The following is a 57,671-nucleotide window of genomic DNA, read 5'->3' on the forward strand; positions in this document are numbered from 1 at the left end:
GCCTTTACCCCAGTTGCTCCCACAGTTCCGGGTGGGGAGAGGGGATAACGACGGCATCCACCAGTTCCCCTTCTTCTTTGAGGGGCGGGGTGGCGGCGTTTACGGCGGCCTGGACAGCGCCGACGCTACCGGTCAGGATGACCACCCCTTTACCCCCCAGCCCGTAGGCCGGACGGATGTCCAGGAGCTCGACAATGGCCGCCTTGGCGGCGGTGTCGGCGGCTTTGATGGCGGCCGTGACGCTGAAAGTCTCGAGGACTCCCATGGCACTTTTAGGGGTTGCTGTGGCTACCCCGCTCAGGGCCGGCAGGACCCCAGGATGGAGGTTGCCCAGGATTAAGCTATTGACGACCGTTACCCCGCCGGTAGCGACGCCATGTTCTACGGCGCTCGTTACGGCGCTGATCTCGCCAGTTAAGATAATTAAGCTTTTACCGGGGCAGGTAGTGCGTATTTTCAGGTCTACCGGCGCGGCCTTAAGACAGCTGTCGGCTACCATTAATCCCCGCGCCAGGCTCTTAAGTTCGATAAGTCCGACGGCGATACCCATCAGTCACCACCTCCATTATTGAGATGTTAGAAGTGAGAGGTGACATTAGCCCCATTATGGGTTGGCGCCTCCCTGGATGACGATGTTGTTATTGATAGCGGTAATGATACCGTTGATGCTGGCATGGAGGTTGGCGCCCGGGGTATCGTCCTTGATACGTGCTAAAAGGTCCCCCGCTGAAACCCGGTCACCTATCTTTACTACCGGCTCCGGCGCGACCCCGGCGCTCTGCTTTAAGGGCAGGTGGACCTGGTTAACTGTGATGTTTTCTTCCCGAAAAGTCACCGTACGTTCGTAATACTCTCTTAAGCCGAGGCGGCTGATAAGGCTTTTAGTTGGTACCTGCCGTCCTTCCCGGAAAGGGGAAGGAATACCCGTTGGATAGGGGCCAGCCCGGAAACCCTTCTGCTGCAGTTCGGCCTTGATTTTCCTGTTGACCTGCCGCGGGGAGAGGTTGAAGGGGCAGGCGTAAAGGTCGCAGAGGCCGCACTCGCTGCAGAGAAGGGCCCTGGGCAGGGTTATATCAACAAGGCCATAGGTAACCGCGCGCATGGCCCGGTGGGGTTCCAGGGGATGCCCTAAAAGGTGCCGTGGGCAGAAGTCCGTGCACTGCTGGCACTGGCAGCAAACCTTGAGGGCAAGTTTTAGCTCCTTGTTTAGATCCCGCCGATAAGCGGCAGCCAGGGGATGATCCAGGAGCAGGACAATAATGCCCTTGGTAGTTTTGGTAACCGGCGCATTAATGCTTGTAACCTTACCCATGCATGGGCCGCCGGTGATAAGCAGGTATTGGTCCACGGCCGGGCCGCCGGCCAGGGCCAGGAGTTCCCGCACCGTGACGCCGACCGGTACCCTGGCAGTGATGGGCTGCCGGACGGCGCCGGTGACGGTAACGTACTTATGGGTTACAGGGTTTCCTTTCAGAGCCTGGTGGATATTATATAAAGTCTCGACGTTTAGAACTACCGCTCCCGCCTGTAATGGTAACCCTCCCGGCGGGATTGTTTTGCCGGTGACGCTATAGGTCAATAAGTGCTCGTCCCCCATGGGGTAGACGTCGGGCAGGAGGTGGAGCTTTAACCCCGGGTAAGTGCTTATCTCTCCTGCCAGGGCGGTACGGGCCTCCCGGTATTTTTCTTTGAGGGCTATAATCCCTGTTCGGGCGCCGGTGGCCTGAACTACTGCGGCCAAGGCGGCCAGGAGTTCCGCCGGGTAGCGGGTCATCAGTTCCTGGTCGACTTTAAGTAAGGGTTCGCACTCGGCCCCGTTAATGATAATGGTCTGTATAGGTGTTCCGGTCTTCAGTTTAAAGGCGGTGGGGAAACCGCCCCCGCCAGCGCCGACCACGCCGGCAGATGCTATTTTATTTATGATGGCGTTTAGTTCGCTGCCAGGCATTTCCTTCAAAGCGGCATCCACTCCGCTCTGGTTCCTGATTTCATAATTAAGCTGCATTTAATTATTAGTCTACCGTTCGCAGCGCCCCGACGATGACCGTCCGCTGTTCCCGGGTGTAGGTGCGAGGGGTGCAGATGCCTTCACCTGTGGGGCTGGCGATGGTGTGGCTGAAGTGTCCTTCGCCGCCGATGTTTAAGCCAGCAGCCGAGGAAGCGTTGACCACGGTGATGTCGGTGCGGAGCCTGCGGGCGTATACGGTGATGCGGCCTGCGTCCTGGCTGTGGATGATGGCTGTATGTTTGAAGCCGTGTTCCACCCGGGCGGCCAGTTCCAGGGCGGCATCAAAGTCCGGCACCCGTACCAGGGGTAGGACGGGCAGCAGCTGTTCTTCCTGCACCAGGGGATGCTCCGGAGGACATTCCATGAGGGCGATCCTGGTACTGTCAGGGGCGTCGATGCCGGCTTGCTTTAGAATAACAGTGGCGTCCCGGCCGATGAGGTCGGGGTGGAAGTGCTTGCCGTCGGGCAGGATGGTGCGCATGAGTTTTTCTTTATCGGTTTCATCCTGTACAAGATAGGCACCGTGGTTTTGCAAATGGAAGATGAGCTCAGCGGCTATTGCTTCCACGGCGATGATGACCTTTTCGGCTATGCAGAGGACGGTGTTGTCAAAGGCGGCGCCGTCGACAATACACCTGGCGGCGTAGTCCAGGTCCTTGACGGTTTCGTCGACGACTACGGGGGGATTGCCGGGCCCGGCGGCGATGGCTTTTTTGCCGTTTCTTAAGGCGCGGTTGACTACTTCGGGACCGCCGGTGGCCACGACCAGGTCCACCGCGGGATGGCTCAAAACCAGGTCCAGGTTTTCCAGGCTGACTTTATCGCCAACGACTAATAAATCCTCCGGCCCGCCGGCTTCTTGGATGGCGGCGTTGAAAAGGCGCACCAGGTACTGGGTGGTCTTGAGCCCTTTGGGATGGGGCAGGAAGATGATGCTGTTGCCGGCGGCGACCATGCTGATGGCGTGGTTGATGACACAGGAGCCGGGATGGGTGGCCGGCTCGATGGAGGCGATGAGGCCGAAGGGCGCTCGCTCAATCAGGATGAGGCCGTTGTCGCCGCTGATGGCTTCGGTCTTTATGTCTTCTAACCCCGGAGTTAAGCGGGCGGCGTAGAGCTTTTTCTGGATCTTGTCTTCTATCCGGCCGTAGCCGGTTTCTTCGTGGGCCAGCCGGGCGATTGTTGCTACGTTTTCAATGGCCGCCCGGCGGATGGCGGCAACGATCTCGCCCCTGGTTTTGAGGCTTAACTTTACCAGTTCTTGCTGCGCTCTTTTGGCAGCATGGATGGCGGCATTTAAATCCCTGTATATGCCTTTGTCACCGCGGGAGGTAGTGGCCACGGCCTGGTCGGCCCGCATCTGGCAGGCACCGCTACACGCTGTTGCCGCGGTAGCTATTGTCCCATTGTGGGACTGCTGCTGGATGTTTTTCAAAACTTCGGCCACAATGCTGGCGATAGTGGTTTCGTCGATCATTTCTGCTCACCGCTCAGGCTGGTAATATCCTGCTGAGATCTGTGTGGGGCCGCGGGATTACATGGACGGCTACTATCTCGCCGTGTCGCCCGGCGGCTGCGGCCCCGGCTTCGGTGGCGGCCTTGACAGCACCGACATCACCGCTGACCATGACGGTTACCAGGCCGGAGCCGATCTTCTCCATACCGGCCAGCTCGACGCCGGCGGCTTTGAGCATGGCATCTGCCGCTTCGATGGCCGCGACCAGTCCTTTGGTTTCGATGAGCCCCAGGGCGCCGTCTTTCATGTTAATCTACCCCCTTGGCAGAGGCGTCTTTTTTCCCGGGCAGGATGCGGGCGACGTCGCTGTGGGGCCGTGGGATGACGTGGACGGCGATGACTTCCCCGAGCCGGGCGGCGGCAGCACCGCCGGCTTCGGTGGCGGCCTTGACGGCACCGACTTCGCCGCTGACCATGACGGTTACCAGGCCAGAGCCGATCTTCTCCATTCCCACCAGTTCGACGCCGGCGGCTTTGAGCATGGCATCTGCCGCTTCGATGGCGGCGACTAAGCCTTTGGTTTCGATGAGGCCTAAAGCGCTCATGGGTTGACTCTTCCTCCTTTAATTTCTAAGGTTCTCCTGGGTTTTTACTTGGAGAGTTTCTTAGGTTAAATACCGCGCTAGTTCTTCATGGGGCCGGGCGATGATCCGGCTGGCAAAAACGGTGCTGACGTTAGCAACCTGTGCCTTTGCGGCTTCAATGGCTGCCGTGACGGCGCTGACTTCACCGCTGATTTTTAATACTACTAGGCCGCTGCCTTTGGTCGATTCGTAGCCGCGGATGGTGACTGCAGCCGTCTTGGCGGCCGTGTCCGCGGCGGCAACGGCGGTGGCCAGGCCGCGAACTTCAATTATACCCAGGGCTTGCTTGTTCATATTTTGCCTCCGAAATTAACTTGCAATGGTTGTAATTAATTTAACTTAAGGGAAGACGGGGCTCCCCTGCTCCTCCTTTACTGTCGCCTATCCCCAAGTGAGGCCAGGACGCGCCGGGTAACATTGGTGATAATCTCCTGCAGTTCTTCTTCCGTTATGCCGGTTGCGGCCGGGGCTTCGCGGGTAGAGACGCTGCAGGCGCCACAATCAACACAGCCGGGGTTGGGTGAAGTAACTCCTGACCTGGCCCGGATTTCCATAAGCTTATAGACCTGTTCCGCCGAGAGAACATTTTCATTTCCCAGCAACCTGGCGGTAAGGCTGATTTTGGCGAATAACTCCAGTGACTCCATTTTATAATAAGCATTATATACGTCCGTACCGACAGTCAGGGCTCCGTGGTTGGCAAGTAGCAGGGCATCATGACTACCAATATATTCCTTCACCGCAGCCGGCACTTCATCAGTAGAGGGCGTCCCGTAGGCAACCAAGGGTATACTCCCCAGGTTGATAATAATTTCCGGCAGCACACAACGATCCAGGGGAATACCGGCCACGGCGAATCCGGTAGCCGTCGGCGGATGAGCATGAACCACCGCCCGTACATCCGGCCGCTGGCGGTATATTTCCAGGTGCATTTTCAATTCCGATGAAGGTTTTAACTGCCCGCTCAATTGTTCTCCCTGCATATTGACTTTAACCAGCATCTCCGGGGTCATAAAACCCTTACTGACGCCGGTAGGTGTCGCCAATACTTCTTTTTCATTCAGGCGGATGCTGATATTACCATCATTGGAAGCCACGAAACCGTGCTGGTAAATCCGCCGCCCTACTTCGCAGATATCCTGGCGTAATTGAAATTCCGAAGGCACCATGTTTGCCCCCCAGCATGTTTTCTAAATCTAAAAGATACCTCGGGGGCACTGCTACAATCCTCAGTCCCCCGTTAACAGCTATATTTCCTCGTCAAATTCCCCCAGTTCTAGCGGATACCTGCCATACTCCCGTACCAGTTGTACCAGGTAATCATAATTCTCCGGCGGTACATTAGCAGCTACGGAATGGTCAGAAGAAATGATATAGCCCCCGCCTTTGGCAGCGTTCAGTTTACGCAGGACCTCCCTCCGGATCGCATCTTTATCCCCTTCGGCTAAAACCCGGACGTCAATATTACCGTTAAATGCCAGCCGGCCCTTGTACTGGCGCTTTAATTCCACCACATCCAGGCCAGCTTTAGCTTCCAGGGGGTTATAGCAGTCCACACCCGCGTCGATCAGGTCCTCGTAAATAGCACGAGCATTGCCGCAGCCGTGGTAAATGATCTTCGCCCCCATGGCGTGGAATTCAGTGCACAGCTTTTCCACTGCCGGGTAAAACATCTTCCGCCACAGATCCGGGGAAAAGAACATGCCCTTGTCGTAAGCCACGTCGCCCCAGATGTACATGCCCTTTAAATTAAACATTTCAATCTGCTTCTTACCAATGGCCAGCATATGCTCCGTCAGGCGGTCGATAAAGGCCTGGGTTTCATCGGGATAGAGCACCAGGTCCATCAAAGCTCCTTCCGTACCACGGCAGCGCCAGAGGGCTTCAAAGGGTTCGCAGACGCTACCAAAAATGAAATAGTCGTCTTTATAGCGCTCTACTGTCTCGGCAAAACTGGGCAATACGAGGTAGGTGTCACCGGTATTGATGATATCGTCCCGCTCGTCATAATAACGGCGGGGATCGAGGGGATCATCGAACTCAAACTTCTCATATTCAGCTGCTGACTTGATACCAAATTCGAGGAACATGGGCATGGGAGCTTCAACCTGTCTTTTGATAATTGAACCCCAACCGGTTTCGTAAATCATATACTCATCATTTTTTTCAATAAAACGGCTACGTATAACACGGGGATCCATGTTAGGGCTGACTACAAGGATATCAAGGTCGTAGTAATCGTATATAAAAATGTCCTCGCTATTTCTTTTTTGCCATTCTTGTAAGAAAAGGCTCCAGAAGAAATCAGTGATAGGCACCCGATCCGGTTCTTCATGGTTTAAGGCTTTAAGTACCCGTTCAGTTTTAACCTCACCCTTAGTTTTGCTCATGGTAGTAGAAACCTCCTATCCTCTTCCCTTACTATAGTCTTGTTAATCAATACTTCCCGTACAGGGGCCCAAAGTTACGACAGGCCCTGTAATCCGCACCTTCCAGGTCCTCTGTGCCAAAGGCACTCCAAGCGCTGGGCCGGAAGATCCTTTCCGGCGGGACATTATGCATGCAGACAGGTATTCGCAAAATGGAGGCGAGGGTTATTAAATCTGCCCCGATGTGGCCATAGCTGAAGGCGCCATGATTGGCTCCCCAGTTATTCATTACCGAGTAGACATCGGTAAAGGCACCCTTACCAGTCAGCCTTGGGGCGAACCATGTCGTGGGCCAGCTGGGATCGGTCCTGTCGTCCAGGATCCGGTGCATATCTTCCGGTAATTCCACAGTGTAACCCTCCGCTATCTGTAGTACGGGTCCCAGCCCCTTAATAATATTCACCCGCGAAAGGGTTATGGGCATCCCGCCCATGGTAACAAATTTTGAGGAGAAGCCGCCCCCTCGAAAATACTCCCGGACAGCGGGCCACCAGGTGGTTGCCTCCAGGCATGCTTTAACATCTTCGGGTGTTATCTCCCAGAAGGGTTTCATGGCCGGCCGGCCGTCTTTAAGCATCCTCCCCGAACCATCCAGGGCCGCAGCACCGGAGTTGATCAGGTGGATAATGCCCCCGGCGGCAATCCCTTCCAGTTCTTTGCCAGTTACTCTCTTGACGGCCGCCGGGCTCCAGAAGGTTCTAACATCGGCAAAGACCTGGGCGGTGTTGGTCAGTAAATAGCCGAACAGCATGGCCACACCATTGAGGCTATCGTTTTCCGTGGCCATAATATAAGGCCGCCTGATGCCGTTCCAGTCAAAAGAGGAATTTAAAATGGCTTCCATAAAATCGCCGTTGGGGAAATGGTCGGTCCATTGCCGCTGCCCCTGGAAGCCGGCAGCCAGGGCATTATGGCCTTCGGCTTCTTCTTTATATCCCATCTCGGCCAGCCGGGGATTGCCAACCATTAGATCCCGGCATATTAAGGCCATCTTAACAGAAGTACTCCACTCCCTATCCTTTTGCTCCCGGCCGGCTTGCTTGTCAGGCGGGTTGCGATCCGCACCTTCTTTACAGTTCTCCTTCACCCATTGCATCGCCTGGGCATACTCTTCCTGGTCGTAAATTACCTCTTCAATCCTCCGGGTTATTTCCGACATATCGACGTATTCACATCTCATCCCGAGATAACTCTCAAAGAAATGAGGATCGACTATAGATCCAGCAATGCCCATGGATACATTGCCGATTGACAGGTATGATTTACCCCGCATTAAGGCGACCGCCAGGCCGGCCCTGGCGAACTGCAGTATTTTTTGGGCTACATCATCAGGAATATTCTCATCGCCAGCATCTTGGACATCGCGGCCGTAGATGCCAAAAGCCGGCAGTCCTTTCTGGCTGTGCCCCGCCAGTGCGGCCGCGAGATAGACGGCCCCCGGACGCTCCGTACCGTTAAACCCCCAGATAGCTTTGGGTATAAAAGGGTCCATATCGATGGTTTCGGAGCCGTAACACCAGCAAGGAGTTACGCTTATCGTCAGGCCGACGCCTTCGCGGGCGAACTTCTCCGCGCAGCGGGCCGCCTCGGCCACGCCGCCAATAGTGGTATCGGCTATCACGCACTCCACCGGTGACCCATCAGGATACTTTATATTGTTCTCCAGTAACTTTTGCACCTTTCTAGCCATGCCCATGGTGGTTTCTTCCAGGGATTCCCGCACTCCGTTACGGCGCCCGTCAATGATAGGCCGGATACCGATTTTGGGTAATCTCGCATTCAATAATAGGGCATCTTTCATTTGCTTCACCTTCATCCCCAATTTTTATGATGAAATAAGCTGTGGACCTATCTTTGTGATAACAGGCAGGGTAACATTTAATTAATCCTGATGGAATACTTCCTCCATAACCGCCCACCATTCCCCTTCCCCCCGCGTCTCGAGGGGTTCTTGACAGGGTTTGCATACCTCCCACCATTTCTGGGTAGTGGGATCGGCAGCCATTTTGGCCATATCAGCTTCGTAGTCATCGCCAATATATTCATAGTAACTAAACAGATACCCATCTTTATAGAAAATGCTGTAATTCCTTATATTGCACTCGGTAATCATCCTGGCCACTCCGGGCCATACGGCAGCGTGCAGCTTTTTATATTCCTCCAGTTTTTCAGGTTTGACCTTAATGACCATGCCATAGCGCTTCATCTTTATCCTCCCTCCCATAATTTGCTATCATTAATAGACACATTCCCTTGCTGCTTCGCCATAGGCAAGAAGGTTTTCCTTTGGCGCGTCGAAGAAGTGGTCGGCAGGCATCATAATGTACCCGCCGCCTTTACCATAAATCTCAAAAAGCCTGTGAACTTCTTCTTTGACCTGCTCCGGCGTGCCGTTGGTGAGGATGTTATACTGGTCTAGACCGCCTATAAGGGCCACTTTGCCGTGCATAGCTTCATATAGCTCGGGGCCCTCGATATTGCCTCCCACACCCTTGGGTGCCAGAGTTTCCGAACAGTCAGTATTAGTGGCGATTATGAGATCAAAGAGGCCGAGCATACCGCCACAAGTATGGTATGAAGCTATATGCCCCACATCGTGGAGGGCATCATGTATCTTCCTGTCATAGGGCAGGCAGAATTCCTCGAACATCTTCGGCGAAATAACCGTAGAAGAGGAAGCTCCACCGCCGGTTTCAATGAGATCGAATTTGGCGCCCCGCAGGGATTCATATATAAACTGCAGTTTCTTTTCCAGGAGTATATCCAAAAATTCATGTACCCAGGCAGGATCATCCATAGCCGCATAAATCATGGGTGCCGTGTCATATAGGACACAAGCGTGCTGCCAGCAACCGGCCTGGTCGCCCCAGACAAAACCCTTCAAAATTCCCTTATCACCAATACGATCATATTCTTTCCGGATGGCTTCTTTATCAAGTTTAGGGACAGGCATATACTTTAAAAGATAAATATCCTCGGGTTTTTTAATCATAAATTCCGTAATCCATACCGTATAGTGGTTGCCTTCCGTTTTATACGTCAGGACACCTTTGGGGGTGTAGATGGTATGGTGGACAATCATCCGGTCGGGGTCGTCGTTGACGATCTCAACTTCGTCATACCACTCATCAGAATACCTTTTGGACTCTACTTTGCCCGGCAGCCAGAACTGCCCCATAGCTTCAAAATACTGAATTACTGCATCCAGGCCACACTCCTGAAAGGCATCAAGGGCGTCAATCCCTCCCATGTATTTTTCCAGATGATAGGGCTGCCACTGGTGCACCGTGGCCGGCAAGCGGTCGGGCACTCCTTTAGCCAGGGCGGTAAGCAATCTTTCCCGGGAAGTCATTTGCGCCATTTCTCATACCACCCTTGTTACTCCGGATTTAGTTGTAATTTTCTTTTGTATTTTTTATTTAGGGGGAGTTATAACGTTTAAGGTTTATAACTCCCCCTTTTTTTCTTATGAACTACCACTGCGCCGGCATAAACTTGTCTACATCATCTTTGGTAATGATATGCTTGGGCAAGTAGCGAACAGGCTCTACATCCTTACCATTGAACCAGTCGGCTGCCGCTTTGACTGCCGCGGCGCCGTCACCTTCGGCCGTCTGGTAAGTGATGGCCTGGATTTTACCTTCTTTCACCAGGTCCATGCCTACCTTGCTGTTACCGGCGGCAACGACAATAATATCTTGCCTGTTGGCCTTCTTGATGGCTTCCGCAGTACCGATTGCCTGGGCAGAATCGTCGGCAAGAATTATACCCTTAAGTTTGGAGCCGAACCTGGTAATCCAGTCTGATACCACCTGCATGGTTTTTTCAGCTTCGAAACCGGGGGCCTGTTTATCTAAAAGCTCCATCTTAGGGGCGATCTTCTTTAACTCGGTTATCGGGGCGTACGTCCTGGCAAAGAAGGGTGAACCGCCGGGGTTATGCTGAATAATTGCATAACCGCCTTCATTATGCATCAACTCTGCAAATTTTTGTGCCAGCATTCTGAATTGACCCCAGTCATCCGGGCCGGTCCAGGCAATGACGTATTTCATAGCTTCACTCTCGGGATGGGTGTTGGTAGCAATAACAGGAATGCCCGCCTGATTGATCTTCCTGAAAAGCTGCACTGACATTTTGGCGTCAACAGGGATCATCAATATCATATCCGGCCGGGCACCTATAGCCTGATCCACCATCTGGGCCTGGACGTCGGCATTAAAATTCGGTGACATAACTTTTAATTCCATCCCGTAAGCATCCGCCACTTTTTTGGCGCCTCTAATGTAAGCGGTAGTCCAGGGATGATCCCCGTGTACTATTAAAATAACTTTTTTCCCTTTGGCACCGTCTTTAGGTGACTTGGGAATATTAACTTTGCTAACTCCCCAGCCGGAATATTCCATGTCATACCAGTGCATGGCATCGTCTTCAGGAAGTTTAGCGGGATCGGCCGGTCGTGGCGGGACTTCCTTTTTCTCCAAAGGTGGGAGAAGAAGCTGGCCGTCATCGGCCTTCAGCCCGGCAACTATACTATCAGCTTTGAGGGATTCTTCCAGGTTAGAGCTTTTCTTTTCAGCCTGGCCGCTCTGTCCACTTTTAGATGGTTCCTGGGCCTGCTTGCCGCCACAGCCAGCTATAAATAACGCGGCTATTAAAACCACTAGTAGTATAGCGCTTATTTTTTTAATCATTTTTAGCTTTGAACCTCCTGTCTTGCTTATAATTTGCTTGCTTATAATTTGCTCCCGAAATTTTATTGTTGAGAAAGTAGTACCCTTGTAATTGCTTACTTCTACAAATACCTCCTTTTCCTTTATTCAGTTTAAAGTCTCCAACTTTACCGCTTTACCTCCCCTTCCTTTTCCTTTTTTTAAGCTCACCTCCTTTAACAATTCCGGTCTTTGTCCTTTAACCTTATTCGCCTGGTACAAAGCATAGGCTTCATATAGGACCACTACCGCCAGAACCAAACCGCTCGCTAAAATTTGTATTTCATAGCCTGCACCAAGGTTAGTAAGGCCGTTATAGAGGATAGTCAGGGTTAAAACAGCTACGGCACTGCCCAGTATACTACCTTTGCCGCCGGCCATGGAGGTACCACCGATAATAGTTGCCGCTACTACGATCATCAGGGAACTCGTACCGATGGTGGGTGTAGCCGAACTAAGGCTCATGGCAAAGAGTGCGCCCCCCAGGGCCGCAGTGATACCGGAAATTATAAAAGCCACAATAACGTATCCTTCCGTGTTAAGCCCAGCCAGCCAGGCAGTTTCCCTGTTGGCACCTACCATGTAAAAACCCCGGCCGTATTTGGTACGTACCAGAAGGACTTCAAATAAAAGCACGAAAATAATAGTAATCAATACCCGCGGTGGTAAAAATGGAATGATGGGTGTTTCCAGCCAGTCTGCTATGGTAAAATCAGTAGCGTTTAAGGCATAACCTTTACCGTATAAAAAGATAATTCCCTGCACCGTGGTCATGGTCCCAAGTGTAACTATGAACGAATCAATCTTGGCCCGCGCTACCAGGAAACCGTTGGCCAGGCCCACCAGCGCTCCTGCTAACACTGCAATGAGGAGGCTTCCGCCCCAACCCAGTGATGGTTGAAACCCGATAACAAACATAGCGCCTAAAGTAAGGGTGGTACCAACTGATAGGTCAAGCTCCTTGCAAATCATCACGATGGTGAACCCTACGGCCACCATGGCATTTAAACTCATACCCTTAAGGATATTGGTGATGTTATAAGGGGTCAAAAAGTTGGGTACGAATATGGCCATTGCTATAAAAACCAGTCCGCAGAGGAAATATATTCTATAGTTATTGATTACCTGGTAAACTTTTTTGTTCATGTCATCCATCTGCCTTCCCTAATTTTCGCAGTGAATAGGTATTAACCCAGACAACCAGGATAAAAACCATACCCTGGACAATCGTCTGAGAAAAGGTATCTACTCCCAATAAGGTCAGGATATTATTCAGAAGGCCGATAACCACTACTCCCCCCAGGACTCCTATCATGTTCCCTTTACCACCGGCCAGGCTTACCCCCCCCAGAACAATAGCTGTGACTGCCCGGAAGTCATAGCCGGCACCGTTGTAATAGGCCCCTATTTTTACCAGTGAAGTCAAAAGAATCCCACCAATGGAAGCGGCCATGGCCGATAATATAAATGCCAGCCCTACCATCCAGGTTACATTTACTCCTGTCATCCTCGCCACTTCGTAGGAAGAACCGATAAGTTTTAGCTGCACGCCAAACTTTGTTTTAGCAAGCAATATCTGCCCGATAATTACCATCACCAGAAAGACGACTATGGTAATTGGTATCGAACCCCCTATATTAATCCTCGCCAGGTTCACAAAGGCTGTTGCCAACTTTTCGCCGGCCTTTAAATCCGGATAAATTTGTTCACCCCGGTAAAGCCATCTCACTACCCCATTAATTACAAAAGCAACCGCCAGCGTCCAGATAATCGGGTTGGCTCTAAGTTTACCAACAACAAAGGCATTTATCAGGCCTATCATAAGACCTGTTACAAATCCCGCCGCCAGACTAACTACAAGACCATAACGCAACATGTCAACGGCGATCATTCCCGAAAGGGCAATAATCCCGGGTACTGACATGTCTGCAAAATGCCCGCTGTAGGTTACAAAAGTAACGCCCACGGCAACAATACCCAGTAATGCCACTGCATGGACAACATTCGCTAGATTTTCAAGGGTTAAAAACTTGCTGGAAATTAAAGTTCCCAGGCAGAGAAGTACAAAAATCATAACATAAACACCGAACTTTTCTATCCAGACAGTTATTTCTGCAGGATGCTTTTTGGGCTCAATTCTTTCGCTTTTAACTAGCATGGGCTATTTCCCCTTCACTGTTGATAGCCAATAGTACTGCTTCTTCCGTACAGTCCTTACCCGGTATTTCCCCCATGAGATGGCCCTTACGCATTATTAATATCCGGTCGGATAATCGCACTAATTCCGGCAGATCAGACGAGATGAGAATCATGGCTACCCCCTGGGCAGCTAGTTTTTCTATGGCCGTGTGTATAGTCACTTTAGCTCCTATGTCCACACCTCGCGTAGGTTCATCGAGGATCAACACCCGGGGTCCGGTGGCCAGCCACTTACCTAATAAAACCTTTTGTTGATTCCCACCCGATAGATTACCTACGTACCGGGATGGATCCGGAGGTGAAATGTGCAGATCTTCTATTAATTTTTTTACTATACCCTTTCCTGCTTGCCTCTGGTAAATTAAACCTTTGCTTTGCTTGGGAATTAAGGGAGCCAACAGGTTTTCCTCTACCGTGAGGCGCAAGGCAAGGCCCTCGGTTTTACGGTCTTCAGTTAGATAGGCGATACCATGCTGGAGTGCCCGGGCCATATTTTTGACTTTAATTCTCCTGCCCGCTAGGATGATTTCTCCTGCATCCACAGGGTCGACCCCGCCAATGGCTCGCCCCAGCTCGGTACGCCCAGCCCCGGCCAGGCCGGCAATTCCCACAATCTCCCCCGCCCTGACGCAAAAGGATATGTCATGGAAAAAGCCATACCTGCTTAAGTTTTTAACCTCCAGGATTATCTGGCCGGTGGTTCTGTCCGCCGCCCTCTTCACTTGACTGATAGACCGGCCTACCATCATTTCGATTAATTTTTCCGGTGTAACGTCCGTTATATTCAGGGTCCCCACTTTCCGGCCATCACGCATTACACTTACTCGATCTGCAACCTGGAAAATTTCATTTAAATGATGGCTGATGTAAACGATGGCCAGCCCCTGCTGCTTTAGTTTGCCTATTATTTTAAACAGACGTTCTACCTCTTCGCGCGACAGGGCGGAAGTTGGCTCATCCATAACTAGGATGCGGGGGTTGTTGCCCAGGGCCTTGGCTATCTCCACTAGCTGGGCTTCATGCTGGCTGATTGCTTCCACGGGGGTAAAAGGGTCGAGATAGTCCAATTCTACGCTTTTCAGGCAAGCTCTTGTTTCCTGAATTAAGGCCTTATTGTCAAGAAACCACTTGTTTCTTACCGGCAGCCTCCCCACCAGCACATTTTCAGCAATAGTAAGAGCCCTGGCCAGGCTTAATTCCTGATAGATCATGGCTATGCCATTAGCTTTGGCAATCGCCGGTGAATGCAGTTTCACCTCCTTTCCATCAATGTAGATCTGACCTGTGTAGTCATTAAAGGAACCGGCCAGCATTTTCATTAAAGTAGATTTGCCCGCCCCATTCTCCCCTACGAGGGCATGAACTTCGCCAGGGTAAACTTCAAAATCAACGTTGTCTACAGCCAGGGTACCCGGGAATTTTTTGCTGACATTTTTCATTTGCAATGCCGGAATTAAGCCCACCTTTACTTCACCTGCCTGAACTATATTTTCGAGCCTCGTCATACATGGCTACAATGTTGCGCGCTGGCACTTCAGGAAGCAGGTAATCATGGGAGGCAGCAACTATATATCTGCCATCGCTCCCTAATATATCAATAATCCTTCGCGTTTCTGCCCTTACCTCCGCTTCTGTTCCATTTAATAAAATTTCATTTTCGTCGATACCGCCAAAAAAGGCAATATCTTTCCCATATTCTCTCTTTAATACCACCGGATCCATATGCTGGCAGCTTACCTGGATGGGGTTTATGACGTCTAAACCAATTTCTATTAAATCCGGGAATATTTCATGAATGTCCCCGCAGGAATGCAGACCTGCTACCGCCCCGTTTTCATGGGCCTGCTCTATCAGTTTGGCAACATAAGGTTTATAAAACTTGCGCCACATATCAGGGGACATCAATAAAGCGCGCATGGAGCCAAAATCATTACCAAAGAAATAAAAATCAATAACACCCGGATTAGCCTCATAAGTTCTCCTGTTTAGCTCATAATAAAACTCAAAACATTTCCTTATAATGGCCTCGACAACGCCGGGATTTATATACATATTGACAAAGAATTGTTCCATGCCCATAAGTTCTGTAGAATCGTGAAAAAACGGAGCCCATGTTGCGCCAATGAGACAATATCCCCTGGCATCCTCCAGTTCCTCTCTGGTGATGACTACATCCCAGTCATCTGGATCGGGAAACTTGTATTTTTCCACGTCCTGTATAGTCTGTGCATTTTCCAGCGGGTGATTAAGGGCCTGGCCGTAGTGCAAACCGCCCCTTCTAATTCCCCATTCATTCTCCATTGTTCCATCCTCGTATTTTTTAAACGGCAATCCAATATATTTAGGTCTAACGGTTTTAAAGTCCATGCCGAGAATATCATACATTGCCTCTTTCTCCGACTTTGCTCCAAGGAACTCCATTATATTGCGGGTCGTTTCGGGTGCCCCCCCATACCACATGGGTAACCGGTCTGTTTTTTTTCCTTTAATCGCAGCCAGCGCCCGTTCTTTGGAAATCATTATGTCTCTCCTCCCAGGCTTTTTACTCATACAACTTCCAGATTTTTTGTCTTCCAGAAAGGGCTGGTAGAGTGACGAATGACCAGTTCAGGTTTTAAACGATACATCTGTGGAAAACCAGTATTATCCCCTCCAACTCGCTTATAAATTAACTCCGCCGCCTTTTCGCCCATCTCCTGCAGGGGTTGCACCACAGCTGTTAATGGCGGATTAGCCAGCCGGGTTAATTCCATATCGTCAAAACCAACCAGGGCGAAATCGGTGGGTATTTTTAGACCCAGTTCATTAATGGCCAGCATGGCGCCAATGGTCATATAATAATTGGCAACAAAAACAGCCGGTGGTGGATCTGGAAGGCCCATTAATTCTTTCATGAGAGTATAGCCACTTTCAGTAGAAAAATCACCTGTGCGAATTAAACCTTCATCTACCGGCAGGTTATAGTCTTCGAATACCCGTAAGAAACCGCGGTATCTTTCTTCTCCCGTAGTTACCTCCAGGCGGCCGTTAATGAGACCGATGCGCCGGTAGCCCAGGGTTACCAGGTGCTCTACCGCCTGGTAAGCGCCGTTTACATTATCTACCAGCACGCAATCAACCTGCATATCTTTAACCATCCGGTCAACAAGCACCACAGGAGTACCATCTTGCTGGATTTCTCTTAAATGCGAAGCGGTATCGCTGGTGGGGACCACCAGTAACCCATCGACCTGTTTTTCCACCAGCATTCTTACCCGTTCCTTTTCCCTGGCGGGGTTCTCATTGCTATTACAAACAATCAGGCTGTAACCGTAACTATTTAATATATCTTCCACAACCTCGGCCACCTGCATGAAGAAAGGACCGAAGTCAGGAACAACAAAGCCGATGGTTTGGGTTTTCTGGGTTTTAAGGCTTCTGGCAATATGATTGGGGCGGTAACCAAGAGCTTCAATGGCGGCAATTACTTTCTTTTCCGTCTCTTCTTTCACCTTCTCACCATTAAGGACCCGGGATACAGTGGCTGTTGAAACACCGGCCCGGGCGGCTACATCTTTAATGGTTGGCATTACCACGTTTCCTTCCTTTTTAAACGTTACCACTAAAAAAGTATGTATTTATGTAATCGTTTGCTTTTGTATAGATAATATTCGCCATTTATTTTTAGATTCCTCCTGACAGATAAAATTTTTTATGTGAAATTTTCTTTTAAACTGATGCAGAAGAACCCAAAAAGCAGCTCCTTTCTATTAACATATTGACAATTATCATCTTCACCGCCTCACGCCCACCCTTCCTTAACCCTTTTCCCAATCCTTCTCCGGGTAATTTCTTTTGATTTGTCTGCTTTTATTATATTAATACTACTAGTCAGTTATGTTATCGTTTACATATTTAATCTCCTATCTTTTTTATACGACAAAAAAACACTCCCGGAACAAAGTGGGAGTGTTATAGAAAACCGCCAAAAAACGCCAGCTGGTCGGAGGCAGGCAGGCCTGCTAAGGCGCCGTGTTTCTCCAGGGCTTCGATGACCGTTTTGCTCACCCGGCTGCGGCGCTGGAGGTCCTCAAGGGAGGTAAAGGGCCGTTCCTGGCGGGCGCGGACGATGGCCTCGGCTGCCGCCTGGCCTACCCCGGTCAGGGCCGCCAGGGGTGGTAACAGCCTGCCCTTCCCCACCTGGAAACGGCCGGCAGCCGATCTTTGCAAATCAATGCGCTCCATGGTAATGCCCCGGCAATACATTTCCCGGGCTACCTCCAGGATGGTCAGGATGTTCTTCTCCCGGGCTGTAGCCTCGTTGCCCTTCTTCTCCAGGGTTGCGATTTCCTCCTGGATACGGGGCAGGCCGGCAGCTACAATATCGGCATCGAATTCATCGGCGCGGATGCTGAAAAAGGAAGCATAGAAGGCCTCCGGGTAATAGACTTTAAAGTAGGCGATGCGGAAGGCCATGGTTACGTAGGCCACGGCATGGGCCTTGGGAAAGAGATAGCTGATTTTTTTACAGGACTGGATGAACCATTCGGGTACTCCTGCTGCCCGGATGGCCTCTTCATACTCTTTTTTGACGCCCTTGCCTTTACGCACATCCTCCATGGTCCGGAAGGCGATATCGGCCACCACACCATGCTGCATGAGGTAGTTCATAATATCATCACGGGTGGAAATGGCCTCGCTGAGTTTCGCCGTACCGCTTTTAATTAAATCCTGGGCGTTATTTAACCACACATCGGTACCATGGGAGAAACCGCTGATGCGTACCAGCTCGGCAAAGGTCCGGGGCCTGGTTTCCTCCAGCATCTGGCGGACAAAACGGGTGCCAAACTCGGGAATCCCCAGGGTACCTACCTGGGAACCGATGTCTTCCGGCCGGACCCCCAGGGCTTCGACGCCGGCAAAAAGGGACATGGTCCGGGGCTCATCCAGGGGGATCTCCCGGGCGTTGACGCCGGTGAGGTCCTCCAGCATTTTGATCACCGTGGGGTCATCATGGCCCAGGAGGTCCAGCTTCACCAGGCGGTGGCTGATGGCTTCATAGTCAAAATGGGTGGTGATGGTATTGCTGCCGGTGTCGTCGGCCGGGCGCTGCAATGGTGTAAAGAGGTGGATATCCACCCGCCGGGGGACGACCATGAGCCCCCCCGGGTGCTGGCCGGTGGTCCTCTTGACGCCGGTAATCCCCTTGACCAGGCGGTTGATTTCCGCCTGGCGGGCCTTGAGGCCCCGCTCCTCCAGATATTTATGGACAAAACCAAAGGCCGTGCGTTCGGCCAGGGTGGCTATGGTGCCGGCCCGGAAAACATGGTCTTTGCCGAAGATCTCTTCGGCGTACTGGTGCGCCCGGGGCTGGTATTCCCCGGAAAAGTTGAGATCGATGTCCGGTACCTTATCGCCTTTAAAGCCCAGAAAGACTTCAAAGGGGATGTCGTGCCCGTCTTTTAACAACCTGGTACCACAGCGGGGACAATCTTTCGCCGGCAGGTCGGCACCGCAGTTGACGCTGCCGTCAGTAATAAACTCGCTGTAGCGGCAGGCCGGGCAGCGGTAATGGGGCGGCAGGGGGTTTACTTCCGTAATCCCGGCCAGGGTGGCCACCAGGGAAGAACCCACCGATCCCCGTGAGCCTACCAGGTAGCCGTCTTCGTTGGATTTTAATACCAGCTTGTGGGCGATGAGATACAGCACGGCAAAGCCATGGCCGATAATGGATTGCATTTCCTTGTCCAGGCGGGCCTGGACAAGTTCCGGCAGGGGGTTACCGTACCAGTCATGGGCCCGGGTGGTGACGATCCGGGTTAGCTCTTCTTCGGCGCCGGGGATCTCCGGCGGGTAAAATTCGTCGGGGATGGGCTTTAACTCTTCCACCTGGTCCGCAATGAGCCGGGGATTGGTGATTACCACCTGGCGGGCCGTTGCGGCATCCAGATAGCTAAATTCCGCCAGCATTTCTTCCGTCGTCCGGTAGTAGAGGGGGGCCTGGACCTCGTCGGCATAACCCTGGCCGGCCAGGAGGACCTGGCGGTAGATGGCATCCTCCGGGTTTAAGAAATGGACGTCGCCTGTAGCCACCACTGGTTTGTGCAGTTTCTGGCCCAAGGCGATAATTTGCCGGTTCATGTCCATCAGGGCCTGGCGGTCGGCAAGTTTACCTTCACGGATTAAAAAATCATTGTTGGCCAGGGGCTGGATTTCGAGGAAATCATAAAAGGAGGCAATCTCTTCCAGGCGGGCGACGCCAGCCCCGGCCACGTAATGCCTGATTAGTTCCCCGGCCTCACAGGCCGTACCTAAAAGGAGCCCCTCACGGTACTGCTGGATCAAATGGCGCGGCAACCTGGGTTTGCGGTAAAAATAATCCAGATGGGCCCGGGAAACCAGGCGGTATAGATTTTCTAATCCCTGCTTGTTTTTCACCAGCAAGATGATATGATAGGTCTGCTGGTGGTCGGGGGGCTGTTCGTCCTGGTCAAAGAGGTAGCCTTCCAGGCCGTAGATGATCTTAACGCCGTATTTACTCCCGGCCTCGGCGGCAGCCGGGAAGGCCTGGAGGACACCATGGTCGGTGATGGCTACCGCTCCATGGCCCCACCTGGCCGCCTGTTTTACCACCGCGGCTACCTCGGTTACGCCGTCCATGGCGCTCATCTTGGTATGGAGGTGCAGCTCCACCCTTTTTTCTGGCGCCGTATCCCGGCGCTCGGGGCGTTCCCCCCGGGCGATGGCGTCGGCAATTATCACCAGTTCCTGGCTATAACGGTCGTACTGGACCGGTCCTTGCACCTGCACCCATTCTCCATCTGCCAGGCCGTTCTCCACCAGGGGACCGGCGTCGGCAAAAGCTTTAACGCTGATGGAGTCGGTATAATCAGTGAGATTAAAACTTACCAGCCAGCGCCCGGATTTCAGCTGCCGCGCCGTAAAATCCAGGACTTCCCCCTGGACGGCAACCTGCTTTTCCTCCTCCTGGATTTCCTTCAAGGGCAGTAAAGGAGCCGTAATCTTTTTCCCCAGGAGGAAGCTGTTGTCCATATTTTGCTGGCTGTTCCCTTTTTTCTCCTGGCCGTCCTTTTTAGCCGGGCCGTCTTCCTTTCCCCCGTTGGCCGTTTCTTCCCTGACCCGGACTAAACGCTCCTCCTGGAGCCGGCGGGAAGCGGCCGCCAGTTCTTTCTGGTAGTCCCGGTCGGTGACCAGTTCCACCTGCACCTGGTAGCCATACTGCTGCAAGACTTCCTGCAAAACCCTGTCACCCCGGCAGGACCGTAGGGCCTCCACGGCCAGTGGTACCGGGAGGATTAACTGCAGGACCCCGGCCTCCGGTTCCAGCCGCGCCCCGGCCAGCCAGGCCGAGGTACCATTACCCAGGCGCCGGGCCACCTCCTCCAGGATGGCGGCCTTCTGTTCCCGGCAGAAGGTTGCCAGGTCGGCAGGGGGTGAAGGTTCCATGATTTTTAATATAAATTCAAAGCCGGGAAACTGCCGCGCCAGGAACTGCCGGTAGGCTTCAATGTCCTCCGGTCCCAGGGTGCAGGGAGGGCAGAGGGAAAGGTAGCACCTGCCGCTCTTGCGATCAACTACAACTTTACGCACGGCCCCCTGCCGGAGTAATTCCTGCCACAGGTTTTCCCTGCCAGCCATGGCCATCAACCCTTACCCCAATCGTTACCGGTACTTTTCCATTTCCCGGGCCAGCATTTCTTTTACCCGGGGCACCAGGCCTTCCCGGGGCAGGGCTGCTTCCTGCCCTTCATGCCGCCATTTCACATCCACCGTACCCTGGCTAAGGGTTTTTTTACCTATAGTCAAGCGTAATGGATAGCCTATAAGGTCAGCTTCGACAAATTTCATGCCGGCCCGTTCGTCGCGATCATCAAGCACCACCTCAACACCGGCAGCCAGCAGCTCCTGGTAGAGACCTTCGGCCGCTTCCCGCTGGCCGCTGTCCTTTAAAGAGGCCGGGATAATGACCACTTCAAAGGGAGCAACGCTCAGGGGCCAGATAATGCCGTGCTCATCATGGTGCTGCTCGACGACGGCGGCCATGGTGCGGCTGACGCCGATGCCGTAGCAGCCCATGACAATGGGATGCTCCTGGCCCTGCTCGTCGGTATAGGTGGCGCCCAGGGGCTGGCTGTACTTGGTCCCCAGCTGGAACACCTGCCCGACTTCTATCCCGCGGGCCTGGCTTAAGGGGGCGCCGCACTGGGGACAGGGTTCTCCCGCCTCCACCTGGCGGAGGTCGGCAAAGGCATCCGCTTTAAAGTCGCGGCCGGGGTTGACGCCTGTCAGATGGTAGCCTTCCCGGTTGGCGCCGGCTACAGCGTTGACCAGGTAAGGAATCTCCAGGTCGGCGTAAATGGGCACACCACTTAAGCCCACCGGCCCAACATAGCCTACCGGCGCGCCACAAACAGCCATCACTTTCTCCGGGTCAGCCAGGACGAGATGCCGGCAGCCCAGGTAATTCTGGAGTTTTACTTCATTGAGTTCCCGGTCACCCCGGACCAGGGCGGCAACCAGCTGCCCATCGGCCTCATAAAAAATGGTTTTAATCAGCCTATCCGGGGTGATCCCCAGGAAGGCACTCACTTCCGCTACCGTTTTCTGCCCGGGGGTAGCCACTTCTTTAAGGGGCTGCGGTGTTTCCGCTACCGGTTTGGGCAGCGCCCTGGCCGCGGCAATTTCGACGTTGGCCGCATAGTCGCACTTCTGGCAGTATACCAGCAGCGCCTCCCCGGTAGACGCCAGGGCCATAAATTCATGGCTGTAGTTGCCGCCAATGGCGCCGGTGTCAGCCTGGACCGGCCGGAAATCCAGGCCGCAGCGGCGAAAGACATTGCTGTAGGCCTGGTACATTTTGGCATAACTCTGGTTTAGACCTTCCTGGTCCCGGTCAAAGGAGTAGAGGTCCTTCATGATAAATTCCCGCCCCCGCAGAAGCCCGAAACGGGGCCGCCGTTCATCGCGGTATTTATTTTGAATCTGGTACAGGAGCAGGGGTAATTGTTTATAAGAGTTAACCTCGCTCCGTACGAGGGCGGTGATAATCTCCTCGTGGGTGGGACCCAGGCAAAACTGGCGCTGGTGCCGGTCCCGGAGGCGGAACATTTCCTCTCCGTAAACCTCCCAGCGGCCGCTTTCCTGCCAGAGTTCGGCCGGTTGGATAATGGGCAGGACAACCTCCTGGCCGCCGGCCCGGTCCATTTCTTCCCGGATGATCCGCTCCAGTTTGGCTAGTACCCGCCGTCCCAGGGGTAAATAGGTATAGATCCCGGCTGCGGCCTTGCGTATGAAGCCGGCCCGCAGCAACAGCTGATGGCTGACGATCTCGGCCTCGGCCGGTGTTTCCCTTAAAGTCGGTGCCAGTAATTCACTCGTGCGCATTCTCTTCCTCCCCTTCTTCTGCTGCCAGGCGCCTGGCTTCTTCAATAAGGGCCCGGGCCATATCTTCTTCCTTGACCTTGCGGACGGGACGACCGTGGCGAAAAAGAAGGCCAAAGCCAGGACCTCCGGCAATACCGACATCGGCCTGGCGGGCTTCGCCGGGTCCGTTGACGGCACAGCCCATGACGGCTACCTTCAGGGGCCTGGCTACATCCTGAAGGTCCTGCTGCACCCGGGCTGCCACCCCTTCCACATCTACCTGGCAGCGGCCGCAGGTGGGGCAGGAAATAAGCTCGATGCCCCGCCGGCGCAGGCCCAGGGAACGCAAGATGGCAAAACCGGCCGCAACCTCCTGTACCGGGTCGCCGGTTAAAGATACCCGGATGGTGTCGCCTATCCCTTCGTTAAGTAAAATGCCGATCCCCACGGCTGATTTGACGGCTCCCTCCAGGCCCCGGCCGGCTTCCGTCACCCCCAGGTGCAGGGGATAATCAACCTCCGCGGCCAGCCGGCGGTAGGCCTCGAGCATCAATGGTACCTCCGCAGCTTTCAGGGAAATTTTTATGTCATAGAAATCCAGGTCTTCCAGCAGGCGGACATGTTTCAAGGCGCTGGCCACCATGGCCGCGGCCGTTACGCCGCCGTAGGCGGCCATGGCCTCCTCTTCCAGAGAGCCGGCATTGACGCCGATGCGGATGGGTACCCGCCGGGCAGCCGCTTCCTTTACTACAGCCTTAACCCGTCCGGGCCCGCCGATATTCCCCGGATTCAAGCGCAGGCCGTCCACCCCGGCTTCCAGGGCGGCCAGGGCCAGGCGGTAGTCGAAGTGAATGTCGGCGATGATGGGGATATCCACCTGGGCTTTGATCCTGGCCAGGGCTGCTGCCGCTTCTTGATCCGGTACTGCCAGGCGGACTATTTCGCAGCCGGCCCGGGACAGCCTCTGGATCTGGACGACAGTAGCGGCGATATCCCGGGTATCGGTATTGGTCATGGACTGAACGGAAATGGGCGCCCCCCCGCCCACGGCCACCTTACCCACCCGGATCTGCCGCGTCGGCCGGCGCGTAATACTCATTCAGTTCACCTCAGCTAAAGATGCGAATTATATCATGGTAAGTTATTAAAATAAGCAGGCCCATGAGAAGGGCAAAGCCAATCAGGTGGATTAGATTTTCTTTTTCCGGGTTGATGGGCCGGCCCCGCACCGCCTCCAGGCTTAAGAATACCAGCCGGCTGCCATCCAGAGCGGGAATGGGCAGCAAGTTGATGAGCCCCAGGTCCAGGCTCAAGACCGCCATGAAGTTCAGGACGTTGGCCAGGCCGAAGGTAGCCGCCTGGCCCACCAGCTGGATAATGCCCACGGGTCCAACGACCTCCGGGGCTGCCTGACCGGTAAACATCTGTACCAGGCTTAAGATAATGAGCCTGGTGATTTCAAGGGCCTGCCTCAGTCCCAAGATGATCGAGGTCCACAAACCCTGCCTCTCCCAGGTAGGGCCGATGCCAATCATGCCGTACCCTGTTTGGGGATCCCTGGCGGTGGTCAGGCTGACCCGCTGCTGCCGGCCGTCCCGTTCGATTACCAGGGTAATTTTTTCATCCGGGTGCTGGTAGATCAGGTGAACCATGTCCCGCCAGTTATTGACCGGTGTATTGTCAACCATCAGGATTTTATCCCCCGGCCGCAAACCCGCCTGGGCTGCCGGCATCCCCGGTTCGACGCGGCCGATAACATTAATATCCGCCGGTATGCCCAGGACCATGAACACGAAAATAAAAATAAGGATAGCCAGGAGGAAATTCATGCCCGAACCGGCGGCAATGACCCCCATGCGCTTGAGTAACGGCTGCCGGTTAAAACCCCGCGGGTCGTCGAGATCCGGGCCTTCCATCCCAGCCATACGGTTAAAGCCGCCCAGGGGAAAGGCGCGTAAAGAGTAAACCGTCTCCCCCTTCTTTACCTGCCAGAAGGCCGGCCCCATACCGATGGCGAATTCTTCTACCTTGATGCCGGCTTTTTTGGCCGCCAGGAAGTGCCCGCCTTCGTGGACCACAATTAAAATGCTGAATATAACCAGGGCCAGGATAATAGTCACTGGGCCTCAACTCCTTTGCAAAACCCTTCAGCTACTTCTCCTGCCCGCCGCCGCGCCCAGGCGTCGGCGGCAAGAATCTGCTCCAGATCAGGTGTCGTTACCGGCCGGTGTTCCTCCAGGACCCTGGCTATGACCTGGCTGATAGCCGTCAGCGGTATTCTCCTTGCCAGGAAATACTGGACGGCCACTTCATCGGCGGCACTCAAAACTGCCGGGTAAGTCCCCCCGGCCCGGCCGGCGCGGCAGGCCAGCTCCAGGCAGGGGAAGCGTTCCAGGTCCGGCCGGCTGAAATCAAGGTGTCCCAGGGCCGCCAGGTCCAATACCTGGCTATCTAAATCCCAGCGTTCCGGCCAGGTCAGGGCGTACTGGATGGGCAGGCGCATATCGGCCGGCCCCAGGTGGGCAAAAAGGGCACCGTCACTGTAGCGTACCAGGGCATGGACGACGCTCTGGGGGTGGATCAAAACTTCAATCTGGTCGTAATCCAGGTTGAAAAGGTGTCTGGCTTCAATTACTTCCAGGCCTTTGTTCATCAGGGTGGCGGAATCGACGGTTATCTTCGGCCCCATGACCCAGGTGGGGTGATTTAAAGCCTGTTCCGGGGTAACGGCAGCCATTTCGGCCAGGGTTTTCTCGCGCAAGGGTCCACCGGAAGCCGTAATAATCACCTGTACCACCCGGCCGCCCTGGCGCAGGCACTGGAAAATGGCGGAGTGCTCGCTATCCACCGGGATAATTTGACGGTCCAGGGAACGGGCCCGGTCCATGACCACCTGGCCGGCAGCTACCAGGAGCTCTTTATTGGCCAGGGCAATATCCTTGCCGGCCTCCAGGGCGGCAAGAATTGCCGGCAGGCTGCGGATCCCTACCATAGCGGCTACTACCAGCTCCACCCCGGCCAGGCAGACGGCTGCCAGGAGGCCTTCCTCTCCGGCCAGGACCTGGACCTTTAAACCGCTAACCTTGGCGGCCAGTTCCCTGGCCCCTTCCGGATCCAGGAGAACGGCCAGGCGGGGACGAAACCGCTTTACCTGCTCGGCCAGGAGTTCTACATTCCTGGCGCCTGCCAGGGCGGCAACCCTGAATTGCCCGGGATGGGCGGCCACAACCTCCAGGGTCTGGCGGCCGATGGAGCCAGTTGAACCTAAAATTGCTATTTCTTTCGCCATTTATTTAGTTACCCCCTGCCGGGAACGATAAAATGCCTTTAAGACTACCAGCGTCAGGGGCCCAATGACCAGACCCGCAATACCCAGGAGCTTTAAACCGGCGTAAAGGGCAATCAGGGTCGTTAACGGGTACAGCCCCAGGCTGACGGCCACCAGCTTGGGCTGCAGTACCTGGCGCAGGATAATGATAAAGGCATACAGGATTAACAGGGCCAGTCCCAGGCCGTAATGGCCCCGGATAAATTCTACAATGATCCAGGGAATGAAAACCGTCCCCGGCCCGACAATGGGCAACAAATCGGCCAGGCCGATTAAAAAGGCCAGGGTGAGGGCATAATCAACTTTTAAAATTAAAAGACCGATAATACTCTGGGTCATCTGCAGGCTGACCAGTAAAATTTCCGCCCGCAGGTAACCGATGATGGCCTGGCCCAGGGAGCTAAATACATGGCTCATCCGTTCCCGCCAGGGCGGTGATACTACCTGGACCAGGGTGCGGAGGATAAATTCTTTATCCCGGCTGAAAAAGTAAGTGGCCACCAGGGTAATGATCAGCGAAATAAAGAGTTCCGGCAGGGAACTGATAAAAGCTATCAGCCACTGAACCGTCAGCCCCAGGAGATTCTTTAGCCAGACCACCGCATTATCCAGAAAGGACTGTAGGGTACTCAAGACTTCAACCGGCAAATTACCGGCAAAATAAAAACTCTGGAGGAGGGAAAAATACTCCTGGAAGATGGCCCCCAGGGCCCTGGCCTGGGCCGGCAAGGTTAAGGCCAGGCTTTCCAGTTCGATAATTAAATTGGTCACCAGGTAAAAGATGGCTATGCTGAGGATGGCCAGGATAAGCAAGAGGGTTACAATTACCGCCCAGCCCCGGCCTATTGTAAGCCTTCTTTCAATAAAATTAACAACCGGATCGATGATTGCGGCCAGCAGCACTGCCAGGGCAAAGGGCAGGACCACCGGTACGAGGGCTTTAATGATTTCTCCCGTGGCCGGGAATATGTAATAAAAAAGCAATAGGAAAAGGAGGGCAGCCATCAAGGCTACCAGCAAAGTTTGAAAGGTTTGTTTAAACCGATCGTCAAAGTTAGCCAAAGATTTCACTCCATTTTTGGTAAAAAGAAAACCAGATAATAGTATACCACCGGAGCCACCAGGAGCAAACTGTCAAAACGGTCTAAAATCCCCCCGTGACCCGGTAAAAGCCAGCCGCTGTCCTTAACCCCGGCCTGGCGCTTAAAGCCGGACTCGACTAAATCGCCAGCCTGGGCGGCAATGGCTGTGAGAATTGCCAGCCCTGCCAGCGACCAGCTGTTTAAAGCCGGTAAAAGGAGGGGGCCCAAAACTTTCGCCACCACTACAGTTACCAGCAGGCCACCGATGGCCCCGGCCCAGGTTTTACCGGGGCTGAGCTTGGGCCAGGGGTGGCGGCGGCCGAAGATACGGCCGCAAAAATAAGCGCCAGTATCGTTGGCCCAGGTCAAGAGGAAGGTCAGGATGAGGGCCCCGGTACCACCGGGTAAAAGGCGAAGCAAAGGCAGGTAAGCCATCAGCCCCCCTACATACCAGCTCCCCAGGAGGGTCATGGCTACATCGGCCGCTGCCAGGCGAGGAAACAAAGCCAGGAAAATTAAGAGCATCCCCACCGTCAGTCCAGTACCCAGCCAGGCTACCATACCCTTATTAAGATATGCCAGCAGGACGAACATCAGGCCACCTGTAATACCGGCCGGGACCAGCGGTTTTAGCTTCAGGCGGGCGGCCAGGTGATAAAACTCCACCAGGCCGGTAAAAGCCAGCAGGATTACCAGCAGGAGAAACCACCAGCCACCCAGGTAAGCGGCTCCCAGTAATAAGGGGATGCCTACCAGGGCAACTAAAATTCTGGTGCCAAGCACAGTCAACACCACCACGGGTCAAATTTTCAGGCCGCCGAAACGCCTCTCCCGCTGCTGGTAAGCCAGCAGGGCCTGGCGTAAATTTTCCCGCCGAAAATCCGGCCAGTAGACATCAGTAACCCATAATTCGGTATAGGCCAGCTGCCAGAGTAAAAAGTTGCTAAGACGCATTTCCCCGGAAGGGCGAATTAAGAGATCGGGGTCCGGGAGGTCGCCGGTATAAAGGGCGCCTTTGAGCACCGCTTCATCTATATCCTCCGGCCGCAGTTTACCGGCCAATACCTCGCGGGCAATGTGCCGGCAGGCATCCACCAGCTCGGCCCGGCCGCCATAGTTGAGGGCCAGGTTGAGGATGAGCCGGTTGTTGCCGGCCGTTTCCCGCCGGGCCCTGGCCAGTTCTTGCTGGGCCGGTAACGGCAAGGCTTCCAGGCGGCCAATAGCCCGCACCTGCACCCCTTCTTTCTTTAACTCGGGTAGCTCCCGGCGCAGGTATTCAACCAGCAGGTTCATTAAAGCTTCCACTTCTTCCTGGGGTCTTTTCCAGTTTTCTGTGGAAAAGGCATAAACCGTGAGTATGGCAATGCCCCAGTCAACGCAGGCCCGGACAATATCGCGTAAAGATTCGACTCCCGCCCGGTGGCCGGCCACCCGGGGCAGGCCCCTCTTTCTGGCCCAGCGACCATTGCCGTCCATGATAATAGCTACATGGCGCGGCAGTTTGCCCGGTTCGAATTCCCTATCTTCCGTTGCTCTGGGCGGCCCGTGGCCGAGCCATCTGGTCAGGAAACCAGGCACCAGTTTCCCCCCTAATGCTATATGCCTATAAAACAAACCCCCTCGGGGAGGGGGATTGTCGCCATCCTACTCTTCGACGATGGCCTCATTTGGACAGGCTTCCCGGCAGGTACCACAATCAGTGCAGAGTTCCGGGTCAATAACATAGGTGTCTTCTCCTTCGGAGATGGCGCCCTGGGGGCACTCATCTGCACAAACGCCACAAGACAGGCACTCTTCCGTTATCCGATGGGGCATAGGTCCTTCCACCTCCTTTCACTGGTGGTGCGTATCTACATAAGCCAGGACCAGGTCAACCTGGCCGGCTCCCACCAGGCGTAAACGCACGACGCGGCCCTTTTCCTCCTCACCCGGTACAGGGCGAAGGGGGCCGGTAAAGGAGTAATTGTGCACCTGCCATCCGCTAGCTGCCAGCAGCCTTCTGGCTTCAACCAGGGTTAAGCCCAGACAGTCAGGTACGACCAAAGCTAGACCTCCATAATTTCAGCTTCTTTACTGGCCAGGATCTTATCAATGGTCTGGATGTAATTATCGGTTAGCTTCTGAACCTTTTCCTGGGCCCGCTTGACCTCATCTTCCGAAGCAGCTTTATTTTTCTCCTGGGCTTTTAACTTGTCGTTGGCATCCCGGCGGGCATTGCGGACCAGTACCCGGAATTCCTCGGCCTTCTTGCGGACCACTTTGACCAGCTCGGTACGCCGCTCTTCCGTTAGCTGGGGAATGACAATGCGAATAACGGTGCCGTCGCTGGCCGGCGTCAACCCCAGGTCCGACTTTAAAATGGCCTTTTCCATTTCCGGCAGGATATTGCGATCCCAGGGTTGGATGACCAGGAGCCTGGCTTCCGGGGCGGAAACCGTGGCCAGCTGGTTAATGGGGGTAGGTGTACCATAATAGTTAACGGTAACCTTCTCCAGCAGGGCCGGGTTAGCCCGTCCCGCCCGGATAGAAGCCAGCTCCCGGCGCAAGTTCTCGACTGCCTTTTGCATCCTGCCTTCGGCTTCTTTTAAAATTTCATCGAGCATCACTCTAACCTCCCGACAAAGGTACCGATGGGTTCACCCATGATTACCTTCAGGATATTGCCTTTTTCTTTTATCCCAAAGACAATAATAGGAATGCGGTTATCCATACACAAAGAAGTGGCAGTCGCATCCATTACTCCCAGACCACCATTCAATACTTCCAGGTAATCGAGATCCTTCAACCTCCTGGCATCGGGATTTATCTCGGGGTCGGAATCATAAACGCCATCAACCCGTTTGGCCATTAAGATGACATCGGCTTCTATCTCGGCCGCCCGCAGGGCTGCGGTAGTATCCGTGGAAAAATAAGGGTTGCCTGTACCGGCAGCAAAGATCACCACCCGGCCCTTTTCCAGGTGGCGGATGGCCCGGCGGCGGATATAAGGCTCGGCTATCTGGCGCATTTCAATGGCCGTCTGCACCCTGGTATCCACGCCCTGACTCTCCAGGGCATCCTGCAGGGCCAGGGCGTTGATTACCGTCGCCAGCATACCCATGTAATCGGCCGTGGCGCGGTCCATACCCCTGGCACTACCCTTGACCCCCCGCCAGATATTGCCACCACCGACGACAATGGCCACGTCAACCCCCAGATCCCGTACTTCTTTTATTTGCGCGGCTATAGAAGTAAGGACTTCCTGGTCGATGCCAAAACCCTGGGTACCGGCCAAGGCTTCCCCACTAACCTTTAGAACTACCCGTTTAAACTTGGGTTGCCCCATACCTGGCACATACCTCCGTAACTCCTGAATACTTTCTACACGTTAGCCAAAATTCCTCTTTACCCGTGGAAAAAAAGAGCACCGCGGTGCTCTTTTTTCAGCCATTTATTCCTCCGCCTTGATACCTTCGCCCACTTCATAACGGACAAAACGCCGGACAACAATCTTTTCACCCAGCTTGGCTACGGCCTCGTTAATAAGATCCTGGACGGTCCGGTCCATATCTTTAATAAAAGGTTGCTCCAGGAGGCAATTATCCTGGAAGAATTTTTCCAGGCGACCGGCAACAATCTTGTCAATTACTTTTTCCGGCTTGCCTTCATTTAAAGCCTGGGCCGTTAAGATTTCCTTTTCTTTAGCCAGGACTTCTTCTGGTACATCTTCCCGGGCTACATACTCGGGCCGGGAAGCAGCTACCTGCATGGCCAGGTTGTGAACCAGGTCCTGAAAGGCTTCCGTCTTGGCCACAAAGTCGGTCTCGCAGTTGACTTCAATTAAAACGCCTATCCGGCCACCACCATGGATGTAGGCATGGACCAGGCCTTCGCTGGCTATTTTACCGGCCCGTTTGGCCGCGGTGGCCAGGCCTTTCTTGCGTAAATATTCAATGGCTTGCTCCATGTCGCCGCCAGACTCTTCCAGGGCCTTTTTGCAATCCATCATTCCTGCTCCGGTCCGGTTCCGCAGCTCTTTGACGTCAGCAGCCGAAATCATAACTTCACTCCTCCGCAGGTTACTTCTCTGTTTAGTACTACTACACTATGTAAGCGCAGGTAAAAACCTGCGCTCAGGTTAATATTATTCCCCCACGACTTCTTCCGGTTGATCCTGGCCCTGCAGGCCTTCAATAACGGCATCAGCCATTTTACTGGTTAGCAAACGGACGGCCCGGATGGCATCGTCATTACCAGGAATAACATAATCCACCTCATCGGGATCGCAGTTGGTATCGACAATGGCCACAATGGGAATACCCAGGCGCCGCCCTTCCGCCACGGCAATCCGCTCTTTGCGGGGGTCGATGATGAAGAGGGCATCGGGCAGATTCTTCATTTCCTTAATGCCGCCCAGGTAACGCTCCAGTTTTTCCTTCTCGCCACGTAGACGGGCTACTTCTTTTTTGGGCAGTACTTCAAAAGTGCCTTCTTTCTCCATCCGTTCCAGCTCTTTCAAGCGCTCGATCCGCCGGCGGATGGTCTGGAAGTTGGTCAGGGTCCCTCCCAGCCAGCGCACGTTGACATAAAACATACCACAGCGCTCGGCTTCTTCCCTGACGGCTTCCTGGGCCTGCTTTTTGGTGCCCACAAAAAGGATTTTGCCCCCATCGCGGGCCAGGTCCCGGACGAAATTATAGGCTTCTTCAATCTTTTTGACGGTACGCTGGAGGTCAATGATATAAATCCCGTTGCGCTCCGTAAAAATATACGGGGCCATTTTAGGATTCCAGCGCCGGGTCTGGTGGCCGAAATGAACACCGGCCTCCAGCAACTGCTTCATGGAAATAATCACTGAACTGCACCTCCTGTAGTTTTAACCCGCCGCTACCTTCATCAGGTCAGGAGGACCTTTTACCCGGCACTTCTCCTGCCCTCCGGCGCGTGTGGAATTAAGCACCAGAGGTTAGTATAGCATAAACCCCTGGAGCCCGGCAAGTCATACTCTCAAGTTAACGGCGAAGCTTTTCTAACTCCTCCAGCAGGTGATCGTTGAGGATGCGGATATAGGTCCCCTTCATCCCCAGGGACTTGGACTCGATGACGCCGGCGCTTTCGAATTTTCGCAGGGCGTTGACGATAACGGAACGGGTTATACCCGCCCGGTCGGCGATCTTACTGGCTACCAGGATACCTTCGTCGCCGTCCAGCTCGGCGAAGATATGCTCCACGGCCTCCAGTTCGGAGTAAGACAGGGTCGCAAGGGCAACATGGACGGCTGCGCGTTTGCGGGCTTCTTCTTCAATTTTGTCGGCTTTGGAACGCAGGATCTCCATACCTACTACGGTGGCGCCATATTCGGCCAGGACCAGGTCTTCGTCATCAAAGCGAACGTTAAACTTGGAGAGAACCAGGGTACCCAGGCGCTGGCCGCCGCCAACAATGGGCACGACTGTGGTCAGTTTGTTGTTAAAGACACATTTTTTATCCAGGTCAAAAACGCAGGCATTGCCTACCTGGCAAAAGTTGGCCTGGGTTTCGTCAATACGCAGGAGCTGTTCATTGTACTGTTCCGGGAAACGTTCCGATTGGAAGACAATATCTTCCATAATGTCACAGGTGAAACCTTCAACAAAGGCATACCCCAGGACGCGGGCATGGCGGCCAACAATATAGGTGTTGGCTCCCAGGACATCGCGCATCACATTGGCCATTTCTTGAAAGTCCACCGGATTACCGGCCGCCCGCTGCAGCAGGCGGTTGATTTTCCTTGATCTTTCTAATAAAGTTTCCATATACCATCTTCCTTTCCTTAGAGTATATAACTTTGTAAATCGGCATGTTGCATAATGTCGCCCAGCTGTTGCCGGACATAAGTTGCATCGATAACAACCTTGCGTTCCTCCACTTCTGGCGCCCGGAAAAGGAGATCTTGCAAAACCTTTTCCAGGATAGTGTGTAGCCGGCGTGCGCCGATATCTTCGCCCTGATTATTTACAGTATAAGCAATATCGGCAATTTCCGCAATAGCATCGGCTGAAAATTGTAATTCTATACCTTCTACTGCCATCAAAGCTGTATACTGGCGCAAGAGGGAATTCTTGGGTTCGGTTAAAATACGTTGAAAATCGTCCCGGTTTAAGCTTTTCAGTTCTACCCTAATAGGAAACCGACCCTGGAGCTCGGGGATGAGATCTGAGGGTTTGGCCACATGGAAGGCCCCGGCGGCAATAAAGAGAATATGGTCGGTTTTCACCGGGCCGTATTTGGTCTGAACCGTGGTGCCTTCCACAATGGGCAAAATATCGCGCTGGACTCCTTCCCGGGAAACGTCAGGGCCAGCCCCTTTTTCCCGCCCGGCTATCTTATCGATCTCATCCAGGAAGATAATACCATCCTGTTCCACCCGCTGGACGGCTATGGCTGCCACTTCATCCATATCAATCAGTTTATCGGCCTCTTGCTGGGTGAGAATCCGCCGGGCTTCCGCCACCGTTACCAGGCGCTTGCGCTTGCGCCGGGGAAGCATATTGCCCAGCATATCCTGGAGGTTCATCCCCAGCTCTTCCAGCCCCAGGCCGCCCATAACAATCCCTGGGACGGCACTATCCTCTACTTCCACCTCCACCATCATGTCTTCCAATTCCTGGCGCTTTAATTTTTCCCTGAGGATGGCCCGCTGTTCGGCTGTATTCTCGTCTTCGGCCGCCATCCCTTCCTCGCCGGCCGGTCCCCCACCAAAGAGAACCTCCCACGGGGAGCGGCTGCCCCTTTCCTTCCCGGCCCGGGGGGCAATCAGGTCCAGCAAGCGCTTTTCCGCCAGTTTGGCTGCTTTTGCTTCCACTTCAGCCCGCTTTTCTATTTTAACCATTCTCACGGCATTTTCTACCAATTCCCGGATCATGGATTCCACATCACGGCCGACATAACCCACTTCGGTGAAGCGGGTGGCTTCTACCTTTAAGAAAGGCGCCCCTACCAGGCGCGCCAGGCGCCGGGCAATCTCGGTTTTGCCGACACCGGTAGGGCCAATCATAATGATATTTTTGGGCAGGACCTCATCGCGTAAGTCGGGACCCAGTTTCTGCCGGCGGTAGCGGTTCCTCAGGGCGATGGCCACGCATTTTTTCGCTTCTTCCTGGCCGACGATATAGCGGTCTAACTCGGCTACTATCTGCCGGGGTGTAAGGTTCAAGCTTTTCCCCTCCCCTTGGGCTTTAGAGTTCTTCTACCACAATATTATTGTTGGTATAGATGCAGATAGAAGCGGCAATCTCCATGGCTTCCCGGGCGATGGCGCCGGCCTCCAGGCCGGTATACTTTATTAAGGCCCGGGCAGCCGCCAGGGCATAGGGACCACCGGAGCCAATGGCTACAATCCCATCATCGGGTTCAACTATTTCGCCGTTACCGGAGATTACCAGGAGATGCTCCCGGTCGGCTACCACCAGCAGGGCTTCCAGGCGCCGTAAAAACCTGTCCGTGCGCCATTCTTTTCCCAGCTCTACGGCGGCCCGCTGGAGGTTGCCGTGGTATTCCTCCAGCTTGGCCTCAAACTTTTCAAAGAGGGTAAAGGCGTCGGCCACACTGCCGGCAAAGCCGGCCAGGACTTTATTCTGGTATAAACGGCGTACTTTACGGGCCTTATGCTTCATAATGGTATGGCCGAAGGTCACCTGGCCGTCGCCGGCCACTGCCACCTTGCCTTTATGGCGGACGGCTATCACCGTTGTGCCTTGCACGGGTTCTACCCCTCACTTCTTCTAGCCCTGGGGTGGGCCTGCTGGTATACTTCTCGTAACCTGGCCTGGCTGAGATGGGTATAGATCTGGGTGGTGGAAAGGTTAACATGGCCCAGGAGTTCCTGGACTACCCTGAGGTCTGCCCCCCGCTCCAGCATATGGGTGGCAAAACAGTGGCGCAGGGTGTGGGGAGAGATACCACTGCTTAAAGCCGCCTTCTCCACATAGTGGTTCAACCGCTCCCGCACGCCCCGGACTGTCAGCCACCCCCCGCGGTGGTTGAGGTACAGGGCTTTTGCTTCCGGCGGGTTGCGGCGGGCGGCCAGCTCCGGCCGGCCCCGGGCCAGGTAATCCCGCAGGGCTTTAACGGCCTGGCTACCCAGGGGGACAACCCTTTCCCGCCGGCCCTTGCCCAGGACCCGGGCGTAACCGGCCTCCAGGTCAAGATTTTCCAGCTCCAGGCCGACCAGCTCGCTCACCCTTATGCCAGAGGTATACAGGGTTTCCAGCATGGACCGATCCCGTAACCCTAACGGGGTAGTAGGCGGTATGGCCAGCAATTTTTCTACCTCGGCATAGCTTAAAAAACGGGGTAAACGCTTTTCCCGGCGCGGTCCTGCCAGCAGGGCCGCCGGGCTGCTTTCCACCTTTCCCTCCCGGAGCAAGAAGCGGTAAAAGGACCGCAAAGCAGCCAGCTTACGATTCATGCTGCTCTTTTCCCGGCCCAGCTGGTTGAGCCAGCCTAAAAAACGGCGCACCAGCCAGGTATCAACGTCTGCTGGCCCGGCCCCCGGGCCCTGGCGCTCGTACACGAAGGTAGCAAATTGCTCGATATCGGCCCGGTAGGCGGTAACGGTACAGGGAGAGGCTTGCTTTTCGCCTTCCAGGTATAAGATAAACCCTTCCAGCCCTTCTTGAAAGGCAGTTCCGATCATACCCTCACCCCCGAACCCTATATATGCTAACATATTCACTTGTAAAGTGCAAGTCAATTGCCGGAAAATTCACCGAGGCTGGACCAAATTTGTAAAGCCCGCTCCGCTAAAGCCCGGTTGCGCACTTCCCGGCCCTTGACCCGGCGCTCCAGGGGCGGCAGCAGGCCAAAATTAATATGCATGGGCTGCAGGGGGTCGTGGGTGGGATCGGTAATATACTGGAGGAGGGCACCGTGGGCTGTAGCCGGCGGCAGGGTCAGGGGTTCCTGGCCCTTGATTAAACGCGCTGCGTTGATCCCCGCCACCAGGCCGCTGGCGGCGGACTCAATGTAACCTTCCACGCCGGTTAGCTGGCCGGCCAGGAAAACCTGCGGGTGTTCCTTTAACTGCAGGGTAGGTTTAAGCACCGTGGGCGAATTAATATATGTGTTGCGGTGCATGACGCCAAAACGGACAAACTCCGCCTCTTCCAGGCCGGGGATGAGGCGAAAGACCCGTTCCTGTTCTCCCCACTTGAGGCTCGTCTGGAAACCCACCAGGTTATACAAGGTACCGGCCAGGTTATCCCGGCGCAACTGCACCACGGCATAGGGCTCCTTCCCGGTAGCCGGGTCTATGAGCCCCACCGGGCGCATGGGGCCAAAGCGCAGGGTATCCGGTCCCCGCCTGCCCATGACTTCCACCGGCATGCACCCTTCAAAAACTACCTCGGGCTCAAATTCATGCCGGGGGTGGCGTTCAGCCGTAATTAAGGCCTCGTAAAAGCGCCGGTACTCCTCTTCATTCAAAGGGCAGTTGAGGTAGTCTTCCTCCCCCCGCCCGTAGCGGGAAGCCTTAAAAATACGTTTGTAATTTAAAGATTCGGCCGTAACAATGGGCGCCGCCGCGTCGTAAAAGTATAAATACTCGGCGCCGGTAAAACCTTTCAGGCTTTCGGCCAGGGCCGGCGAAGTTAACGGCCCGGTGGCAATGATCACCGGCCCCTGCACAGGTATGGCCCGGGCTTCTTCCCGGATAATAGTGATCCTGTCTTCAGCCTCCAGGGCCGCAGTCACCCGGGCAGCAAACTCCTCCCGGTCTACCGCTAGGGCCTTGCCGGCCGGCACGCGGCATTCCTCAGCTACGGCCATAATGAGGGAACGGGCCCGGCGCATCTCCGCCTTTAACAGGCCGGCCGCATTCTCCAGGGTATCGGCTCTTAAAGAATTGGAGCAGACCAGCTCGGCCAGGTAACCGGTACGGTGGGCCGGCGTCATCTTGCCCGGCCGCATCTCCCACAGCTCAACTTTAACTCCCCGCCGGGCCGCCTGCCAGGCGGCCTCGCTACCGGCCAGGCCACCGCCAATGATGATCAGCTTTTCCGGCAACTTATCGCCTCCGTAAACAAACTATTTAGCCTGCTGGTTCTTTTCTTCATAGCCGCATTCCTTGCTGGGGCAAAGCAGGCGTACCCCCTGGCGGGAAGCCTTTTCCACCAGGCGGGTCCCGCAACGGGGGCAGTTCTGGTTGGTAGGTTTATCCCAGGAAACATAATTGCACTCCGGATAGTTCTGGCAGCCGTAAAATTTACGGCCTTTCTTCGTCCGCCGGGCCACAATTTCTCCCCCGCACTGAGGACAATTAACGCCAATGGTCTCCAGCAAGGGTTTGGTAAAACGGCACTCCGGGAAGCCGGGACAGGCCAGAAATTTGCCAAAGCGGCCCGTCTTGACAACCAAGTTACGGCCGCAGAGATCACATTTTTCTTCACTAACTTCTTCCGGCAGCTCGACAGTGCCGATCTCCCTTTCGGCCCGTTCCAGCACCCGGGTGAAGGGCTCGTAAAATTCGGCTACTACCTGGCGCCAGGATAATTTCCCGGCTTCAATCTCGTCCAGCTGCTGCTCCATCTGGGCCGTGAATTCCACGTCAATAATATCAGGAAAATGCTCCTTCAGGAGGTCCACCACCACCCGGCCCAGTTCCGTGGGGATAAACTGTTTTTGCTCCCTGACCACATAACCGCGCTCCAGGATGGTCTCAATGGTCGGGGCATAGGTACTGGGCCGGCCGATTCCCAGCTCTTCCATCGTTTTTACCAGGGTGGCCTCGGTATAACGCGGCGGTGGTTGGGTAAAGTGCTGTTTGGGTTCCAGGGATTGGAGTTCCAGGGTCTGGCCGGTTGCCAGGGCGGGCAGCCTTTGTTCCTGCTCCTTACCTTCACCGTCGCTGCCTTCCTGGTAAACCCGCAAGTAACCCGGAAACTTGACTACCGAACCGGTAGCCCGGAAAAGGCAGGGCCCGGCGCTAATATCCACCGTTATGGTATCCATTATGGCAGCCTGCATCTGGCTGGCCACAAAGCGCTCCCAGATTAGATTATAGAGGCGGAACTGGTCCCGGGTAAGGACATTTTTCAAGGCCTCCGGTTCCCGCCAGACGGAAGTGGGCCGGATGGCTTCGTGGGCATCCTGGATGTCCTTACGGCCTTTAAACTGCCTTAAGCCTTCCGGGACATAATCGGGGCCAAAGCGTTCCATGAGAAAGTCCCGGGCTTCGAGTTGGGCCACGCTGGCAATACGGGTGGAATCGGTACGGATGTAGGTTATCAGGCCGACAGGACCTTCACTGCCGCCCAGGTCAATACCTTCATAGAGCTGCTGGGCCACCTGCATGGTCCGCCTGGCCGTAAAATTTAGTTTGCGATAAGCCTCCTGCTGCAGGGTGCTGGTGGTGAAGGGGGCCGCCGGGTTTTTGCGCCGTTCCCGCTGCTTGACCTCAGTTACGACATAGGTAATCCCCTCCAGGGCTGCCAGGATGGCTTGCATTTCGCCTTCATTTTTAATAGCTGGGTCCTCACCAAGATATTTAAAGAGTTTGGCCGGGAAAGCCTCCCCATCACCGCCAGCCAGCAGCCAGGCCGTCAGGCTCCAGTATTCTTCCGGCTGGAAGGCTTCGATTTCCCGTTCCCGGTCGACAATCAAGCGCACGGCTACCGACTGCACCCGGCCAGCACTTAAACCTTTACGTACCTTACGCCACAGGAGGGGGCTCAAACGGTACCCCACGACACGGTCCAGCACCCGCCGAGCCTGCTGGGCATCAACCCGGTTTTGATCAATCTCCCGGGGCCTTTTTATAGCCTCCTGGACGGCGTTGCGGGTAATCTCGTTAAACTCGATCCGGATCGGCCCGGAAGGCAGCTCAAGGAGATGTTGCAGGTGCCAGGCAATGGCCTCCCCTTCCCGGTCCGGGTCCGTAGCCAGTAAAACGCGCTGGGACTTCTGGGCGGCGACCCGCAGTTCCTTGACAATGTTCCCTTTACCCCGGATGGTAATATAATGAGGCTCGAAACCATGCTCGACGTCGACGCCAAACTGGCTCTTGGGTAAATCGCGGATATGCCCCATGGACGGTTTAATGGTATAGTTCCGCCCCAGGAATTTACCAATGGTCTTGGCCTTGGCCGGCGATTCCACGATAACTAGTGTATGGGCCAAAATTTTCCCCCCTAACAGCGCAGGTAAAAACCTCCCGGTAACCGCCGGATTAATTTTCTTATCTCCAGCTGGAGCAGGGCGGTATTCAGTTCCCCCGGCGGCAGGCCGGTTGTGGTCATAATGGTATCCAGGTGGGTAGGCATGACACTGAGGACGGCCAGTACCTTCTCCTCGGCGGCTGTCAGGGCCACCTCCACCTGGCTTTCTTCCCGGGACAGGGACCACAGGGATTGAGCTTCATATTCGGCCAGAATATCGGCCACCCCGGTCACTACCCTGGCCCCCTGTTTAATTAATTCATTGGGGCCCTCGCTGTAGCGGCTGGTGACTGGCCCCGGGACGGCAAAGACGTCGCGATTCTGCTCCAGGGCCAGGTCGGCTGTAATCAGGGCTCCGCTTTTGGCTGCGGCCTCGACGACCACTGTACCGCTCGCCAGGCCGCTGATAATCCGGTTGCGGGCCGGGAAATGGCCGGCATCCGGCGGCGTGCCCGGGGGAAACTCGGAAAGGATGGCCCCGTGGTCCATTACCTGGTGGTAAAGCTCCCGGTGTTCCGGAGGATAAATAACGTCTACCCCACAGCCCAGGATGCCCCAGGTGAGACCGTTCCCCCGGATGGCTCCCCGGTGGGCGGCAGCATCTATGCCCCTGGCCAGGCCGCTGACAACCCCGGCGCCGGCGGCGGCAAGACCAGCAGCGAGCTCAGTGGCCACCTTAAGACCATAGGCCGTCGCCCGGCGGGTACCGACAATGGCTATTTTCAGGCCTTCCCCCGGCAGCTGGCTGCCCCGCCAGTAGAGGACGGGTGGCGGGTCATAAATACGTTTGAGCTCCAGGGGGTAGGTATCTTCCTCCAGGACCAGCACTCCGATACCGGTTTTCTCTAGTTTAGCCATAATCTTTTCCGGTGTTACCTGGCGGCGCCAGTTAATCAAGGAGGTTGCTGTCTTACCCAGACCTTCCACAGCCAGAAGCTCTCTTTCCGGTGCCTGCCAGACGGCCCGGGGACTCCCGAAAAATTTAACCAGCTGGAGGACCCGGCGAGCTCCCAGACCCGGCGCCTGCTGGAGGGCTACCCAGAATGGTTTTTCTTCCATGGTTTCTCCCCTGCTGTATTGTTGTAAAAGTAACCTTTCGCGGTCTGGGCGAAATTTCCTGCCAGTAAGGGACAAAAGTTACCGGGTTTCCTAAAAGCATATCTATTCTTTGCCGGTTCGTCAAGTTTAGAGTAAAAAAGTCCCCTGGAGGGACTAATACAGCTCTGAAGGTATTCTGGCCCGGAGGCAGGTTCTTCATACTAGCCCAGGCTCCGGCGTAACATGTTTAGTAAATCCTCTGGGGTCGCCTGGCGGGCCGTCCAGGCCAGGCTGCTGGTGTTTGTTGCTGCCAGGTCTGCCATCCGTTCCAGTTCCCTTTCCGGAAATTTTCCCAGCGGCGGTAATAGTTGCCGGATCAGGCCCTGGACATCCTCCAGGGAAGCCATTCCCAGGGCCTCCAGGAGATTGTTAACCTTAACCGGTTCTGCCGGTTGGATAAATTCCAGGTAGGCCGCCAGCAAATAGCCATTGGCGCGGCCGTGGGGTATGTCATGACTGTAGGTTAAAGGATAACCCAGGGTATGGAGGATGGTCGTCCGGGTCTGGGCAATGACCATACCCCCCAGGGTGGAGGCATACATGAGATCCCGCCTGGTCGCCGGAAGTATGCTTCCAGCCAGCAGGGCCTCCTTTTGCCCGGCAAAGAGGCGCACAGCTTCCACGGCCAGGGTATCGCTTAAAGGGGTGGAACGCCTGGACAGGTAACCCTCGATGGCATGGGTCAGGGTATCCAGGGCGGTATCTATGGTAACAGCAAGGGGTAAGGAATAGGTATAGCGGGGGTCCACCCAGGCCGCCAGGGGAAAGCAGCGGTCGTCGCTGAAACCCTTTTTTATTTCCTTAGCCGGTAACGTAAAGACCGCATGCTGGGTAACCTCGCTACCGGTACCGGCGGTAGTTGGTACAGCTACCAGGGGTAGGGGCGGCTCCGGCAGGTCGGCCTCGTAAAGCCGGGCTGCCACTGCCCTGTTGGGTACCAGCAGGGCTACGGCCTTGGCCGTGTCCAAGGGGGACCCGCCACCAATGCCAATGACCAGGTCAACCCTTTCCTGGCGGGCCAGGTCAACAGCTTTAGCTACTGTCTCCAGGGTTGGGTTGACCGGTACCTCGTTGAAAACAACCAAGCTTAAGCCCAGCCTTTTAGCCAGGACTTCAAAATCAGCCAGGGCACCGCTGGTAACGGCACTTTGGCGCCCGGTAACTACCAGGGCCCGCCGGCCCAGCCGGCCGAGGAAATCGCCATATTCGTTTAAAACCCCTTCGCCAAAAAAAACCTGGGTAGGCAGGTAAAAACGGAAGGTCATTTTAATCGCCTCCACAAATCCCTTCACCCCAAATTTTCTCGGGTTTAACCCTTTTAATGAATGGGCGCCCAGGGAAGAAAGCCCTGGGCGTCGTGGATGAAAACTGGTGATTATAGTTCGAGCCCTGCATAATGCGTCTTTAAAACAACCTAGCGATCAAAATAAATATTTTTACCGGTAGCGGCGATGGGGATACCGGCAATAACGTCGGCATCCATGAGACCCATTTTCCGGGCCACGACACCAATACGGTACATGATGCGGTTATCGGCATTGAGCATCCCCGCCATCTTGGCGGCCGAACCCAGGGCTATCCCCAGGTCCATTAACCGCCAAGCGCAGATTGGCCCGGCAAACTCGGGGCCATTGTGCAACTGTTCCAGGTCGGCACAGCGGGGAACACCGCAGGCGCCGCAGTCCAGGCCGGTTTTAGCAGCGTTTTTCAACCCTACCAGGAGAACGGCATCGGAACGGCGGACATTCTCTCCATCGCGGTCAAAGTTTTTCTTCCCGCTCTCCTGGCCATAGCGGGCCATAGCCGTGGCCAGCTCTTCCAGGGTTTCCCCCTGGAGGATTTTTAGTTCAATAAAGTCTTTCCCGCCGGCCTTGGGTGCCGTCCGGGCGGCAATGGCCATTAGCTCGGCAATCAAACCCATGGCTTGAAATTCAGGCATGGTGGTTCGCCTCCTTTTTTATGTTCGGGCGGGCAGGTAAATTCCGGCTTCACAGCTTCACACCAGATAACATGCCCTGCCTTAAATAACTTTATAAATAACTCACCCTGTTCCGGCTACTGCTTAATAACGGCCTACCGCTTTACTACTGCATTGCCAGTTTCTCCTCCCCCCAGTCCAGGCTGCGGTACTGGATGGCCTCGGCCAGGTGGGCGGCAGTTATTAACTCCGACCCTTCCAGGTCGGCAATGGTCCGGGCTACCTTGAGCAAGCGGTCATGGGCCCGCATGGAGAGGCCCAGTTTGTTGAAGGCATCGCGTAAAAGGGTGCGCGCCTGAGGGGCCAGGCGGCAGAACTGGTGCACCTGGCGGGAAGACATGGCTGCATTGCAGGTAATCCCTGTCCCCTTAAACCTCTCCAGCTGCCTCTGGCGGGCGTCCCTGACCCGCTCCCTCACGGTGGCCGAATTTTCCGGCGTGGTCCCGGTTTCGACTTCATGGTAGGTCAGCCGGGGAACTTCCAAGTGCAGGTCTATCCTGTCCAGCAAAGGCCCGGATAACCTTTTCCGGTACTGGGCCACCTGGTGGGGGGTGCACAGGCATTCCTTGACCGCATCGCCATAATAGCCGCAGGGACAGGGATTCATGCTGCCGATTAAAAGGAAATCGGCGGGATAGGTAATGGCTGCCGCTAACCGGGATACGGTTACCACCCGGTCTTCCAAAGGCTGGCGCAGGGCCTCCAGGACGTCACGGCGGTATTCGGCCATCTCATCCAGGAAAAGAACACCGTGGGTGGCTAGGCTTACCTCCCCGGGTTTGGGGATGCGGCCGCCCCCGATAATACTGGCCGTCGAGGCCGTATGGTGGGGTGTCCGGAAGGGGCGTTCCGTTACCAGTCCCTGGCCGGGAGCCAGCAACCCGGCGGCGCTGTAAATCTTGGTTACGGTAAGGGCTTCTTCATAGGTCAGGGGTGGCAAGATTGATGGCAGGCTCCGGGCCAGCATGGTTTTCCCCGCCCCGGGACTGCCAATGAGCAGGATATTATGGCCGCCAGCAGCTGCTATTTCCAGTCCCCTCTTGGCAGCCGCCTGGCCCTTGATATCAGCCAGGTCCACCCCGTTAAAAACCGGGGGTGGGCTATCCCCTGTTGCCGGTTTAACTTCCGGCAGCTTCTCATCACCGCGCCAGTAAGCCACCACCTGGGCCAGGCTTTCTGCCGCCAGCACCTTTAACCTGGAGGCCAGGGCTGCTTCATTGGCATTGGCCGCCGGGACAATAAAAGTTGCTCCGGGCTGGAACTCCTGCAGGGCCAGGGCCATGGGCAAAACCCCAGGTATGGGCCGCAGGCTACCCTCCAGGGAAAGCTCGCCCACAGCATAGATGACCTCCTCCGGCCCGCTACCAAGTTCTTCCGCAGCCATCAGGATACCCAGGGCAATAGGCAGATCATAGATGGGACCCTCTTTTTTAATATCACCAGGGGCCAAGTTAACGATTATCCGGCGTAAAGGGAAGTCAAAGCCGGAGTTTTTAATTGCCGCCCGTACCCGTTCCCGGGCCTCTTTCACGGAGGGGTCCGGGAGACCCACTATATCACACAGGGGAAGCCCGCTGCTAATATCGACCTCTACCCGTACGCTCTGCCCCTCCAGGCCTACCAGGACGACGGAATTGACAATGGCTAGCATGGTTAACCCCCCGGTGATTTTCTACCCAACTTTTGCTATTCGCCGAAAGAAACAGAGTTCCTGCTAAGATAATGAAAAAAGAAAAGACCCCAATTGCGTTTGTCAATACAAAAGTGATCCACTATGGCAAAGTAAATCTGATCCACTTATGCTAAAGTAAAAGTGATCCACCCTATGTGAAAACGTTGAGGATGAAGGGATGCTGCCTAACCCTTCCCCAGAGAAGGGTTAGGCAGTGCGACCGACGAACAGCCGTTTTAGCCGCCCCTGGCTTTTTGGCGCTGCTTCAGGCGATAGGATTCAGCGTTCATGTTCAAGATGTGGGACTTAAAGGTAACCCGGTCTACCAGGGCTGCCGCCAACATGCGGTCCCCGAAAATTTCCTCCCATTTGGAGAAGTCCAGGTTGGTGTTAATAATTACACTGCCGCGTTCACTCCTTTCGGAAATAACCTGAAAGAGGAATTCAGCACTCTGACGGGGAAGGGCGATATAAGAGAGCTCATCCACGATTAACAGGTTAACCCGGGAGAGTTCTTTGAGCATGCGGCCAAGCCTTTTTTCGTCCTGGGCTTCAGCCATCTTTGTCACCAGGCCGGCGGCAGTAAAGAAGCGGACCGAGTAGCCGTGGACACAGGCTTTAAGGCCCAGGGCGATACTTAAATGGGTTTTCCCGGTGCCAGGGTTACCGATCATGACAATGTTTTCCCGGCGTTTAATAAATTCGCCGGCAGCCAGTTCCCACACCAGGGCTTCTTGTACGTGGGGCAGGGCCTCAAATTTGAATTCCTCCAAGGTTTTCTGGAAAGGGAAGCGGGCGAGTTTAACGCGCCTGGCTATCTGCCTTTTCTTGCGGCTGGCTGCTTCCCGGGCCAGCATGGCGGCCAGGAATTCTTCGTAGCCCCAGCCCTGGTCCGTAGCCTGGCGGATTACAACCGGGTAATCAGCAAAGGTGGGAAGCTTGAGTTCTTTGGCATATAAAGGAATAGCTGCTGCCTGGTTCAATGAACCCCACCCCCCAGGAGGCTGTCGTATGCTTCCAAGTTAACTGCTGCCACCATGGGGAAGGCGGCATCCAGTGGTATCTGAGCACTGCCAGCCCCTTCTTCCTGGCGCAGGTAATAGCGGACTGCCTGGAAACTATCCTGGCCGCTTTTGAGGGCAAGTCTTATGGCCTTCTCCACTTCCTCAATCCCATACTCCATAACCAAGCCCAGGATACGCGCCAGTTCCCGGTCTTCACCCCGGCCTAAGAGGCGCTCTTTGAGCTCATAAAGACCCGGGGGCAAGGAAGCCCGGCGTAAAGGTGCGGCATTGGCTAGGGAACGCGGCTTCTGTACCAGCACCGGTAGGTAGTGTTCCAGTACCAGGCTGGTCTGGTCAGCAAGATAGGTCCGGGGGTGAACGGCCACCTCCTGGGAGTGATAATAGACTTTGACCTGAAAGGGATAACCCTTAACGGTTACTGTTTTGCCCACCAGGTTTACCGGCACCGAGTAGCGGTTCTTTTCAAACTTGATGAGGCTCAAACTATCCACTTCGGCCATCCTGGTCAGGGCGTAATCGAATTCCCGTGCGGGCAGGGGCGTCAGATATTGCTTCTCCCGGGCCAGGGCTTCCTTCACCGGGGCCGGGTGGTAGCGCAGGTGTTTGTCCTGGTACTGGCGGCACCTTTTATCCAGCTCCCCTTGCAGTTCTACGAAGCTGTTAACCCGCGGCACCGGGATCAGGACATTGCGGCGTATATAGCCTACCAGGCCCTCCACCAGCCCCTTTTCATTGCCGCCACCGGGATTGCAAAAGTCGGCGCGAAAGGCGTAATGGCTTTTCAGGGCCATAAAGGCCGGCTGTTCCGCCTTGATGTAGCGGCCCCAGCCATCCTTAACGGCGGTCTTTACGTTATCGTAGATCAACCGCCTGGGGACGCCGCCGAAGAAGTTAAAAGACTGGACATGACCGGCCAGGAAGCAGTCGCTGCGCTGGCTGGGAAAAGCGGCTACATAAGGGGCGCAACTATGGCAGAGGCGGTAACAGAATAGCTGCACCTTAACTTTCCGCCCAGCGACGATCACAGTTGCTTCACCCCAGTCTACCTGGGCCGCCTCGCCGGGGGCAAACTCCAGCGGTATGTAAGCCTTGTTGACTTCTGGCCGCAGTTCCCGCACTAGCTGGCGTACGGTGGAATAGGAACCCCTAAAACCGTGTTCTTCCACCAGGCGCTGGTAAACCCTTTCGGCAGTATGGCGCTGTTTAGGCGGGGCGTCCTTATCTTTAGTGAGCCACTCCCTGACAAGTGCTTCTACCGGCCCGGTCACCGGCCGTTCATACTGTCGGGGTTTCGTTTCCCAGGGCACGTTTTCGCCTTTACAGTAACGTTTGACGGTGTTGCGGGAAATACCGAGCTTCCTGGCTATTGCCCTTTGGGAAAGCTTTTCCACTGCATAGAGGCGTCTAATTTCTTCGTAGAGGTTAATATCAATCACTCCCTTTCTCCCTCCCTGTTACTAAGAATTTTGTTTGTTTCTTAGTATACAGGGGGTAAGTTCAGGAGTGGATCACTTTTACAATATCAAAATTGCCCGCAGTGGATCAGTTTTGTAATGTCATTACTTATGTTTAGGGGGTGAAGATGGATCAGTTTTATATTGTCAAAGCGAGCCTTTTTGGATCAGTTTTATTTTACCGCTCACACCCCATTTAGAGATCTTAATAATTCCTAATTATCGTCGCCGACCAGCGGATAGTGGAACGGGGCTACAGCTACATCTTTGCTGCCCGCATCAAGAGCATGACATAAACGAATTCACCGCCGAGGGGAAAAATACAAGTTACCCGAAAAACTCAGCCGGCGGGCGGAAAAAGACTGCCGACCGGGAAAGGTTAATTGCATAATCCCAAACCCTTTTAGAAAGCAAGGCCAAAATCCAGGCTAGTAACAAACGCGGTGGTAAAAGATACCTCAAAGAAGTAGATTGTGCCGGAACATGGGTGCTGGACGAAAAAACCATTGCCCGGGACAAACAATTTGACGGTTATTTACGGCATCCAGACCAGCGAGAAAGAAATGAGTGCCAAAGACATCCTGGATGCTTACCACAACCTGTGGCGGATTAAAGAATCTTTCCGCGTCATGAAAAGCACCCTGGAAGTCCGGCCAGTTTTTCACTGGACCGAAAGGCGGATTAAGGGACACTTTGTGATTTGCTTCCTTGCCTTTCTACTTAAACGCACCCTGGAATTCAAGCTCCGGCAAGCCGGAGAAAATGCCTCGCCGGCAGAGATCCAGGAAGCGTTAAACTCCCTCTACTTTGCCGAGGTAGAGATCGAAGGAGAAGCCTTCTTCATCAAAACCAGGGTACAGAATTGAGCAAAAAGTTCTTGCGCCTGATGCGAATTGCACCGCCGGGAAATGTAACCCGTGTAGAGGAGTTTGCTGCCCGCTGGCAAGGCTTGCAGTAGTAGCAAAATGCGCACCTTATTTTCTATTTTTCTAGGTTTTATGCGGGTTCCAGGATTTCAACTGATAAAATCAGGAAAATCTTTTCAAACACATTACTACAGACAACAAGGGATTTAGTACGGGAAGGGTAGTTCCCTGGCCCTTTTACCGTCAACTTCGATACATCCCTCAGGACATTCGATTGCACATAAAAAACAGCTCATACAGTCATCCCTATAGGCAATATAGATCTCGCGGTCAAAGCGCTGGAACACATCCATAGGACAGATATCCCAGCACTTGCCGCACCGATTACATTTTTCATAATCAATTCTTGTAACAGCCATAGCTCATGCTCCTTTCGCTAAGACGGAATGCTGCTTTGCACTGGAAAACGAGGATAAATCCGAGCTGGAGGATTAAGGTAAGGTTTAGGGAACTCGTACGCAGAGAGTCGCATCTCGTCAGAAACCTTTTGCACCATCACCCATTTCAACCAATTAATATTGTCGGTATTTGGAAAATCGCGACGGTAAAGAAAACCACGACTCTCTTTCCGGTAGAGCTTACTCCTAAGAATCATTTCCGCTACAGATAGCATGGACTCGACCTCCATGACCTTGACCAATTCATGGCCATCTAGCGCCTTTATTTCATCCCTCAACCCCTTGACACTATTTAATTCTTTAAGCGCCTGCGACAAAGTCGTTTCATCAACTAAGTAGGCCACGTCGCCGCGCAACATAATCTCCTGTATTTTTTTAATGACTGCATCAGGAGTAATTCCCGTAGCCCTACGTAGCGGTTTCTTTATTCTTGTTTCTATTTCCGCTAACTGAGCTAATATTTCTGAGCCGAATTCTACCGGCGGTATATTCTTAGAATATTCTTGTGCGTAACGGGCTGCTCGGTCTCCAGACACTAAACAAAAAGCTAGATTGAGGCCTCCTACTGAAGCAGTGCCTTGTATAGGACTACAAGAGTTATCTCCTACGGCAAAGATTCCCGGTATGTTTGAAGAGCAGGTAATGTCAATATGAACACCGCCACCTTGTACTATGGAACCAAAAAAGGCGGGTATATATTCAATCGGCTGGGAAAAGGGGTTAATGCCGCAACTCTCCATGGCCTTAATACCTTCCGGTATCAACTCTCGGATTAATTTTTGGTCCTGGGGGGAAATGGCAGTTAAATCTAGAAAAATCGGCCCCCGTCCAGCTTCATTTTCCAGACAGAAAGACAGGACAAGCGTAGGCATCAGGGCATTATTACCCAGATGGGGGTCATACCTGGACAAAAACTCTTCACCGCGAGCGTTGATAAAACGCCCTCCGTAGCCAATCATCAAGTTCAGGCCATGCACATCCACCATCTTGGCTGTGGCATTGGAGTTGGCCATGTCTAAATTTCGCAAGACTACTCCTTTATCATAGGCGGCCTTCTGTACTTCCCCGGTTAAGTTCTTGTGTCCAATAAAAAACGATTTGAAACCACAACCTGATGCAGCCAAGATTATCGCCTTGCAACGAAAAAGAACAATTTTATTATTTCTAAAATCTATACCTACTGCGCCGGCAATACGCCCATCACCAACTAGTAAGTCTGTGATCATGACGCGTTCCCATACCTCAACCCCTGCCATCTTAACTTTTTTAGCCATAGTAGTCATCATAGGCAAAGCGTCAATCATACAGATCTTAGTATGTACGTGCCCACGACCCCGCAGCCTTTTAAGATTTCCGGAGGCATCTCGGCGCAAGAGACACCTTCCTGTCAATTCCTGTCCCCAACGGTCCATTTCAGTGACCAGAGGAAAGGTCTCCTCGAGAAGTATCTTAACCCACTCCTGGTCATTCAAGAACTCTCCCCTGGTAACGATCTCCTTCAGCCAAAGGTCACGATCATCTTCGGGCATACAAATATTAATCACACCAGCGGCGAAAACAGTAGAACCACTCCTGCCCACATGCCCTTTATCAACCAACACAACTTTGTTCTCACCCCCGGCTGCGGCCTTGATAGCACTCATACACCCTGCTAAGCCACCACCAACTACCAGTATATCCGCGTCTACCACTTCTGGCTTCGGTTTTTTCGTTCGCGTCTTGTCCACTCAGGTATGACCCCCTTTTACAGTATTATGATTATGAGTTCCTGCCAACTCTATTTTGATTGCATAACTTAACCTACTTACAAATTAAAAACATTTTTCTACCGAGCTATATGAACGTTAACTAATGCCGGTCCATCTATTCCTAAGGCATATTCCAGTACCGAAGCAAGTTCCGAAGGCTTATTCACATAAAAGGCCTCAATGCCGAAGGCTTGAGCGGCCTTCACCAGGTCAACGAAAGGATCATTAAGACTTGTATCAAGATTGTAATCGAATCCGTTAGCAACATTTCTAATCCACCCGAAATTGCGAAGAGCTCTTAACCGGGGTGTTGCTGATATAAATCAGTAATTCCCCTGATCTTTTCCCTCAGTTCCTTAACAGACATGTTTTACCTCCCCCGGTGAATTATTTTAGTCCTACAAGACATCTTGATCGCTGCAGGCTAGTATTAAGCCAACTTTCACCATCCTGCAGTTACCTTTAGAGGTAACTAACCACCAACTCACCAACCTCTGAAGTGCTAAAGCCCATCTTGCCCGCATCCATTCTCTTAAGCCTGCGGCAGGTCTCCATAACTGCTTTCTCCACACGGTCGATAGCCTCTTTTTCCCCCAAAAATGAGAGCATCATCTGAGCTTCGTTTATAGCCGCCAAAGGATTAATAACGCCCTTACCAGTATACTTAGGAGCTGACCCCCCTATAGGTTCGAACATGGAAACCCCCTGGGGATTGATGTTGCCACCGGCAGCTATACCCATGCCACCTTGAATCATGGCGCCCAAATCAGTAATTATATCTCCAAACATGTTGTCGGTTACTATTACCTCAAATTGCTCGGGGTTTTTCACCATCCACATACAAATGGCATCTATATGCGCATAATCCTTAGCGATATCCGGGTATTCTGCGCCAACCTCATAAAAGGTGCGTTCCCAAAGATCATAAGCATAGGTTAATACATTGGTTTTGCCACAAAGGGTGAGTTTCTTGCGTCCATTTTGGCGGCAATATTCATAGGCAAATCGGACGCACCGCTCGACTCCATAGCGAGTGTTAATAGATTCCTGTATACTTACTTCATATGGTGTACCCTTGCGTAATACGCCGCCCGCTCCCGTATAGAAACCCTCGGTGTTTTCACGTATAACTACAAAGTCAATATCTTCCGGCCCTTTATCTTTAAGGGGCGTTTCAACGCCCGAGTAGAGCTTAACAGGACGCAGGTTAATATACTGTTCCAATTCAAAGCGGATTCGCAGGAGGATGCCCCGCTCGAGAATACCAGGTTTTACATTAGGATGACCAATAGCTCCCAGGTAAATAGCATGAAAAGATTTGAGTTCCCCGATGGCACCTTCCGGCAAAGTCTCACCTGTCCGCAAGTACCTTTGCCCTCCGTAGTCAAAGGTGGTAAATTCCATCGCAAAACCATATTTCATACCAGCCGCCTTTAAAACCTTAACGCCTTCACGCACTACCTCCGGCCCAGTGCCGTCACCAGGAATCAAGGCAATCTTGTAATTCCGCATCCACCAAATTCCTCCTACAAATTTTAAAGATTTAGCTACTTATTTAGTTGATTGAGGTCGTAATCTTCCCACCCAGGTACCTCGACCAAAGCGGGAAAGCCTTCCCCAAAGGGCCTGGTAGCATCAATACCGACGGCTGAGAGGAGCCGTTTGGTTAACTGTGCACTTTCCCTTACAACGGGGTCTAGGGGACCCGCAGGTACGTTATCAATAATAAATATGTCATCCTTGGGGCGAACATGGAAGGATAAGGCCCAATTAACATCGTTAAGATCCTGGACGTTTATATCGTCATCCACGACCACAACCCACTTTGGCCGGATAGTATGGGACAGGGCCGCCATAATAACTTGTCTGGCTTCACCAGCATAGCGCTGTTGAATGGCTATAACAACGTAAAAGGAAACGCCACCGCAGGGTGGTATCGCCACCTTTTTAACTGATGGGAACTGTGGTTTAAGAAAATCATAGAAAGAAGCCTCAAAAGGTATCTGTTTCAAGATATGAACCTCGTTTACGGGTTTACCTGTAAGAAGCCCTAAGAATAAAGGATTATCACGGTGGGTTATAGCTGTCACTCGTGCTGTAGGCTTCAGCGAGGCCGGAGTGTAATAGCCAGTATATTCACCAAAAGGACCTTCCATAACTTCTTCCTCGTAATTAATCTTTAACTCCAGAACAACCTCGGCAGTAGCCGGAACCTCGAGGTCAACGGTTTTACATTTTACTAATTCCACGGGTTCGCCTCTCAAGCCGCCAGCCAGGAACCAGTCATTGGTGTTATCAGGGACCTTAAACTGGGTAGTATAGGCCAAAACAGGATCGGTACCGATGACTAGGGCCGCTTCAAATGGTAGGCCCAACTTTTTAGCCTTGGCCAAATTTTTGCCGAAACGATGAAAAGGCTGGGCCAGGAAGGATAGGCGGTCCGGCCCTATCACCTGCCAACGATAGATCCCGATATCAGGCACACCGGTTTCCGGGTCCTTACTAACCGTAATGGCGGCAGTCAAATATCGGCCTCCATCCTTGGGTGTATAAAAAGGGATGGGGAAACGAGAGAGATCTATATTGTCGAGAATTACATTTTCCTGACATTCCCCCTTGTCTTTGAGAACAGGTGCCAAAGGTCTTTTCATTCCGGCCAAAACTTTATCCATAATATGTTCCTCATCGCTTTCAAAAGCTAAAAGAGCCTTACTCCGGGTTGAATACACCGCCCCCACCAGGGGAACATCCGAGCCAATAGGGTTTTCAAAAATAACCGCTGGGCCTTCCTGGCTATAAAGCTTCCTTAAAACCTTGCCTACTTCTAAATATGTGTCAATCGGCTTTTTTACCCGTAACAGGTCATGATGCTCTTCCAATGCCTTAAGGTACTCCCGCAAGTCTTTATAAGGCACTTTGTTTAACCTCCGTTTCTTTACTTTATCGTTTTAAAGATTCTTACTTTCTTCACATAAATAAGTATTTATTTCCTCACATTGCCTTTTTAAAGTTACTGTTAAACTGAAACACCCGCTACCCCCGACTTCTTGCTCGTCAGATACAAACGGGCCACGATGATTAAGATAGCCGCTATGCCGATGGCGCTGTAGACTATATCGGGGAAAATAGCCATAATACCACCAATAATCATCACGACCATCTCCCATACCCTCATCCTGCGCCATAGCCACCGCTCCAGGGCCAGCGCCATCGCCGATACACCAATGGCAGCCGTAGCTGTGTTGAGGATAATATCTTTTACTGCGCCCTCTCCCAATAAACTTGGCCCGTAAACAAAGGAAAAGGCCACCAAGAAAGTGGGCAGACAAATGCGCACCGCGTCCCAACTCAGGTTCCATGGGTTTTCCTTTACCATGCCTGCCGCAGCATAAGCTGCAATGGCTACCGGTGGTGTAATGGCTGAAAAGTTACCGAAATAGAAAATGAAATAATGCGCCGTGAGGGTGCTTACTCCCATACGCTCCATCGCCGGAGCCGCAATGACTGCCAAAACAATATAACAGGCTGCAATCGGCATCCCCATACCAAGGATGATTGAGGCCACCGCCGCTAATAACAGGGCTGGCAAAAGCATACCGCCGGATAACTGCATCATGATTGAAGAAAACTTACCCGCCAAGCCAGTAATTGAAAGGGTGCCGGTTATAATGCCGGCTGCGGCGCAAGTAGCCATGATAATCATAGATTCGTAAGCTGATTTCTCCAGAACGCTTAAAAAACCCTTGCCCAATTCTTTCAACCCGGCCGACCCCTGGCCTTTCGCCAAGGTCACCACTATGTCTAGCACCAGAATTAAAATGATACTATAAAAAGCGGATAGCATAGGCGAGCGTCCGATGCCTAGGAAATAGATTAGGCTCGCAATCGGCAAAAGGTTATACCAACCTGATTTTAGCAGTTGCCAGGCATTTTTTCTCTCTGCAACCTCTGCTTGAATATTCATCCGGATCGTACGTGCTTCAGTGGTCACAAAGAGTGAAAGGTAGTATAAAGCGGCGGGAATAATGGCTGCAAGCATTATCCGGATGTAAGATATACCCGTTAGCTCTGACATAATAAAGGCCGCCGAACCCATGACTGGAGGGGTTATGGTAGCCCCTATAGCCGCTGAGGCGCCAAGGGAACCCGTAAAGAGGGCAGGGTAACCGGCCTTGCGCATCATGGGGAAGATTAAAGCTCCTATGGAGGTCACAGAAGCCACAGGTACTCCAGATATGGTGGCCATAGTCGCGTTGGCGGCGATAAGCGTCCTCGCAGTACCGCTCCGAGACTTGCCGATAAGGGCAAATACAAAGTCGATGAAAAACTGCCCTACCCCGCTCCTGGCCAGGAAGTTGCCGTACAGCACAAACATATAAATAAAAGTAGCGCTAACTCCAAGGGGTAAACCGTAAATCCCCCCCATACCGTCATAGAGGTAGGTCACTACCCGGCTCAATGTAAACCCACGGTGGGCCAAAAGTCCTGGAAAGTAAGGTCCCCAAAGTGTATATAGTATCATCACCAGCCCAAATATGGCTAAAACATTGCCGGTGGTACGCCTGGTAATTTCCAGGACGATTAAAGTTACTGCCAGACCGAAAACGATATCGCCCAACCAAGGGGCTCCAGCCCGCTCCGCCAGAGTGTCCTGCGTAAGCACGAGAAAAACTGCTGCTCCGATGTTAAAGGCGATAAGAATTAAATCCACGCCTAACCAGAATTTCTTCCCTTTCTCTTGTTCAATTGGCGACATAAGGGCAAGAATTAATGTGGCGCCAAAGGCCAAATGGATGGCACGTACAAGATGGGGCTCAAAAACCCAAAAGCTACCGGTAAGAAGTTGAAATAACGACCAGCAGACAGCTATGATTGCAATAATTGTTTTTGAAAAGCCGCTAAACTTACGCCTGGCCAAACGTCATCCCTCCCTAATCTAAATATTTATATAGTACCAGGGCATAAGCCCTGGTACCGGTTTGAGCCACAAATATCCAGCTTATTGCCTGTATTCTTCATATTTAATACCGGCTTCTTTAAAGTACTTGACAGCGCCGGGGTGCCACGGAGCAAAGGGCTTGCTTGCCGCCACGTTTTCATTGAAACCTTTAAGTGCTCCGTGGAAGGCCTTGAACTCATCCTTATGGGTAAGAATAGTCTTGACGATACGGTAAACTATATCCTCAGCAAGGTCAGGTGCGCAACCAATAATAGTGGTATTACCTACGGTGGCGACATTCTTATCAATTCCTTTATAAGTGTTGGCCGGGATAATCTGCTTAAAGAGCGTGGGGTCCTTCTCGGCGATCTTGGCAATAACGTCGTCCGGTACGCTTAAAAGATCGATATTATATTTGGATGCTAGATCCATCACTGCAGCATTGGGAACCGCGCCTGAGAAAACGGCCATGTCAATCTGGTTGTTGCTAAACATCTCTATAGCCTGGGAGGATGGCACGTAGAAAGGCTTGATGTCGTCGTAAGTTATACCGGCAGCCTCTAAGGTTAATCGTGCCCGCACTTCGATGGAAGAACCTTTGGCATTTACAGCACAGCGTTTACCCTTTAAATCTGCAAAGGTCTTAATGCCGCTATCCTTTAGCACCGCAAATTGCAATGGTGTCTCAAAAACCGCCATTACTTGATTAATCTTTATCTTTTTATCGAATGGCTTTAAGCCTTTTACTGCCTGATGTAAGGTATCACTGGGGAAAAATGCAAGGTCGGCGCTTTTACTGTTAATAAGCCTGGCGTTCTCCACACCGCCAGCTGTAGTCTGAACGCTTAAATTGATGGATGGCTCATACTTGGTCATCAGTTCGGCCATACCATTACCCACGGGATAATACGAGCCTTGAATATCAGCCGTAGCTACAATAAGCTGGGTAGCTTTTTTGGGTGCAGCAGGTTGTTTGCTACCCGTTTCTTGTTTAGCGGGAACAGAACCCTTGTTGTCACTGGGTTTATTGGATTGACAGGCTGTTAAAGTCAAAGCCAGAACCGTTATGGTAATCACCAGCAACATTACCCAATTTTTACGAAACATTTTGATTCCTCCTTGGATTTTTTGTTAACACTTTGGTTTGTCTGTATGAAAAAACTGAATGAGGTATCCTTAGAGTCAATTTATACACTCCATCTTTCTGAGACTTCCTGGGGCCGGGAAACGCCTGGTGCCAAAACTTTTGGCAGGATGGAGGATGATCGTAGCCGCTACCCTTCACATGAAAGCGTGGCTGCACTTGCAGGAACTTCTCCTGTTCCCTTTCAAAGCGGGCGCTACAGTAGGGCTCATAAGCGTATTGCCTGCATCAAGCCTTTCCATGCTACCCTTTACAGCTTCGCTAGGCAGTCCACCCGCTTCGAAGCATGGGCGAAAGAATACTACCTACGTAAAAGGCGTGAGGGTAAAAGTCACAGCGTAGCTGTCCGTGCTTTGTCAAACATCTGGGTTCGTATTATTCATGCTATCTGGGTCAAGCGTGAATACTACACCCCGACCAAGTTCTTGAATGCTAGGGCGGTTCATCAAGCTCATGTGGGCTACGGTAGAGGTTTACGATACTTACGGCCTGGACACCATGTCGGCCGGGGCGGTGGTATCCCTGGCTTATGGAATGCTATGAGAAGGGGGTTATCACCTCCCGGGATACCGAACTTCAAGATTTATACTTTGGCTACCTACTTAATTGTATTTGTAAAAACCCTTACCTGTCTTGCGACCAAGATAACCGGCTTTAACCATTTGTTTAAGCAGCAATGCAGGACGATACTTGTCGTCGCCTATCTCTCGATGTAAAGTCTCCATGATAGCCAGGCATACATCTAGACCGATGAGGTCTGCCAGCGCCAGCGGCCCTATGGGATGGTTTGCTCCGGCCGTCATCGCCGTATCAATATCCGAAGCCGTAGCAACACCCTCGCCTAAAAGTAGAATGGCTTCATTTATCATTGGTATCAGCAGCCTGTTAACTATAAAACCCGGAGTTTCCCCTGCTATGACTGGCTTTTTACCTAGCTTTTCTGCCACTTCTCGTACCTTTGCCACTGTTTCTTCCGAAGTTGCCAGCCCTTTTACGATTTCCACCAATTGCATTATTGGTACTGGATTAAAAAAGTGCATACCTATAACCCGATCTGGCCGGCTGGTCGCAAAAGCCATTTCTGTTATGCTCAACGAGGAAGTGTTGGAGGCAAAAATAGTTTGGGGATCGCAGACGTTATCTAACTCTCTAAACAACCTCTTTTTGGCGTCCATATTTTCATAAATTGCTTCAATTACTATCTCAGAAGAACAGGCCTCTTTTAAATCAGTCCCGGGTTTTATCAAACCCATTATACGTTCCACATCGCTCTCGGTAAGCTTACCTTTTTGTTGCAGGCGATTTAGGCTCTGCTTAATACCATTGAAACCTTTACTCACAAGTTCCTCTGTTGTATCCAAAATAAACACTTCGTATCCTGCCTGTGCCAAAACCTGAGCAATGCCGCTTCCCATAGTGCCGGCTCCTACAACCGTAACGCTCGACATAAGTTAAACCCCCTCTTTTTTGCTGTGATAATTAGTGCTTATTAAACCCTCTCTATAACGGTAGCCACACCCATACCGCCGCCTACACAGAGGGTGGCCAGTCCATAACTGCTATGACGCCTTTGCATTTCGTAAATCAAGGTTACTAGTATGCGGGCCCCGCTGGCCCCAATGGGATGCCCTAATGCTATAGCGCCGCCGTTAACATTCACTTTGCTCATATCAAATTCCAATTCTCTAGCAACTGCCAACGACTGGGCGGCAAATGCCTCGTTGGCTTCTATTAAATCCAGATCCTCTATATTGAGCCCTGCTTTTTTAAGTGCCTTTCTGGTAGCTGGTATCGGACCCAGGCCCATAAAAGCCGGTTCTACACCGGCAACAGCCTGGCTCCTTATTGCGGCTAACGGTTTCAATCCCAGACTTTCCGCCTTCCACGCAGAGGTAAGT

At 53.3% G+C, this 57,671-nt stretch carries 52 protein-coding genes and 2 pseudogenes (1 of these 54 running past the window's edge); 2 read left to right on the forward strand and 52 right to left on the reverse strand.

Annotated features, from left to right (window positions below; genetic code table 11):
• Nucleotides 1-4: 4 nt before the first annotated feature.
• The 43 genes from MOST_RS16505 to istA form a co-directional block, all read right to left on the reverse strand.
• On the reverse strand, nucleotides 5-550 hold the full coding sequence (locus MOST_RS16505) for a BMC domain-containing protein (RefSeq protein WP_054935792.1): 546 nt from the start codon (nucleotides 548-550) through the stop codon (nucleotides 5-7).
• 54 nt (nucleotides 551-604) lie between these two features.
• Complete coding sequence (locus MOST_RS16510) at nucleotides 605-1,948, reverse strand: 4Fe-4S dicluster domain-containing protein (protein WP_106007236.1); 1,344 nt, start codon at nucleotides 1,946-1,948, stop codon at nucleotides 605-607.
• A gap of 64 nt (nucleotides 1,949-2,012) precedes the next feature.
• Complete coding sequence (locus tag MOST_RS16515) at nucleotides 2,013-3,485, reverse strand: aldehyde dehydrogenase (protein ID WP_054937957.1); 1,473 nt, start codon at nucleotides 3,483-3,485, stop codon at nucleotides 2,013-2,015.
• Nucleotides 3,486-3,498: 13 nt separating this feature from the next.
• A complete protein-coding gene (locus tag MOST_RS16520; protein ID WP_054937956.1) occupies nucleotides 3,499-3,771 on the reverse strand; it encodes a BMC domain-containing protein in 273 nt (90 codons plus the stop codon).
• A 1-nt stretch (nucleotide 3,772) separates the two neighbouring features.
• Entirely contained in the window at nucleotides 3,773-4,069 is a 297-nt protein-coding gene (locus MOST_RS16525; RefSeq protein WP_054937955.1) for a BMC domain-containing protein, read from the reverse strand.
• Between the two features lie 60 nt (nucleotides 4,070-4,129).
• The gene (locus MOST_RS16530) at nucleotides 4,130-4,402 is read right to left on the reverse strand and encodes a BMC domain-containing protein (RefSeq protein WP_054937954.1); all 273 of its coding nucleotides are present in this window, start codon (nucleotides 4,400-4,402) and stop codon (nucleotides 4,130-4,132) included.
• Nucleotides 4,403-4,479: 77 nt separating this feature from the next.
• Complete coding sequence (locus MOST_RS16535; RefSeq protein ID WP_054937965.1) at nucleotides 4,480-5,274, reverse strand: class II aldolase/adducin family protein; 795 nt, start codon at nucleotides 5,272-5,274, stop codon at nucleotides 4,480-4,482.
• An 81-nt stretch (nucleotides 5,275-5,355) separates the two neighbouring features.
• The gene (locus MOST_RS16540) at nucleotides 5,356-6,498 is read right to left on the reverse strand and encodes a uroporphyrinogen decarboxylase family protein (protein ID WP_054937953.1); all 1,143 of its coding nucleotides are present in this window, start codon (nucleotides 6,496-6,498) and stop codon (nucleotides 5,356-5,358) included.
• A gap of 46 nt (nucleotides 6,499-6,544) precedes the next feature.
• Nucleotides 6,545-8,338: an L-fucose isomerase gene (locus MOST_RS16545; protein ID WP_054937952.1), complete on the reverse strand. Its 1,794-nt coding sequence runs from the start codon at nucleotides 8,336-8,338 to the stop codon at nucleotides 6,545-6,547.
• Between the two features lie 81 nt (nucleotides 8,339-8,419).
• Nucleotides 8,420-8,743, reverse strand: a complete 324-nt coding sequence (locus MOST_RS16550; RefSeq protein ID WP_054937951.1) for an L-rhamnose mutarotase — start codon at nucleotides 8,741-8,743, stop codon at nucleotides 8,420-8,422.
• A gap of 30 nt (nucleotides 8,744-8,773) precedes the next feature.
• Nucleotides 8,774-9,898 (reverse strand): uroporphyrinogen decarboxylase family protein, encoded by a 1,125-nt coding sequence (locus tag MOST_RS16555; RefSeq protein WP_054937950.1) that lies wholly within the window; start codon nucleotides 9,896-9,898, stop codon nucleotides 8,774-8,776.
• Between the two features lie 112 nt (nucleotides 9,899-10,010).
• Nucleotides 10,011-11,228, reverse strand: coding sequence for a sugar ABC transporter substrate-binding protein (locus tag MOST_RS16560; protein WP_054937949.1), 1,218 nt, complete (start codon nucleotides 11,226-11,228; stop codon nucleotides 10,011-10,013).
• Nucleotides 11,229-11,354: 126 nt separating this feature from the next.
• Entirely contained in the window at nucleotides 11,355-12,392 is a 1,038-nt protein-coding gene (locus tag MOST_RS16565; protein WP_054937948.1) for an ABC transporter permease, read from the reverse strand.
• 1 nt (nucleotide 12,393) lies between these two features.
• The gene (locus tag MOST_RS16570) at nucleotides 12,394-13,404 is read right to left on the reverse strand and encodes an ABC transporter permease (RefSeq protein WP_054937947.1); all 1,011 of its coding nucleotides are present in this window, start codon (nucleotides 13,402-13,404) and stop codon (nucleotides 12,394-12,396) included.
• Nucleotides 13,394-14,908, reverse strand: coding sequence for a sugar ABC transporter ATP-binding protein (locus MOST_RS16575; RefSeq protein ID WP_208974869.1), 1,515 nt, complete (start codon nucleotides 14,906-14,908; stop codon nucleotides 13,394-13,396). Before MOST_RS16575 ends, MOST_RS16570 begins: the two co-directional genes overlap by 11 nt.
• Before the next feature lie 7 nt (nucleotides 14,909-14,915).
• Nucleotides 14,916-15,965, reverse strand: a complete 1,050-nt coding sequence (locus MOST_RS16580; RefSeq protein ID WP_054937946.1) for a uroporphyrinogen decarboxylase family protein — start codon at nucleotides 15,963-15,965, stop codon at nucleotides 14,916-14,918.
• A gap of 26 nt (nucleotides 15,966-15,991) precedes the next feature.
• A complete protein-coding gene (locus MOST_RS16585; protein ID WP_054937945.1) occupies nucleotides 15,992-17,014 on the reverse strand; it encodes a LacI family DNA-binding transcriptional regulator in 1,023 nt (340 codons plus the stop codon).
• A gap of 382 nt (nucleotides 17,015-17,396) precedes the next feature.
• On the reverse strand, nucleotides 17,397-21,083 hold the full coding sequence (locus MOST_RS16590; protein ID WP_054937963.1) for a PolC-type DNA polymerase III: 3,687 nt from the start codon (nucleotides 21,081-21,083) through the stop codon (nucleotides 17,397-17,399).
• 24 nt (nucleotides 21,084-21,107) lie between these two features.
• Nucleotides 21,108-22,829 carry a proline--tRNA ligase gene (locus MOST_RS16595; protein WP_054937944.1) on the reverse strand — a complete coding sequence of 574 codons (1,722 nt, stop codon included), beginning with the start codon at nucleotides 22,827-22,829 and terminating at the stop codon, nucleotides 21,108-21,110.
• The gene (ispG, locus tag MOST_RS16600) at nucleotides 22,816-23,907 is read right to left on the reverse strand and encodes a flavodoxin-dependent (E)-4-hydroxy-3-methylbut-2-enyl-diphosphate synthase (RefSeq protein ID WP_054937943.1); all 1,092 of its coding nucleotides are present in this window, start codon (nucleotides 23,905-23,907) and stop codon (nucleotides 22,816-22,818) included. The genes MOST_RS16595 and ispG overlap by 14 nt, the downstream gene beginning before the upstream one ends.
• Before the next feature lie 10 nt (nucleotides 23,908-23,917).
• The gene (rseP, locus tag MOST_RS16605) at nucleotides 23,918-24,928 is read right to left on the reverse strand and encodes an RIP metalloprotease RseP (protein ID WP_054937942.1); all 1,011 of its coding nucleotides are present in this window, start codon (nucleotides 24,926-24,928) and stop codon (nucleotides 23,918-23,920) included.
• Nucleotides 24,925-26,097: a 1-deoxy-D-xylulose-5-phosphate reductoisomerase gene (locus tag MOST_RS16610; protein ID WP_054937941.1), complete on the reverse strand. Its 1,173-nt coding sequence runs from the start codon at nucleotides 26,095-26,097 to the stop codon at nucleotides 24,925-24,927. The genes rseP and MOST_RS16610 overlap by 4 nt, the downstream gene beginning before the upstream one ends.
• A complete protein-coding gene (gene ytvI / locus MOST_RS16615; protein ID WP_054937940.1) occupies nucleotides 26,098-27,198 on the reverse strand; it encodes a sporulation integral membrane protein YtvI in 1,101 nt (366 codons plus the stop codon).
• 5 nt (nucleotides 27,199-27,203) lie between these two features.
• The gene (locus tag MOST_RS16620) at nucleotides 27,204-28,001 is read right to left on the reverse strand and encodes a phosphatidate cytidylyltransferase (protein ID WP_054937939.1); all 798 of its coding nucleotides are present in this window, start codon (nucleotides 27,999-28,001) and stop codon (nucleotides 27,204-27,206) included.
• 18 nt (nucleotides 28,002-28,019) lie between these two features.
• Entirely contained in the window at nucleotides 28,020-28,799 is a 780-nt protein-coding gene (gene uppS / locus MOST_RS16625) for an undecaprenyl pyrophosphate synthase (RefSeq protein WP_083476805.1), read from the reverse strand.
• A 63-nt stretch (nucleotides 28,800-28,862) separates the two neighbouring features.
• A complete protein-coding gene (fdxA, locus tag MOST_RS16630) occupies nucleotides 28,863-29,033 on the reverse strand; it encodes a 4Fe-4S ferredoxin (RefSeq protein WP_054937938.1) in 171 nt (56 codons plus the stop codon).
• Between the two features lie 18 nt (nucleotides 29,034-29,051).
• Nucleotides 29,052-29,261 (reverse strand): PASTA domain-containing protein, encoded by a 210-nt coding sequence (locus MOST_RS16635; protein WP_054937937.1) that lies wholly within the window; start codon nucleotides 29,259-29,261, stop codon nucleotides 29,052-29,054.
• A gap of 2 nt (nucleotides 29,262-29,263) precedes the next feature.
• Nucleotides 29,264-29,821 (reverse strand): ribosome recycling factor, encoded by a 558-nt coding sequence (gene frr, locus MOST_RS16640; RefSeq protein ID WP_054937936.1) that lies wholly within the window; start codon nucleotides 29,819-29,821, stop codon nucleotides 29,264-29,266.
• Nucleotides 29,821-30,543 (reverse strand): UMP kinase, encoded by a 723-nt coding sequence (pyrH, locus tag MOST_RS16645; RefSeq protein ID WP_054937935.1) that lies wholly within the window; start codon nucleotides 30,541-30,543, stop codon nucleotides 29,821-29,823. Before pyrH ends, frr begins: the two co-directional genes overlap by 1 nt.
• A 105-nt stretch (nucleotides 30,544-30,648) precedes the next feature.
• On the reverse strand, nucleotides 30,649-31,257 hold the full coding sequence (gene tsf, locus MOST_RS16650; RefSeq protein ID WP_054937934.1) for a translation elongation factor Ts: 609 nt from the start codon (nucleotides 31,255-31,257) through the stop codon (nucleotides 30,649-30,651).
• 84 nt (nucleotides 31,258-31,341) lie between these two features.
• A complete protein-coding gene (gene rpsB, locus MOST_RS16655; protein WP_054937961.1) occupies nucleotides 31,342-32,040 on the reverse strand; it encodes a 30S ribosomal protein S2 in 699 nt (232 codons plus the stop codon).
• Between the two features lie 169 nt (nucleotides 32,041-32,209).
• Nucleotides 32,210-32,992 (reverse strand): GTP-sensing pleiotropic transcriptional regulator CodY, encoded by a 783-nt coding sequence (codY, locus tag MOST_RS16660; RefSeq protein ID WP_054937933.1) that lies wholly within the window; start codon nucleotides 32,990-32,992, stop codon nucleotides 32,210-32,212.
• 17 nt (nucleotides 32,993-33,009) lie between these two features.
• Nucleotides 33,010-34,392, reverse strand: coding sequence for an ATP-dependent protease ATPase subunit HslU (gene hslU, locus MOST_RS16665; RefSeq protein WP_054937932.1), 1,383 nt, complete (start codon nucleotides 34,390-34,392; stop codon nucleotides 33,010-33,012).
• A 22-nt stretch (nucleotides 34,393-34,414) separates the two neighbouring features.
• Complete coding sequence (gene hslV, locus MOST_RS16670; protein WP_054937931.1) at nucleotides 34,415-34,939, reverse strand: ATP-dependent protease subunit HslV; 525 nt, start codon at nucleotides 34,937-34,939, stop codon at nucleotides 34,415-34,417.
• Nucleotides 34,940-34,944: 5 nt separating this feature from the next.
• Nucleotides 34,945-35,874 carry a tyrosine recombinase XerC gene (gene xerC, locus MOST_RS16675; protein WP_054937930.1) on the reverse strand — a complete coding sequence of 310 codons (930 nt, stop codon included), beginning with the start codon at nucleotides 35,872-35,874 and terminating at the stop codon, nucleotides 34,945-34,947.
• Nucleotides 35,875-35,927: 53 nt separating this feature from the next.
• A complete protein-coding gene (gene trmFO, locus MOST_RS16680; protein WP_054937929.1) occupies nucleotides 35,928-37,241 on the reverse strand; it encodes a methylenetetrahydrofolate--tRNA-(uracil(54)-C(5))-methyltransferase (FADH(2)-oxidizing) TrmFO in 1,314 nt (437 codons plus the stop codon).
• Nucleotides 37,242-37,262: 21 nt separating this feature from the next.
• Nucleotides 37,263-39,353 carry a type I DNA topoisomerase gene (gene topA / locus MOST_RS16685; RefSeq protein ID WP_054937928.1) on the reverse strand — a complete coding sequence of 697 codons (2,091 nt, stop codon included), beginning with the start codon at nucleotides 39,351-39,353 and terminating at the stop codon, nucleotides 37,263-37,265.
• 11 nt (nucleotides 39,354-39,364) lie between these two features.
• Entirely contained in the window at nucleotides 39,365-40,450 is a 1,086-nt protein-coding gene (gene dprA / locus MOST_RS16690; RefSeq protein ID WP_054937927.1) for a DNA-processing protein DprA, read from the reverse strand.
• A gap of 200 nt (nucleotides 40,451-40,650) precedes the next feature.
• On the reverse strand, nucleotides 40,651-41,754 hold the full coding sequence (locus MOST_RS16695; RefSeq protein ID WP_054937926.1) for an iron-containing alcohol dehydrogenase family protein: 1,104 nt from the start codon (nucleotides 41,752-41,754) through the stop codon (nucleotides 40,651-40,653).
• A 149-nt stretch (nucleotides 41,755-41,903) separates the two neighbouring features.
• Complete coding sequence (locus tag MOST_RS16700) at nucleotides 41,904-42,428, reverse strand: ferredoxin domain-containing protein (RefSeq protein WP_054937925.1); 525 nt, start codon at nucleotides 42,426-42,428, stop codon at nucleotides 41,904-41,906.
• A gap of 145 nt (nucleotides 42,429-42,573) precedes the next feature.
• Complete coding sequence (locus tag MOST_RS16705) at nucleotides 42,574-44,118, reverse strand: YifB family Mg chelatase-like AAA ATPase (RefSeq protein ID WP_054937924.1); 1,545 nt, start codon at nucleotides 44,116-44,118, stop codon at nucleotides 42,574-42,576.
• A 257-nt stretch (nucleotides 44,119-44,375) separates the two neighbouring features.
• Nucleotides 44,376-45,122 (reverse strand): IS21-like element helper ATPase IstB, encoded by a 747-nt coding sequence (gene istB / locus MOST_RS16710; protein WP_054937923.1) that lies wholly within the window; start codon nucleotides 45,120-45,122, stop codon nucleotides 44,376-44,378.
• The gene (istA, locus tag MOST_RS16715) at nucleotides 45,119-46,600 is read right to left on the reverse strand and encodes an IS21 family transposase (protein WP_208974868.1); all 1,482 of its coding nucleotides are present in this window, start codon (nucleotides 46,598-46,600) and stop codon (nucleotides 45,119-45,121) included. Before istA ends, istB begins: the two co-directional genes overlap by 4 nt.
• Nucleotides 46,601-46,833: 233 nt before the next feature.
• Between istA and MOST_RS18645 the strand changes: the two are divergent.
• Nucleotides 46,834-47,576, forward strand: a pseudogene (locus MOST_RS18645) (IS1634 family transposase); the annotation flags it as partial.
• Between the two features lie 114 nt (nucleotides 47,577-47,690).
• Here MOST_RS18645 and MOST_RS16725 read toward each other — a convergent pair.
• The 7 genes from MOST_RS16725 to MOST_RS16755 form a co-directional block, all read right to left on the reverse strand.
• Entirely contained in the window at nucleotides 47,691-47,903 is a 213-nt protein-coding gene (locus tag MOST_RS16725; RefSeq protein ID WP_083476799.1) for an ATP-binding protein, read from the reverse strand.
• 17 nt (nucleotides 47,904-47,920) lie between these two features.
• On the reverse strand, nucleotides 47,921-49,669 hold the full coding sequence (locus MOST_RS16730; protein WP_054937921.1) for an FAD-dependent oxidoreductase: 1,749 nt from the start codon (nucleotides 49,667-49,669) through the stop codon (nucleotides 47,921-47,923).
• A 98-nt stretch (nucleotides 49,670-49,767) separates the two neighbouring features.
• Nucleotides 49,768-50,010, reverse strand: a complete 243-nt coding sequence (locus MOST_RS18650) for a thiamine pyrophosphate-dependent enzyme (protein WP_083476798.1) — start codon at nucleotides 50,008-50,010, stop codon at nucleotides 49,768-49,770.
• A gap of 142 nt (nucleotides 50,011-50,152) precedes the next feature.
• Complete coding sequence (locus MOST_RS16740; RefSeq protein ID WP_054937920.1) at nucleotides 50,153-51,202, reverse strand: 3-isopropylmalate dehydrogenase; 1,050 nt, start codon at nucleotides 51,200-51,202, stop codon at nucleotides 50,153-50,155.
• Between the two features lie 35 nt (nucleotides 51,203-51,237).
• A complete protein-coding gene (locus MOST_RS16745; RefSeq protein ID WP_054937919.1) occupies nucleotides 51,238-52,605 on the reverse strand; it encodes a UbiD family decarboxylase in 1,368 nt (455 codons plus the stop codon).
• 101 nt (nucleotides 52,606-52,706) lie between these two features.
• Nucleotides 52,707-54,608 (reverse strand): TRAP transporter permease, encoded by a 1,902-nt coding sequence (locus MOST_RS16750; RefSeq protein WP_054937918.1) that lies wholly within the window; start codon nucleotides 54,606-54,608, stop codon nucleotides 52,707-52,709.
• A gap of 81 nt (nucleotides 54,609-54,689) precedes the next feature.
• Nucleotides 54,690-55,736 carry a TAXI family TRAP transporter solute-binding subunit gene (locus tag MOST_RS16755; protein WP_054937917.1) on the reverse strand — a complete coding sequence of 349 codons (1,047 nt, stop codon included), beginning with the start codon at nucleotides 55,734-55,736 and terminating at the stop codon, nucleotides 54,690-54,692.
• A 147-nt stretch (nucleotides 55,737-55,883) separates the two neighbouring features.
• On the opposite strand from MOST_RS16755, the pseudogene MOST_RS18655 reads away from it, so the two are divergent.
• Nucleotides 55,884-56,066: pseudogene (locus MOST_RS18655) on the forward strand (transposase); the annotation flags it as partial.
• Nucleotides 56,067-56,375: 309 nt separating this feature from the next.
• Here the strand turns inward: MOST_RS18655 and MOST_RS16765 are convergent.
• Both MOST_RS16765 and MOST_RS16770 read right to left on the reverse strand, forming a co-directional pair.
• Nucleotides 56,376-57,221: a 3-hydroxyacyl-CoA dehydrogenase family protein gene (locus MOST_RS16765; protein WP_054937915.1), complete on the reverse strand. Its 846-nt coding sequence runs from the start codon at nucleotides 57,219-57,221 to the stop codon at nucleotides 56,376-56,378.
• A gap of 41 nt (nucleotides 57,222-57,262) precedes the next feature.
• Nucleotides 57,263-57,671 carry the final stretch of an acetyl-CoA C-acetyltransferase gene (locus MOST_RS16770; protein ID WP_054937959.1) on the reverse strand. It continues 773 nt past the right edge of the window, so only the last 409 of its 1,182 coding nucleotides appear in the window; its start codon lies beyond the right edge, outside the window — the gene reads right to left on this strand; its stop codon occupies nucleotides 57,263-57,265.

This window comes from Neomoorella stamsii, assembly GCF_002995805.1.
GTDB classification, from domain to species: domain Bacteria; phylum Bacillota; class DSM-521; order Neomoorellales; family Neomoorellaceae; genus Neomoorella; species Neomoorella stamsii.

Coding starts and splice junctions, on each gene's coding strand:
- MOST_RS16505 (WP_054935792.1), bottom strand. CDS start 550: ATGGGTATCGCCGTCGGACTTATCGAACTTAAGAGCCTGGCGCGGGGA.
- MOST_RS16510 (WP_106007236.1), bottom strand. CDS start 1,948: ATGCCTGGCAGCGAACTAAACGCCATCATAAATAAAATAGCATCTGCC.
- MOST_RS16515 (WP_054937957.1), bottom strand. CDS start 3,485: ATGATCGACGAAACCACTATCGCCAGCATTGTGGCCGAAGTTTTGAAA.
- MOST_RS16520 (WP_054937956.1), bottom strand. CDS start 3,771: ATGAAAGACGGCGCCCTGGGGCTCATCGAAACCAAAGGACTGGTCGCG.
- MOST_RS16525 (WP_054937955.1), bottom strand. CDS start 4,069: ATGAGCGCTTTAGGCCTCATCGAAACCAAAGGCTTAGTCGCCGCCATC.
- MOST_RS16530 (WP_054937954.1), bottom strand. CDS start 4,402: ATGAACAAGCAAGCCCTGGGTATAATTGAAGTTCGCGGCCTGGCCACC.
- MOST_RS16540 (WP_054937953.1), bottom strand. CDS start 6,498: ATGAGCAAAACTAAGGGTGAGGTTAAAACTGAACGGGTACTTAAAGCC.
- MOST_RS16545 (WP_054937952.1), bottom strand. CDS start 8,338: ATGAAAGATGCCCTATTATTGAATGCGAGATTACCCAAAATCGGTATC.
- MOST_RS16550 (WP_054937951.1), bottom strand. CDS start 8,743: ATGAAGCGCTATGGCATGGTCATTAAGGTCAAACCTGAAAAACTGGAG.
- MOST_RS16555 (WP_054937950.1), bottom strand. CDS start 9,898: ATGGCGCAAATGACTTCCCGGGAAAGATTGCTTACCGCCCTGGCTAAA.
- MOST_RS16560 (WP_054937949.1), bottom strand. CDS start 11,228: ATGATTAAAAAAATAAGCGCTATACTACTAGTGGTTTTAATAGCCGCG.
- MOST_RS16565 (WP_054937948.1), bottom strand. CDS start 12,392: ATGAACAAAAAAGTTTACCAGGTAATCAATAACTATAGAATATATTTC.
- MOST_RS16570 (WP_054937947.1), bottom strand. CDS start 13,404: ATGCTAGTTAAAAGCGAAAGAATTGAGCCCAAAAAGCATCCTGCAGAA.
- MOST_RS16580 (WP_054937946.1), bottom strand. CDS start 15,965: ATGATTTCCAAAGAACGGGCGCTGGCTGCGATTAAAGGAAAAAAAACA.
- MOST_RS16585 (WP_054937945.1), bottom strand. CDS start 17,014: ATGCCAACCATTAAAGATGTAGCCGCCCGGGCCGGTGTTTCAACAGCC.
- MOST_RS16590 (WP_054937963.1), bottom strand. CDS start 21,083: ATGGCTGGCAGGGAAAACCTGTGGCAGGAATTACTCCGGCAGGGGGCC.
- MOST_RS16595 (WP_054937944.1), bottom strand. CDS start 22,829: ATGCGCACGAGTGAATTACTGGCACCGACTTTAAGGGAAACACCGGCC.
- ispG (WP_054937943.1), bottom strand. CDS start 23,907: ATGAGTATTACGCGCCGGCCGACGCGGCAGATCCGGGTGGGTAAGGTG.
- MOST_RS16610 (WP_054937941.1), bottom strand. CDS start 26,097: ATGGCGAAAGAAATAGCAATTTTAGGTTCAACTGGCTCCATCGGCCGC.
- fdxA (WP_054937938.1), bottom strand. CDS start 29,033: ATGCCCCATCGGATAACGGAAGAGTGCCTGTCTTGTGGCGTTTGTGCA.
- frr (WP_054937936.1), bottom strand. CDS start 29,821: ATGCTCGATGAAATTTTAAAAGAAGCCGAAGGCAGGATGCAAAAGGCA.
- pyrH (WP_054937935.1), bottom strand. CDS start 30,543: ATGGGGCAACCCAAGTTTAAACGGGTAGTTCTAAAGGTTAGTGGGGAA.
- tsf (WP_054937934.1), bottom strand. CDS start 31,257: ATGATTTCGGCTGCTGACGTCAAAGAGCTGCGGAACCGGACCGGAGCA.
- rpsB (WP_054937961.1), bottom strand. CDS start 32,040: ATGAAGCAGTTGCTGGAGGCCGGTGTTCATTTCGGCCACCAGACCCGG.
- codY (WP_054937933.1), bottom strand. CDS start 32,992: ATGGAAACTTTATTAGAAAGATCAAGGAAAATCAACCGCCTGCTGCAG.
- xerC (WP_054937930.1), bottom strand. CDS start 35,874: ATGATCGGAACTGCCTTTCAAGAAGGGCTGGAAGGGTTTATCTTATAC.
- dprA (WP_054937927.1), bottom strand. CDS start 40,450: ATGGAAGAAAAACCATTCTGGGTAGCCCTCCAGCAGGCGCCGGGTCTG.
- MOST_RS16695 (WP_054937926.1), bottom strand. CDS start 41,754: ATGACCTTCCGTTTTTACCTGCCTACCCAGGTTTTTTTTGGCGAAGGG.
- MOST_RS16700 (WP_054937925.1), bottom strand. CDS start 42,428: ATGCCTGAATTTCAAGCCATGGGTTTGATTGCCGAGCTAATGGCCATT.
- MOST_RS16705 (WP_054937924.1), bottom strand. CDS start 44,118: ATGCTAGCCATTGTCAATTCCGTCGTCCTGGTAGGCCTGGAGGGGCAG.
- MOST_RS16725 (WP_083476799.1), bottom strand. CDS start 47,903: ATGGCTGTTACAAGAATTGATTATGAAAAATGTAATCGGTGCGGCAAG.
- MOST_RS16740 (WP_054937920.1), bottom strand. CDS start 51,202: ATGCGGAATTACAAGATTGCCTTGATTCCTGGTGACGGCACTGGGCCG.
- MOST_RS16755 (WP_054937917.1), bottom strand. CDS start 55,736: ATGTTTCGTAAAAATTGGGTAATGTTGCTGGTGATTACCATAACGGTT.
- MOST_RS16765 (WP_054937915.1), bottom strand. CDS start 57,221: ATGTCGAGCGTTACGGTTGTAGGAGCCGGCACTATGGGAAGCGGCATT.